The sequence below is a fragment of the Niveibacterium sp. genome (genome assembly GCF_041909475.1).
Classification (GTDB): Bacteria; Pseudomonadota; Gammaproteobacteria; order Burkholderiales; family Rhodocyclaceae; genus Niveibacterium.
The window spans coordinates 57,672-107,125 of record NZ_JAYRDJ010000014.1 but is presented as its reverse complement, the minus strand read 5'-3'; the positions used below and the strand labels follow the sequence as shown (position 1 = coordinate 107,125).

Annotated in this window: 46 protein-coding genes and 1 tRNA gene (1 of these 47 only partly in view); 36 read left to right on the top strand and 11 right to left on the bottom strand. The window is 63.1% G+C overall.

Annotation, left to right across the window (positions count from 1 at the left end):
* Window positions 1-530 precede the first annotated feature (530 nt).
* The 6 genes from ACE3P0_RS11250 to ACE3P0_RS11225 all read left to right on the top strand — a co-directional run bounded on the left by ACE3P0_RS11250 (window position 531) and on the right by ACE3P0_RS11225 (window position 8,015).
* Entirely contained in the window at window positions 531-1,187 is a 657-nt protein-coding gene (locus ACE3P0_RS11250; protein ID WP_374402708.1) for a TetR/AcrR family transcriptional regulator, read from the top strand.
* Window positions 1,184-2,281, top strand: coding sequence for an efflux RND transporter periplasmic adaptor subunit (locus ACE3P0_RS11245; RefSeq protein WP_374402707.1), 1,098 nt, complete (start codon window positions 1,184-1,186; stop codon window positions 2,279-2,281). The genes ACE3P0_RS11250 and ACE3P0_RS11245 overlap by 4 nt, the downstream gene beginning before the upstream one ends.
* Window positions 2,278-5,430 (top strand): efflux RND transporter permease subunit, encoded by a 3,153-nt coding sequence (locus tag ACE3P0_RS11240; RefSeq protein ID WP_374402706.1) that lies wholly within the window; start codon window positions 2,278-2,280, stop codon window positions 5,428-5,430. Before ACE3P0_RS11245 ends, ACE3P0_RS11240 begins: the two co-directional genes overlap by 4 nt.
* 138 nt (window positions 5,431-5,568) lie before the next feature.
* A complete protein-coding gene (locus ACE3P0_RS11235; protein WP_374402705.1) occupies window positions 5,569-6,219 on the top strand; it encodes a protein-L-isoaspartate O-methyltransferase in 651 nt (216 codons plus the stop codon).
* The gene (locus ACE3P0_RS11230) at window positions 6,219-6,542 is read left to right on the top strand and encodes a rhodanese-like domain-containing protein (protein ID WP_374402704.1); all 324 of its coding nucleotides are present in this window, start codon (window positions 6,219-6,221) and stop codon (window positions 6,540-6,542) included. Before ACE3P0_RS11235 ends, ACE3P0_RS11230 begins: the two co-directional genes overlap by 1 nt.
* Window positions 6,543-6,557: 15 nt before the next feature.
* Window positions 6,558-8,015, top strand: a complete 1,458-nt coding sequence (locus ACE3P0_RS11225) for a TolC family outer membrane protein (protein ID WP_374402703.1) — start codon at window positions 6,558-6,560, stop codon at window positions 8,013-8,015.
* 46 nt (window positions 8,016-8,061) lie between these two features.
* On the opposite strand, the gene waaA is transcribed toward ACE3P0_RS11225, so the two are convergent.
* Both waaA and waaC read right to left on the bottom strand, forming a co-directional pair.
* Window positions 8,062-9,327, bottom strand: coding sequence for a lipid IV(A) 3-deoxy-D-manno-octulosonic acid transferase (gene waaA, locus ACE3P0_RS11220; RefSeq protein WP_374402702.1), 1,266 nt, complete (start codon window positions 9,325-9,327; stop codon window positions 8,062-8,064).
* A complete protein-coding gene (gene waaC / locus ACE3P0_RS11215; protein ID WP_374402701.1) occupies window positions 9,324-10,283 on the bottom strand; it encodes a lipopolysaccharide heptosyltransferase I in 960 nt (319 codons plus the stop codon). The genes waaA and waaC overlap by 4 nt, the downstream gene beginning before the upstream one ends.
* 71 nt (window positions 10,284-10,354) lie before the next feature.
* On the opposite strand from waaC, the gene ACE3P0_RS11210 reads away from it, so the two are divergent.
* Complete coding sequence (locus ACE3P0_RS11210) at window positions 10,355-11,128, top strand: glycosyltransferase family 2 protein (protein WP_374402700.1); 774 nt, start codon at window positions 10,355-10,357, stop codon at window positions 11,126-11,128.
* 28 nt (window positions 11,129-11,156) lie between these two features.
* Window positions 11,157-11,981, top strand: a complete 825-nt coding sequence (locus ACE3P0_RS11205; protein ID WP_374402699.1) for a symmetrical bis(5'-nucleosyl)-tetraphosphatase — start codon at window positions 11,157-11,159, stop codon at window positions 11,979-11,981.
* A 63-nt stretch (window positions 11,982-12,044) separates the two neighbouring features.
* On the opposite strand, the gene efp is transcribed toward ACE3P0_RS11205, so the two are convergent.
* From efp to ACE3P0_RS11180, 5 genes are all read right to left on the bottom strand, one after another.
* Entirely contained in the window at window positions 12,045-12,602 is a 558-nt protein-coding gene (gene efp, locus ACE3P0_RS11200) for an elongation factor P (RefSeq protein WP_172204782.1), read from the bottom strand.
* 58 nt (window positions 12,603-12,660) lie between these two features.
* Entirely contained in the window at window positions 12,661-13,827 is a 1,167-nt protein-coding gene (gene earP / locus ACE3P0_RS11195; protein WP_374402698.1) for an elongation factor P maturation arginine rhamnosyltransferase EarP, read from the bottom strand.
* Complete coding sequence (locus ACE3P0_RS11190; RefSeq protein ID WP_374402697.1) at window positions 13,788-14,333, bottom strand: GNAT family N-acetyltransferase; 546 nt, start codon at window positions 14,331-14,333, stop codon at window positions 13,788-13,790. The genes earP and ACE3P0_RS11190 overlap by 40 nt, the downstream gene beginning before the upstream one ends.
* The gene (locus ACE3P0_RS11185; RefSeq protein WP_374402696.1) at window positions 14,330-15,619 is read right to left on the bottom strand and encodes an MFS transporter; all 1,290 of its coding nucleotides are present in this window, start codon (window positions 15,617-15,619) and stop codon (window positions 14,330-14,332) included. The genes ACE3P0_RS11190 and ACE3P0_RS11185 overlap by 4 nt, the downstream gene beginning before the upstream one ends.
* A 156-nt stretch (window positions 15,620-15,775) precedes the next feature.
* Window positions 15,776-15,925, bottom strand: a complete 150-nt coding sequence (locus tag ACE3P0_RS11180; RefSeq protein ID WP_374402695.1) for a hypothetical protein — start codon at window positions 15,923-15,925, stop codon at window positions 15,776-15,778.
* Between the two features lie 206 nt (window positions 15,926-16,131).
* On the opposite strand from ACE3P0_RS11180, the gene ACE3P0_RS11175 reads away from it, so the two are divergent.
* The 5 genes from ACE3P0_RS11175 (at window position 16,132) to ACE3P0_RS11155 (ending at window position 20,226) form a co-directional block, all read left to right on the top strand.
* The gene (locus ACE3P0_RS11175) at window positions 16,132-17,403 is read left to right on the top strand and encodes a glutamate-5-semialdehyde dehydrogenase (protein WP_374402694.1); all 1,272 of its coding nucleotides are present in this window, start codon (window positions 16,132-16,134) and stop codon (window positions 17,401-17,403) included.
* Between the two features lie 136 nt (window positions 17,404-17,539).
* Window positions 17,540-18,115, top strand: a complete 576-nt coding sequence (locus ACE3P0_RS11170; protein WP_374402693.1) for a chalcone isomerase family protein — start codon at window positions 17,540-17,542, stop codon at window positions 18,113-18,115.
* Between the two features lie 117 nt (window positions 18,116-18,232).
* Window positions 18,233-18,802, top strand: a complete 570-nt coding sequence (locus tag ACE3P0_RS11165; protein ID WP_374402692.1) for a methylated-DNA--[protein]-cysteine S-methyltransferase — start codon at window positions 18,233-18,235, stop codon at window positions 18,800-18,802.
* Complete coding sequence (xerD, locus tag ACE3P0_RS11160; protein WP_374402691.1) at window positions 18,799-19,710, top strand: site-specific tyrosine recombinase XerD; 912 nt, start codon at window positions 18,799-18,801, stop codon at window positions 19,708-19,710. Before ACE3P0_RS11165 ends, xerD begins: the two co-directional genes overlap by 4 nt.
* A 144-nt stretch (window positions 19,711-19,854) precedes the next feature.
* Window positions 19,855-20,226: an H-NS family nucleoid-associated regulatory protein gene (locus tag ACE3P0_RS11155; RefSeq protein ID WP_374402690.1), complete on the top strand. Its 372-nt coding sequence runs from the start codon at window positions 19,855-19,857 to the stop codon at window positions 20,224-20,226.
* Window positions 20,227-20,295: 69 nt separating this feature from the next.
* Here the strand turns inward: ACE3P0_RS11155 and ACE3P0_RS11150 are convergent, their stop codons facing one another.
* Window positions 20,296-20,679 (bottom strand): dihydroneopterin aldolase, encoded by a 384-nt coding sequence (locus tag ACE3P0_RS11150; RefSeq protein ID WP_172204802.1) that lies wholly within the window; start codon window positions 20,677-20,679, stop codon window positions 20,296-20,298.
* 34 nt (window positions 20,680-20,713) lie between these two features.
* On the opposite strand from ACE3P0_RS11150, the gene plsY reads away from it, so the two are divergent.
* Entirely contained in the window at window positions 20,714-21,328 is a 615-nt protein-coding gene (plsY, locus tag ACE3P0_RS11145; RefSeq protein ID WP_374402689.1) for a glycerol-3-phosphate 1-O-acyltransferase PlsY, read from the top strand.
* Here plsY and tsaD read toward each other — a convergent pair.
* Window positions 21,325-22,347, bottom strand: a complete 1,023-nt coding sequence (tsaD, locus tag ACE3P0_RS11140) for a tRNA (adenosine(37)-N6)-threonylcarbamoyltransferase complex transferase subunit TsaD (protein ID WP_374402688.1) — start codon at window positions 22,345-22,347, stop codon at window positions 21,325-21,327. The genes plsY and tsaD overlap by 4 nt on opposite strands.
* Before the next feature lie 158 nt (window positions 22,348-22,505).
* Between tsaD and rpsU the strand changes: the two genes are divergently transcribed.
* The 22 genes from rpsU (at window position 22,506) to ACE3P0_RS11030 (ending at window position 47,887) form a co-directional block, all read left to right on the top strand.
* Window positions 22,506-22,718 (top strand): 30S ribosomal protein S21, encoded by a 213-nt coding sequence (gene rpsU / locus ACE3P0_RS11135; RefSeq protein ID WP_172204808.1) that lies wholly within the window; start codon window positions 22,506-22,508, stop codon window positions 22,716-22,718.
* A 183-nt stretch (window positions 22,719-22,901) separates the two neighbouring features.
* A complete protein-coding gene (locus tag ACE3P0_RS11130) occupies window positions 22,902-23,348 on the top strand; it encodes a GatB/YqeY domain-containing protein (protein ID WP_374402687.1) in 447 nt (148 codons plus the stop codon).
* Window positions 23,349-23,429: 81 nt separating this feature from the next.
* On the top strand, window positions 23,430-25,250 hold the full coding sequence (gene dnaG, locus ACE3P0_RS11125; protein ID WP_374402686.1) for a DNA primase: 1,821 nt from the start codon (window positions 23,430-23,432) through the stop codon (window positions 25,248-25,250).
* Window positions 25,251-25,297: 47 nt separating this feature from the next.
* Window positions 25,298-27,262, top strand: a complete 1,965-nt coding sequence (rpoD, locus tag ACE3P0_RS11120) for an RNA polymerase sigma factor RpoD (RefSeq protein ID WP_374402685.1) — start codon at window positions 25,298-25,300, stop codon at window positions 27,260-27,262.
* 163 nt (window positions 27,263-27,425) lie between these two features.
* Window positions 27,426-27,504: transfer RNA gene (locus tag ACE3P0_RS11115), tRNA-Ile, on the top strand.
* Between the two features lie 438 nt (window positions 27,505-27,942).
* Window positions 27,943-30,639, top strand: coding sequence for a type VI secretion system Vgr family protein (locus ACE3P0_RS11110; RefSeq protein ID WP_374402684.1), 2,697 nt, complete (start codon window positions 27,943-27,945; stop codon window positions 30,637-30,639).
* A 5-nt stretch (window positions 30,640-30,644) separates the two neighbouring features.
* Window positions 30,645-32,303: an esterase/lipase family protein gene (locus tag ACE3P0_RS11105; RefSeq protein ID WP_374402683.1), complete on the top strand. Its 1,659-nt coding sequence runs from the start codon at window positions 30,645-30,647 to the stop codon at window positions 32,301-32,303.
* The gene (locus ACE3P0_RS11100) at window positions 32,300-33,670 is read left to right on the top strand and encodes a T6SS immunity protein Tli4 family protein (RefSeq protein ID WP_374402682.1); all 1,371 of its coding nucleotides are present in this window, start codon (window positions 32,300-32,302) and stop codon (window positions 33,668-33,670) included. Before ACE3P0_RS11105 ends, ACE3P0_RS11100 begins: the two co-directional genes overlap by 4 nt.
* On the top strand, window positions 33,667-34,692 hold the full coding sequence (locus ACE3P0_RS11095; protein WP_374402681.1) for a hypothetical protein: 1,026 nt from the start codon (window positions 33,667-33,669) through the stop codon (window positions 34,690-34,692). The genes ACE3P0_RS11100 and ACE3P0_RS11095 overlap by 4 nt, the downstream gene beginning before the upstream one ends.
* Before the next feature lie 176 nt (window positions 34,693-34,868).
* A complete protein-coding gene (locus tag ACE3P0_RS11090) occupies window positions 34,869-35,174 on the top strand; it encodes a hypothetical protein (protein WP_374402680.1) in 306 nt (101 codons plus the stop codon).
* A gap of 9 nt (window positions 35,175-35,183) precedes the next feature.
* A complete protein-coding gene (locus ACE3P0_RS11085) occupies window positions 35,184-35,447 on the top strand; it encodes a PAAR domain-containing protein (protein WP_374402679.1) in 264 nt (87 codons plus the stop codon).
* A gap of 32 nt (window positions 35,448-35,479) precedes the next feature.
* The gene (locus ACE3P0_RS11080) at window positions 35,480-36,193 is read left to right on the top strand and encodes a hypothetical protein (RefSeq protein WP_374402677.1); all 714 of its coding nucleotides are present in this window, start codon (window positions 35,480-35,482) and stop codon (window positions 36,191-36,193) included.
* Between the two features lie 89 nt (window positions 36,194-36,282).
* The gene (locus ACE3P0_RS11075; protein WP_374402676.1) at window positions 36,283-37,080 is read left to right on the top strand and encodes a hypothetical protein; all 798 of its coding nucleotides are present in this window, start codon (window positions 36,283-36,285) and stop codon (window positions 37,078-37,080) included.
* A 98-nt stretch (window positions 37,081-37,178) separates the two neighbouring features.
* Window positions 37,179-38,087 (top strand): hypothetical protein, encoded by a 909-nt coding sequence (locus ACE3P0_RS11070; RefSeq protein ID WP_374402675.1) that lies wholly within the window; start codon window positions 37,179-37,181, stop codon window positions 38,085-38,087.
* A 30-nt stretch (window positions 38,088-38,117) separates the two neighbouring features.
* On the top strand, window positions 38,118-38,465 hold the full coding sequence (locus tag ACE3P0_RS11065; protein WP_374402674.1) for a hypothetical protein: 348 nt from the start codon (window positions 38,118-38,120) through the stop codon (window positions 38,463-38,465).
* Complete coding sequence (locus ACE3P0_RS11060; protein WP_374402673.1) at window positions 38,462-39,355, top strand: toprim domain-containing protein; 894 nt, start codon at window positions 38,462-38,464, stop codon at window positions 39,353-39,355. Before ACE3P0_RS11065 ends, ACE3P0_RS11060 begins: the two co-directional genes overlap by 4 nt.
* On the top strand, window positions 39,348-41,252 hold the full coding sequence (locus ACE3P0_RS11055; protein WP_374402672.1) for a hypothetical protein: 1,905 nt from the start codon (window positions 39,348-39,350) through the stop codon (window positions 41,250-41,252). Before ACE3P0_RS11060 ends, ACE3P0_RS11055 begins: the two co-directional genes overlap by 8 nt.
* On the top strand, window positions 41,249-41,815 hold the full coding sequence (locus ACE3P0_RS11050) for a hypothetical protein (RefSeq protein WP_374402670.1): 567 nt from the start codon (window positions 41,249-41,251) through the stop codon (window positions 41,813-41,815). Before ACE3P0_RS11055 ends, ACE3P0_RS11050 begins: the two co-directional genes overlap by 4 nt.
* A gap of 343 nt (window positions 41,816-42,158) precedes the next feature.
* Window positions 42,159-43,727, top strand: coding sequence for a site-specific DNA-methyltransferase (locus tag ACE3P0_RS11045; RefSeq protein ID WP_374402668.1), 1,569 nt, complete (start codon window positions 42,159-42,161; stop codon window positions 43,725-43,727).
* Between the two features lie 11 nt (window positions 43,728-43,738).
* Window positions 43,739-46,432 carry a DEAD/DEAH box helicase gene (locus tag ACE3P0_RS11040; protein WP_374402667.1) on the top strand — a complete coding sequence of 898 codons (2,694 nt, stop codon included), beginning with the start codon at window positions 43,739-43,741 and terminating at the stop codon, window positions 46,430-46,432.
* Between the two features lie 103 nt (window positions 46,433-46,535).
* Window positions 46,536-47,330 (top strand): hypothetical protein, encoded by a 795-nt coding sequence (locus ACE3P0_RS11035; RefSeq protein ID WP_374402666.1) that lies wholly within the window; start codon window positions 46,536-46,538, stop codon window positions 47,328-47,330.
* Window positions 47,324-47,887 carry an HD domain-containing protein gene (locus ACE3P0_RS11030; RefSeq protein ID WP_374402665.1) on the top strand — a complete coding sequence of 188 codons (564 nt, stop codon included), beginning with the start codon at window positions 47,324-47,326 and terminating at the stop codon, window positions 47,885-47,887. Before ACE3P0_RS11035 ends, ACE3P0_RS11030 begins: the two co-directional genes overlap by 7 nt.
* 146 nt (window positions 47,888-48,033) lie before the next feature.
* Here ACE3P0_RS11030 and ACE3P0_RS11025 read toward each other — a convergent pair whose 3' ends face one another.
* Complete coding sequence (locus ACE3P0_RS11025; protein ID WP_374402664.1) at window positions 48,034-48,516, bottom strand: DUF5681 domain-containing protein; 483 nt, start codon at window positions 48,514-48,516, stop codon at window positions 48,034-48,036.
* A gap of 355 nt (window positions 48,517-48,871) precedes the next feature.
* Window positions 48,872-49,454: the final stretch of a tyrosine-type recombinase/integrase gene (locus ACE3P0_RS11020; RefSeq protein ID WP_374402663.1), read on the bottom strand. The gene runs 785 nt beyond the window's last position; only the last 583 of its 1,368 coding nucleotides appear in the window; the start codon falls outside the window, past its right edge; the stop codon is at window positions 48,872-48,874.

Genomic DNA, 49,454 nt, shown 5'->3' with positions numbered 1-49,454 from the left:
AACATGCCCACGCTGATCACTCCTGTTTCCCCCGCTCAGCTCAGAGCGGGACAGTGTCTCTACGTGGGTCAGTTTTCGGCGATCGCGGACCCTATAAGTGGGTCAGTTTTTGGTGATCCTCAACAGACAAAGCCCCAAGAATCGCCGCAAACCGCACCAGTAGTGGGGTGCTGTTTCAACCATTTTGCCCGCAGGGTTTTCTCCGTTTGCGCCCATTTTGAAACGTTTGCATCTCAAGTAGGACGCACCACCAGGGCGACTAGACCGATGCCCCGTTTCGCGCGCAGGCTCCTACCGCTCAAGATCATTGGCGGCTGTCACGACTCCGGGTGATCAAGTCCACCGGAATGCGCAGCCTTTGCTAGTCGCACTTTAGCGGACGGCTCTCAAAGTGAATGCCAATTGCTCTCAAATTGAATGCCCAACGACAAAATACAAATTGAGTTTGACTCTACCGTAAAGGCATGCTTAATTACTGACTGGTTAGTCATTACATGCCGCGCGATCCGCGCGGCTTTTTGTCAGCGCCCATGAACGCCTCATCCAAGACATCCGAGCCGCTACGACAGCGGCGCAAGCAGGCCCGCCCGAGCGAGTTGTCCGCCGCGGCGCTGGAACTGTTCGTCGAAAAGGGCTTCGCCGCGACGCGGCTGGACGAGATCGCCGCACGCGCGGGGGTTTCGAAAGGCACGCTGTACCTCTACTTCGACAGCAAGGAAGCACTGTTCACTGCGGTGATCCGCGACGGCATCGTGCCGCTGATCGAATCCGCCGAAGCGCAGCTCTCCGGCATGCTGGACGATCCGGAAGGCATGCTGCGCGCGATCCTGTTTGCGTGGTGGGACAACGTCGGTGCCACATCGCTCGGCGGTATCCCGAAACTGATGATCGCCGAGGCGATGAACTTCCCCGATGTGGCGCGCTTTTATCACCAGAACGTGATTGAGCGTGGGCGCCGCATGGTCGAAGCGGCCATCACGCGCGGCATCGAACGCGGCCTATTCCGTCCCATTAACCTCGACCAGACCGTATCCCTGTTTTTCGTGCCGGCCATGCATATCGCGGTATGGCGGCACTCGCTCGCGTTCTGTGAGGCCTGCCAGCAGGACCCGCGAGAATTCCTAGAAAACTTCCTGCAGATTTTCTTGCGCGGCCTTCGCGCCACCGAGAAAGGAACCCCCGAATGAGAGAGAGTTTTGTTTGGGCGCTCACGGGCGTCCTCGGACTGACGCTGGCCGCCTGCTCCCACGAGGCGCCTCCGCAGCCGGCCCCGCGCGCCGCGGTTGTGCGCACGGTGGGCCTCGGTGATACGGCGCAGCTGGCCGTCTATGCCGGCGAAGTGCGCGCACGCCATGAGATCGACCTCGCATTCCGCGTTGGCGGCAAGGTGCTCGAACGCAATGTCACCCTCGGTAGCCGCGTGAAGAAGGGCGACTTGCTCGCCCGCATCGACCCGCAGGATGTGGAATTGAACGCCGAGGCCGCCAAGGCGCAGGTCGTCGCCGCCTCCGCAGACCTGGCGCTGGCGAAGGCGGAGTTCGATCGCAGCAAGGCACTCAGCGATCAACACTTCATCAGTGGCTCGGTGCTCGACCAGAAGCGCGCCGCCCTGCTCGCAGCGCAAGCACGCCTGCAACAGGCCCGCGCCCAAGCGGACGTGGCCAGCAACCAATCGGGCTATTCGCGCCTCGTGGCGGATCGTGACGGTGCGATCACGGCAACGCCAGTCGAAGCCGGCCAGGTCGTCGCCGCCGGGCAAACCGTGCTGCGCATCGCCGCATCGAACGAGCGTGAAGTGTTGATCTACGTACCGGAACAGCGCATCGCCGGCATCAAGACCGGCACGCCGGTTGGCGTACGCCCTTGGGCGGCCCAGGATCAGGTGTTCGAGGGCGCCGTGCGGGAAGTGGCCGCCGCCGCCGACACGGCAACCCGCACGTACGCGGTGCGCATCTCGGTGCCGCGTGCCGACGACAAGCTCGCGCTGGGCGCCACCGCCGCGGTCGCCTTCCCCACGCAACAGAAGTCGAGCATCGTGCTGCCGCATGGCGCGCTGGTGCAGAAGGCTGGCGCGCCAAGCGTCTGGGTAGTCGGTACCGATGGTGCGCTGCAGGCACGCAGCGTGAAGATCGGCGCCTGGAGGGAAGACGGCGCCCTGATCGAAAGCGGGCTGGCAAACGGCGACCGCGTGGTCATTGTCGGCGCGCATCGCCTCGCTGCCGGTGACAAGGTCAAGCCGATCCCCGACAACACGCCGGTCGCTCTGGATAGCCAGCGATGAAGCGCTTCAACCTCTCTGACTGGGGCTTGCGCCATCAGGCGCTGGTGCTCTACCTGATGGTGGTGCTGACGCTCGTCGGTGTCATTGCCTACACCAAGCTCGGGCAATCGGAAGATCCGCCCTTCACCTTCAAGGTGATGGTGGTGCGCACCAACTGGCCAGGCGCCAGCGCCACCGAAGTGGAAGAGCAGGTCACCGACAAGCTTGAGAAGAAGATCCAGGAACTCGGCGCGACCGACTTCATCCGCAGCTACTCCAAGCCGGGCGAGTCACTGATCTTCCTGATCTTCAAGGACTCGATGGCGTCGACCAAGATGTCGGAGATGTTCTACCAGGTGCGCAAGCGCGTCGGCGACATCCGCTACACCTTGCCGGCCGGCGTGCAAGGCCCTTACTTCAACGACGAGTTCGGCGACACCTTCGGCAACATCTTCGCGCTGGTCGGCGAAGGCATGAGCTATGCCGACCTGAAGCGCTACGGCGACACGATCCGCGGTGAGTTGCTGAAGGTGCAGGACGTCGCGAAGGTCGAGTTCTTCGGCGAGCAGGAGCAGCGCGTCTACATCGAGTTTTCGAACCTGAAGCTCGCGACGCTCGGGCTCGATGTGCGCACGGTTGTCGACGCCATCGTCGGCCAGAACGCGAAGGCCGCGGCCGGCTATTACGAACTGGTGGACGAGCGCATCTTCCTGCGCCCCACCGGCCAGTTCGAGAACCTCGATACGATCCGCGAGCTGCCGATACGTGCGGGCGGACGCAGTTTCCGCCTGGGCGACGTGGCCGAGGTCAAACGCGGCTACATTGATCCGCCCAGCAACAAGATGCGCTTCATGGGCCACGAAGCCTTCGGCATCGGCGTCGCGATGCGCAGCGGCGGCGACATCATCGCGCTGGGCCATCACCTCGACGAAGCGATCAAGCGTATCGACAAACAGCTGCCGGTCGGGGTACGCCTCGAACGGGTGGCCGATCAGCCCCACGCAGTGCAGCACGGGGTGCAGGAATTCGTGCGTTCACTGACTGAGGCGGTCGTGATCGTGCTGGCGGTGAGCCTGATTTCGCTTGGCCTGCGCACCGGCATCGTGGTCGCGATTTCTATTCCGGTCGTGCTGGCAATCACCTTCGTCTTCATGCACCAGCTTGAAATCGGCTTGCACAAGATCTCGCTCGGCGCGCTGATCCTCGCGCTCGGCCTGCTAGTCGACGACGCGATCATCGCGGTCGAGATGATGGCGACGAAGATGGAACAAGGCTGGGACCGCGCCAAGGCGGCGAGCTTCGCCTACACCTCCACCGCGATGCCGATGCTCTCCGGCACGCTGGTCACTGCGGCGGGCTTCCTGCCGATCGCCACCGCGCAGTCCAGCACCGGTGAATACACGCGCTCGATCTTCCAGGTCACCGTCATTGCATTGATGGTGTCGTGGGTGGCTGCGGTGCTGTTCGTGCCCTACATCGGCTACCATCTGCTGCCCGACTTCGCCGCCGCGAACGGCAAGCCGAGCCGCTTCAACCGCTGGCTGGCACGCTATGCGCCGGGTCTGGCTGCACGCCTGCAGGCGCGCGCAGCGGCGCATCAAGGCATCCACGGCGAAGACGCGATCTACCACTCCGGCTTTTACCGCACTTTCCGCCGCGCAGTGGAATGGTGCGTGCGCTTCCGCTGGATCACCATCGGCGCGACGCTGGGCACCTTCATCATCGCGATCTGGGGCTTCAAGTTCGTACCGCAGCAATTCTTCCCGGATTCGACGCGGCCGGAACTGCTGATCGATCTGCGCCTTGCGCAGGGCGCCTCATACCACGCGGCGGAGAGCGCCGTGAAGCGCCTCGAAGCCGTGCTGGCGAAAGAGCCGGGTATCGAGAACTACGTCGCCTACGTCGGCACCGGCAGCCCGCGCTTCTACCTGCCACTCGATCAGCAACTGCCGCAGGCCAACTTCGCGCAGTTCGTCGTGCTGACGAAGGGCGCGGCCGAACGCGAGGCGCTGCGCAGCAAGATGATCACGCTGTTCGAACACGATTACGGCGAACTGCGCGCATCCATCAACCGGCTCGAGAACGGCCCGCCGGTCGGCTTCCCGGTGCAGTTCCGCGTCAGCGGCCCGGACCATGCGGTGGCCCACAAACTGGCCGACGAAGTCGCCGACGTGATGCGCAAGAACCAGAACCTTGCCAACGTGCAGAAGGACTGGGACGAAGCCTCCAAGGTCGTGAAGGTGCATGTCGACGCCGAGAAAGCGCGCTTGCTGGGGCTCTCGGCGCAGGACGTGGCGAACTTCCTCAACACTTCGGTGAACGGCCAGAACATCAGCGAACTGCGCGAAGGCACCGAGACAATCCAGATCACGGTACGCGGCGCACCGGTCGAGCGCGAACATCTCTCGCTACTGTCGGAACTGATGCTGCCAACCGGCAGCGGGCGCGGCGTGCCGCTGACGCAGGTGGCGACGCTGGAATACAGCTTCGAGCCCGGCATTGTGTGGCGACGCGATCGGGTGCCGACCGTGTCGGTGCGCGGAAACCTTTATGGCACCGTGCAGCCGGCCACCGTGACTGCCCAGCTCGAACCCGAGATCGCCAAGCTGCGCGCGAAACTGCCGCTCGGCTATCACATCGACGTTGGCGGCTCGGTGGAGGAAAGCGCCAAGGGCGGCAAGTCGGTCGCGGCCGGGATGCCGCTGTTCATCCTCGTCGTGCTGACGGTGCTGATGATCCAGCTGCAGAGCTTCTCTCGCGTCGCGATGGTGGTGCTGACCGCACCGCTCGGCATGATCGGGGTCACGGTGTCCCTGCTCGCCTTCAACAAGCCTTTCGGCTTCGTCGCGATGCTGGGCACCATTGCCCTGTCGGGCATGATCATGCGCAACTCGGTGATCCTTGTGGACCAGATCCGGCAAGACCTGCAAGCCGGTCGCACGCCGTGGGAAGCAATCATCGAATCCACCGTACGGCGCTTCCGCCCGATCATGCTGACGGCGGCAGCGGCGATCCTGGCGATGATCCCGCTCACGCGCAGCGCCTTCTTCGGGCCGATGGCGGTGGCGATCATGGGCGGCCTGGCGGTCGCAACGGTTCTGACGCTGCTCTTCCTGCCGGCGCTGTACGCCGCGTGGTACCGCATCGCTGCGCCGGGCGCAAAGGGTTGAGGGCGCTGTGTATCAAAGCTCACCGAGCGCTACCAAACGTTACACAGGGCGGCCTCAGGGCCGCAGCCTGGGCTAGAATTGCAGGCTTAGAGCATTGGCTTAACGCATTGATTTCAAGGCATTGTCGAGGAGCAAGAAATGGATTTCGAACAAGCGCGCTTCAACATGGTCGAGCAACAGATCCGGCCATGGGAGGTTCTGGACCCCGAGGTGCTCGACACCCTGATGACTGTCCAGCGCGAGCGCTTCGTCCCCGAAGCCTTTCGTAACCTGGCCTTCGCTGATATCGCCGTGCCGCTGCCCGGTGGCGCCGCGATGCTCGAACCCAAGCTTGAAGCCAAGGTGCTGCAGGCCGTCGCACCGAAGAAGACGGACAAGGTGCTCGAAATCGGCGCAGGCTCCGGCTACATGGCCGCGCTGCTCGCGGCGCGCGCCGACTGGGTCCGCTCGATCGAAATCGACCCGGCACTCGCCAGCCTTGCCGCAGCAAACCTCGCAGCGGCGGGCATCGAGAACGTGATCGTTGAAGAAGGCGACGGCGCCGCCGGCTGGCCTGAGCGCGGCCCCTACGATGTCATCGTCGTATCCGCAGGCGTGACCGAAGTGCCGAAAGCAATGCTTGAACAGCTCAAGCCCGGTGGCCGCCTGTTCGCCTTCGTCGGCAGCGCGCCGGTGATGGTCGGGCAACTGATCACCTGCACCGGCGAAGGCCAGTACAGCACCGAGAACGTGTTCGACACCCTGGTGCCGGCGCTGCGCGTGCCCGCCAAGAGCGCCTTCAGCTTCTGATGCAGCAGCTGTCGCCCCGCGCGCTGGCCGAATGGCTGGCGGATGAATCCCGCGCCAAGCCGCACCTGCTCGATGTGCGCGAGGCGTGGGAGTACGACATCTGCCGCATCGCCGACTCGCAATTGATGCCGATGGCCAGCGTGCCGATGCGCGCCGAAGAGCTGGAGCCGGACGCGCCGGTCGTGGTGATCTGTCACCACGGCGGCCGCAGCATGCAGGTTGCCTATTTCCTTGAACGGCATGGTTTGACCCAGGTGTTCAACCTGGCCGGCGGAGTTGCCGGTTGGGCCGAACAGGTCGACCCGACCATGCCGAGATACTGACGGAGTGATGGATTCATGAAGCGAGTGCTCAGCATCGCGATCGCAGGCCTGTTCGCAGGCAGCGCCCACTCGGCAGACCTGATGCAGGCCTACCGCGACGCACTGGAAAACGACGCGCAGTTTGCCTCCGCGCGCGCCGCCTCTGAGGCTGGCCGCGAGCGCAAGGCGCAAGGCTTGTCCGGGCTGCTGCCGCAGATCGGCGCCTCGGCCGGCACGCAGTACAACGATACCTCGCGTGACCTGCCGCTTCCGGAAATCTCCGGGCGATACAACAGCAACAACTGGGGCGTGCAGCTCACGCAACCGATCTTCCGGCTGCAGAACTGGTACCAGTACCGCGAAGGCGAGCTCGCCGCAACGGTCGCCGAACTGCAGGCGCAAAGCGCACGCCAGGATCTGATCGTGCGTGTTGCAACCGCCTACTTCGATCAGCTCAACGCCGCCGAAACGCTGGCCAGCATCGAGGCGCAGAAAGCCGCCAACCTGCAGCAGCTGGAGCTCGCCAAGAAGAGCTTCGAGGTCGGCACCACCACCGTCACCGACGTGCATGAAGCGCAGTCGCGTTACGACCTCACGGTCGCACGCGAGGCGGCAGCGCAGGCGGACCTGATCGTCAAGCGCCAGGCATTGCAACAGGTGACCGGCAAGGATCAGGGCGCCCTTGCCCCGCTGCGCGACGGGGTTCGTTTCGATCAACCGCAACCGAACGACATGTCGCAGTGGGCAACGACCGCAGCACAAGGCAACCTGACCGCACAACAAGCACAACTGGCCGCCGAGATCGCTGATCGCGAAGTTTCCAGCGCTCGTTCCGGCCACCTGCCGACCGCTGACGTGGTGGCCAAGTACGGCTACAACCACAGCGGCGCACTGGCCGACATCATCGCAACCGAGGCCAAGACCTCCGGTGGCTCGATAGGCGTGCAGATCAACGTGCCGATCTTCGCCGGTGGCTACACCCAGTCGAAGGTGCGCGAGGCGGTTGCGCTGCGAGAGAAGGCCCGTTCCGATCTGGAATACGCGCGGCGCAGTGCCACGCTCGGCGCGCAGCAGGCCTTCCTTGGCGTAAGCAGCGGTATCGCGCAGGTCGCCGGCTACGAAGCCGCGCTGATCTCGTCGAAGAGTGCAGTCGAGTCGAACAAGCTCGGCTACCAGGTCGGCGTGCGCATCAACATCGACGTGCTGAACGCCGAGACGCAGTACTACGAGACCTTCCGCCAGCTGGCGCGCGCGCGCTACGACACCGCGATCGCGCAGTTGCGGCTGAAAAGCGCCGCAGGCAGCTTGAGCGAAGACGACCTCAAAACCATTAACGCGCTGCTTGACCCCGCCGCGGCAGGCCGCCCGATCGTGGTGCCGGCAACCAACCCGCAACCGCTGGTTGAGCCGGGCAAGGCTGAGCCAAAGAAAACCGAGGCAGCCCCGGCAACCAAGAAGGCAGAAGCCCCGGCCAAGCCTGCGAAGAAAAAGTAAGCGCTATTCGCGCAGCCAAAACAGGCCCCTCTTGCAGGGGCCTGTTTCATTTGGGCGCCAGGGTGTCGACGAGGCTTAGTGTCGCCGCCAGCGCGCCGCGGTGATGGGCACTGAAAGCCCGCCCCGCCTCGCCGATTGCCGTACGACGCGGCGCATCGGCAAGCAGTGCCAGCGCCGTGCGCACGGCCTCGTCAGCATCGGCGCAGCGCAGCGCTGCGCCCGCCGCAATCGCATCCACCGTCGCCTGTGCGAAGTTGAAGGTATGCGGCCCCACGATCGCGGGCACCCCCACCGCGCAGGCTTCGATCAGATTGTGGCCGCCAAGCGGCGCCCAACTGCCACCGACAATCGCCACATCGCCGCTGGCGTAGTACGCGAACATCTCGCCCATGCTGTCGCCCAGCCACACGCGGGTCGCCGGCGCGATAGACGCATCTGCAGCACTGCGGCGTTCAAACGCCAGCCCGCGCTGCGCAATCAGGCGCGCCACCTCGTCGAAACGCTGTGGATGGCGCGGCACCAGCACCAGCAAGGTATCTGCGGGCGCGTGCCGCAAGAACGCGTCGAGCAAAGGTCCCTCTTCGCCCGGCCGCGTATTGCTGGCCACGAGCACGGGCCGGGCGCCGAAGCGCTGGCGAAAGGCTGCGCCCAGCGCCAGTTGTTCGGCCGGCGCCGTGATCTCGAACTTGAGGTTGCCGGTCACGCTGACCGGCTGCGCCCCCATCGCCCCCAGCCGCGCGGCATCCACTTCAGTTTGCGCGCCGCAGGCAGCCAGGTCGGCAAACACGCTGCGGGCGAAAGCGCCAAGCCGCGCGTAGCCGCGCGCAGAACGCTCGGATAGCCGCGCATTCGCAAGCAAGACTGGCACCTTGGCCTGCCGCGCACCGCGCAGCAGGTTGGGCCAAACCTCAGTCTCCATCACGACACCGAAATCCGGCCGGAAGTGACGCACGAAACGCCGCACACAGCCCGGTGTGTCGTACGGCAGATAGGCCACGGTCACGCGTGGCTCGGTACCGAAGAGTTCAAGCGCCGTGGCGCGGCCAGTTGGCGTCATCTGGGTGAGCAGCAGCGTGTGCTGCGGGTATTGCGCCAGCAGGCCGCGCACCAACGGTTGTGCGGCGCGGGTTTCGCCAACCGACACGGCATGCACCCACATCAGCGGCGCCGCTGCGACTTGCGGATAGCAGCCGATGCGCTCGCGCAGGTTATGCAGATATTCCGGCTGGCGGCGCGCACGCCAGACCAGACGAAGGAAGATCAGCGGTGCGGCGAGATACCACGCTACCGAGTACAGCAGACGGCCGATCATGCGACCCACGGCGCGAGTGTCTGCAGCACCTGTGCCACGCTGGGTTTCTGCCCCTTGCCACCCAAGTTCACCGCGTTGCGCCCGCCAGCGACGCCGTTCGCGCCCGGCTCGGTCGCGAGATACAGCGCCACCACCGGCACCTTGAGCGCCGCCGCGAGATGCGACAAGCCGGTATCCACGCCGACCACGCATTGCGCGCGCTCGAGCAGGGTCGCCAGCGCATCGAGCGGCATCGGCGGCGCCACCAACGCATGCGGCAGTTCTGCGGCGATGCGCTGGGCGCGTGCGCGCTCCACCTCGCTGCCGGCAGGCAGCACGCAGTTGAGGCCGCGCCGGTTCAAGGCGCGCCCGAGTTCAATCCAGTTCGGTTCGGGCCACAGTTTTTCGTCGCGACTCGTCGCGGTCAGCAGCACCGCGTAAGGCTCAGCGGGCCGCCAGGCATCCTCACCCGGCGCGGGCGCGACGATGCCGTAGTCGAGCGGCAGGTCAAGGCGATAGTCGAAGATCGCGGCGGTCAGCCTGCGGTTGCGCTCCACCGCGTGCATCTGCCATGACACGCGGTACTTGTCCGCATACAGGCGCGTGGCGATCGGCTCACGTGCGCTGTCGGGCATGTAGCCCGCCACCGGCGCGCCGCTCATGCGAGCGAGTACTGCACTCTTGAGCAAGCCCTGCGCGTCAATCACACGCTCGTAACGCACTTCGCGCAGCGAGCGGCGGAACTCGCCGAATGCCGACCAGGTCGCGGGCGCCAGCAAGCGCTTGCGCCAGCTACGCAGGGCGACCGGGATCACGCGCCGCACGCCCGGGTGCAAACGTACCAGCGGCGCGAACGGCGCCTCGACCACCCAGTCGATCGCCAGGTCCGGCACCCGTGCGTGCATGTCGGTCACCGCCGGCAGGTACTGGATGACGTCCCCCATCGAGGAGGTTTTGACGATCAGGATCTCTCGCATGGCCCGGATTATTCCGGCGGCGGCCGTTATCGGCAAATCGCGTCGACGCCACGACGCCTATAATTGCGCGCATGAGTGAACGCCAAGCCCTTTCCGCCGTCCTGATCACGCGCGATTGCGCGCCAACCCTCGCCGAGACCCTGACCTCCCTCGCCTTCTGTGACGAGATCGTGGTGGTGGATTCCGGCAGCAGCGACGACACCTGTGCCATCGCAGAACGCGCCGGCGCCCGCGTGATCCACCAGGACTGGCTCGGCTTCGGCCCGCAGAAGCAGTTCGCCGTGGATCAGGCGAAAAACGAGTGGGTGCTCTGCATCGATGGCGACGAGGTGGTCACGCCCGCGCTTCAGGCCGAGATCCAGCGTGAGCTGGCTTCGCCAACGCATCGCGCTTTTGAATTCCCGCGCTGCAACCGCTTCCTCGGGCGTTACCTGCGCCACGGCGAGGGCTATCCGGATCTGTCGCTGCGGCTCTTCGACCGCCGCCACGCCCGCTGGTCCGACGATCTGGTGCACGAGAAGGTCACCGCGCTGGGCGACGTTGGCCGCCTCAAGGGCGACCTGCTGCATCACTCCGAAGAAGGGCTGGAGTCCTACCTAGCAAAGCAGAACCGTTACACCACGCTCGCCGCCGAGGCGCTCGTCACCGAAGGGTTCGAGCCGAGCGCAACGAAGCTCTGGCTGAGCCCGATCTTCCGCTTCATCAAGTTCTACGTCGTGCGGCGCGGCTTTCTCGATGGCGGCGCCGGGCTGGTACATATCGGCATCGGCTGTTTCAACAGCTTCATCAAGTACGCCAAGGTGATCGAGATTCGCGCCACCGCGCGCGATTCGCGCAAGCCTTGATCCGGCCCGACAAACAGGAGCGCCACGCATGAGATTCGCCGTCGGCGACCTGCAAGGACAACTCGAACCGCTCGACCGGCTTCTTGACGCCGCCGGCTTCCAGCCCGGTCGCGATGAACTGTGGCTGACCGGGGACCTTGTAAACCGCGGCAAGGACAACGCCGCGGTGCTGCGTCGCATTCGTGCGCTCGGCAAGAGTGCCGTCACGGTGCTCGGCAACCACGACTTCTATCTGCTGGCCGTCGCCAGCGGGGCGATGCGGCGCGGCGCCGACGACACGCTCGACGACATCCTCGATGCCCCCGACCGCACGGCGCTGATCGATTGGCTGCGTTTCCAGCCGCTGATGCATGTCGACGAGCGCTTCGCGATGGTGCACGCGGGGCTGCTGCCCGGTTGGAGCGTGGCGCAAGCCCGTCTGCTAGCGCATGAAGTCGAAGGTGCGTTGCAGGGCCCCCACTGGCAGGTGTTCCTGCAGAACCTTTGGGGCAGCCAACCGCTTGCATGGAATGACGCCCTCGAAGGCTGGGATCGCCTGCGCGTCATCGTCAACGCGATGTGCCGCATGCGCCTTTGCAGCGCCACCGGTGAGATGGCGCTCAAGTACAAAGGCCCGATCGACGCAGCGCCCGCCGGAATCCTGCCGTGGTTCGCGGTGCCAGGGCGCCGAAGCACCAGCCACACCGTGGTGTGCGGCCACTGGTCGGCGCTCGGTTACTACAACGCGGATGGCGTGCTGGCGCTGGATACCGGTTGCGTGTGGGGCGGTTGCCTCACCGGCGTCTGGCTCGAAAGCGGCGAACGCGTGCAGGTGGCCTGCGAACAGGCGGCGGCGCCGAGCGGCTGGGACTGAACCCGCGCGCCCAAAACAAAAGGGCCCCGCGGGGCCCTTTTTGCTGTGACAACAACCGGCCAATTACTTGACGCGGTTCTTGTACTCGTCGGTGCGGGTGTCGATTTCGATCTTGTCACCGATTTCAACGAAGGCCGGCACCGGCAGTTCGAAACCGGTCGAGATCTTGGCCGGCTTCATGACCTTGCCCGAGGTGTCGCCCTTGACGGCCGGCTCGGTGTAGATCACTTCACGAACGACGCTGTTCGGCAGTTCGACCGAGATCGCCTTGCCTTCGTAGAACACCACTTCCAGCGCCATACCGTCGACCAGGTACTTCAGCGCCTCGGTCATATTCTCGGCTTCGACTTCGTACTGGTTGTACTCGGCGTCCATGAACACATACATCGGATCAGCGAAGTAGGAGTAAGTCACTTCCTTGCGATCCAGCGTCACGACTTCGAACTTGTCGTCAGCGCGGTAAACGGTTTCGGAACCCGAGCCGGTCAGCAGGTTCTTGAACTTCATCTTCACAACGGAGGCGTTGCGGCCGGACTTGCTGTACTCGGCTTTCTGGACGACGAGCGGCTCGGAGCCGACCATCACGACATTGCCGGCACGGAGTTCTTGGGCGGTTTTCATCGGGGCACCTGATATAACGGAAAAGGCGCCAACCGGCGCCACAAACATGGATAACTTATTATTGTAACTTGATTTTTGCGAACTGCGCCAGCCCTGCCGCCAGATCTCGCTGCGCCGACAAATCTCTGCACCAGGCTTCCGCGTGTTCGCGCAATCGCGGCAGCGCCGCCATGAAATCAGCCCAGACAGGCACGATCGCACCACCCGTGTTCCAGACGTGCTGCATCTGCCGCAGCACTGCCGCATCGCGCTCGGCCAAGCTGGCGACCTGACGCGCAAGGAAGGCCTCCAGTTTGACCAGGTGCGCCGCCTCGTCCTGCGGATAGATGTGCCAGACCAGCGGACGCCCTGCCCATTGGGCCCGCACGAAGGAATCCTCGCCGCGGACGAAATTCACGTCACAGGACCACAGCAACTGGTCGTAGCGCGGCTGATCGACGAAGCGAAGCGGCGCCAGCGTCAAGCTGCCGCGACGCACCTCCCGCCCCAGCACCAGGGGCGCACCGAGCCACGCCTCAACCGACTTCCACACACGCCCTTCCGGCACACCGCACCAGATTTCGCGCTCGCCATCCGCCCACGCCTGCAGCAACTCGGGTAGCGCCGCGTTCTCGTATGCAAACAGCGAAATGCGCAAGGCTTCCGGCGGTGGCGGCGCGGTGCCGAGACTTTCCCAGAGCGCCGCTTGCGCCGCACCGTCGGAACGATAGGCGTCGCGTGCAGCGAGCAGCCCAGTCTCGCGCAGCAGGCCACCCGTTTTCGGCGTGAAGCCGGGGTAGTAGAAGTGTTCGGTCAGAGGCAGACGGGGGTGCGGCGAGGGCAACAGATGGCAACCCTCGACCCAGGCCTCCGCCGACAGATACTCAAGATTGATCCACACCGGCGGCCGCGACCTAGCCGCCATCGCGGCGACGTAGGCTTCCGGCAGGCGGCAACCGAAGCCGGCCACGACCACATCGGCAGACGCATCGGGCGACGCATCCGGGCGCCAGTGATGCACCGTCACGCCTGCTGCGGGCGCATCGCCATTGTCACCGAGCAGGCGCCGGTGGCTGGCGAGTTCATCCACCCACAGCCGCACATCGGCGCCGTGCTCACTCGCGAGTTGTCGAGCGAGCCGCCAGCAGACGCCGATGTCGCCGTAGTTGTCGATGACCGTGCAGAAGATGTCCCAGCGCCAGACGCTCATGCGGCCATTGTCGCACTGGCTGCGGGCGACACCCATGGCGCGATGCCGCGTAGCCGCGCCATGCGGTAGGCGTCGACCAGCACGCCGTTACGGAGCGCGAAACCGCGCGAGCAGCCTTCGGTATCGAACCCGCAGCGCCGGTACAGCGCAATCGCCGCGATGTTGTCGATGAAGACTTCCAGCTCGGTCCGCCCTATCCCCAGCCAGTTGTCGGCCAGATCAAGCGCCGATTTCATCAGCTGGGCACCGACGCCGCGCCGCTGCCAGTCGTCGCGCACCACGATCGCCAAGCGCGCGCAGTGCGCACGACGGGCCGGCCCCTGCGGCATCAGGATCACCGCGCCGACCGCCTCACTGCCCGCGCAGGCCAGCAACCAGTGGTCCTGCCCGGGCTCCGCGAGTTGTCGCCGATAGCGTTCCGGCCCCTGATAAGGCGTACCAAAGGCGCACGCGGCAGCGACCGGGGCCGTCATGATCGCGTGCACCGCTCGCCAATCATCGGGCTCTGCGGCCCGGACATGAATGACTTTCTGTTTGTTCATTTCATCACTCCCTGTTCGGACAATTCATAAACCATCGGGGCATTGCGGCGCGTCGCCGGCATCCAGCGCGCGGCACCGAGCGCCAGCAGGCAGCCCAGCACGGCAACACCAAACAGCGTGGCGTGCAGACCGGCCACATCCCCCATTCGCCCAGCCGCCGCAGAACCGATCGGCGCAGCCGATACGCTGAGAAAGCGCATCGTCGCCGTCATGCGGCCCAGCATTGCGTCGGGCGTGACCTGCTGACGCAGACTGATGTAGGTGATTGAGTACATCGTCGCGCCAAAGTCGATCACCAGCATCGCGAGGCCCGCGCCCAATGCCGTGAGTTGCCAGCCCGGCTGCATCGCGGCATAGGCGCCGTAGCCGACACCACACAGCAGATAACCGAGGATCAGCGTCGGCCGGGCGCCACGCGCACGCTCAAGCCGGTGCGCCGCGGCAGCACCGAGCAGCGCGCCGAGCGCACCCAGCGTGTTGATCAGCGCCAGGTCCTTGGCCCCAAGCAACAGCTCTCGTGTGGCGAAAAGCACGTACAGCGCGCGGAAGCTGTCGAACAACATGATCCAGATCGCCGCCGCCACGGCGAGCGAACGCAGCAAGGGATTGCGCCAGACCATGCGCAGGCCGTCGGCAATCTCTGGCCACATCGGGCGCCGCTCGGCGGCCACCGGCGGATCGTCTCGACGGATCGACAGCACCAACAGCCCCGACAGCGCGAAACCGCACGCGTCCAGCGTGATCGCCAGCGGCGCGCCGACCGCATCGACGACGATCGCCGCCAGCGCCGGCCCGACGATCCCTGCGATCGACCCTGCAGCCGAAAGCTTGCTGTTCGCCTCAACCAGGCGATCCCGCCCGACCAGCTGCGTGATGAAAACCTGCATCGCGGTGCCGCCAATCGCAAAGCTGCAGCCGACCATGAAGCCGGCCACGTACAGCACCGGCAGTGACAACACGCCAGCCAGATGTGCGATCGGCACCAACGCCAGTGCCGCGGCGCCAAGGAAGTCAAACGTGGCCGACAGGCGCTTCTTGCGCGAACGATCCACCCACACACCGGCCGGCAGGCTCAAGAGCGCAAACGGCAGCAGTTCGCACGCGGCGAGGATGCCCATCTGCGTGGCGCTGGCGTCGAGCAGTTGAACAGCAGTCAGCGGCAGCGCCATCTGTGAAACGGTCGCCCCAAGCGTCGCAAGCGTGCTGGCCAGAAACAGCCGCATGTAGTCGCGATGCCGCCAGAGGCTGCCCTCGGGTGCGAGGGCGCGCATCCAGTACGCAAACATATTCGTCTCCTGGCGGCCGGATCACGACACGCCGTCGAGATTCGCGCGACGCGGATAGCGTCACGCGCACTTCAATCAGTGCGGGAAAGAAAGGAGTTTTTGGCTACAGCCTGCCTTCGTTCCCGCCCACATGGGTGGCGGGAACGGAGCCCGCCGCTAGCTAAACAGAGCCGGATGAATGCACGGCGTGCCGCGTCGAGCGGCCGCAATCAGTGCATTACCCACAAAGCCGGAATGGGAGGCGAGCATGCGCACGCCGCCGGCGTTGGGGCCGGATTTTTTGGCGATGTCGTTGAACTTGCGCATGAGTCGCTCCTTGGGGAACGGGATTGAACAAAAAGTGCTTTGCATTCTCTGGGCGACGATATGCACGCGTCAAGCCGACGTGTATCGGAGTGTTGCATTCTTCACTCTCGCGCCGTCGCGCACGATTGTTGCGAACATTCCGCTGACGACGGCGACTGTCGCCCACGGGCTAGAATGACGCTTTGCCCTTGCAGCAGAGTTTCCAAGTGGATATCAAGACCTACATGCAGACGGTCGGCCGGCAAGCACGCGCAGCGTCACGCGCGATGGCCGCCGCCTCCACCGCCAGCAAGAATGCAGCGCTGAATGAAATCGCGCGGCTGATCCGCGAGCGCGGCGACGCGCTGCTCGCCGCCAACGCCCGCGATCTGGAACAAGCCCGCATCGATGGCCTTGAGCCGGCGATGATCGACCGCCTGACCCTGAGCCCCAAGACAATCGAATCGATGGCCGCCGGCCTTGAGCAGATCGCCGGACTGGCTGACCCGGTCGGCGAAATCACCGACGTGAAGCGCCGCCCGACCGGCATCCAGGTCGGCAAGATGCGCGTGCCGCTGGGCGTCATCGGCATCATCTACGAGGCGCGCCCGAACGTAACTGCGGATGCAGCCGGCCTTTGCCTGAAGAGCGGCAACGCCGCAATCCTGCGCGGTGGCAAGGAAGCCCTGCAGTGCAACCAGGCAATCGCTGCCTGTGTGCGCGACGGGCTGGCCCACGCGGGCTTGCCGCAGACCGCGGTGCAAGTCATCGAAACGACCGATCGCGCAGCGGTCGGCGAATTGATCACGATGCCGGAGTTCGTCGACGTAATCGTGCCGCGAGGCGGCAAGGGGCTGATCGAACGCATTTCACGCGACGCACGCGTGCCGGTGATCAAGCACCTCGACGGAAACTGCCATGTGTACGTCGACCTGGATGCGGATCTCGACAAGGCCGTGCGCATCGCGGATAACGCCAAGACCCACCGCTACGGCACCTGCAACACCGCGGAATCGCTGCTGGTCGCGAAAGCCGTGGCAGCGGAATTCCTGCCGCGCATCGGGCGTATCTATGCCGACAAGGGCGTTGAAATGCGCTGCTGCCCTGAGTCGAAGGCGATCCTCGAAGCGGCGGGGCTGACTGGCATCAAGCCGGCCAGCGACGACGACTACCGCACGGAATTCCTCGCGCCGATCATCGCAATTCGCGTGCTGCCCGGCGTGGATGAGGCGATCGCGCATATCAACGAATATTCGTCGCAGCACACCGAGGCGATCGTGACCGAAAACCACACCCGCGCCATGCGCTTCCTGCGCGAGGTGGATTCCAGCTCGGTGATGATCAATGCCTCGACACGCTTTGCCGATGGTTTCGAATACGGCCTGGGCGCGGAGATCGGCATTTCGACCGACAAGATCCATGCACGAGGGCCGGTCGGCCTCGACGGGCTGACAAGCCAGAAATGGGTGGTATTCGGCGACGGTGAAATCCGCAGTTGAAACGCGCGACTAAATGAAACAAACCCTCCCGCGCGGAGGGTTTGTTTTTTGGGGCGCATGCCGTACGCTACAGTACGGATGAAACCCCGCGGTCGATCGACCGACGGCAAAAGAAACCAATACGAGGAGACAAAACATGCGTCATCGCACCCTGGCTGCCCTGCTGCTGTCGGCCGCCCTGATCACGCCGGCCTTCGCCGCCATCGACGTCGCTGGCGTCAAATTCGAAGACAAGGCCAGCGCCGGAACCGCCGAGCTGGTGCTCAACGGCGCCGGGCTGCGCAAGAAAGCCTTTTTCAAGGTCTACGCGATTGGCCTCTACCTGCCCGCGAAGGCCGACTCGGCCGGAGGCGTCATCGGCACGAAGGGGCCGAAGCGAATCCAGATCGTCACGCTGCGTGACCTGTCAGCTGAACAGCTCTCCGAAGCGCTCGAGAACGGCGTACAGGAAAACAGCAGCGAGGCCGACATGGCCAAGATCAAAGCGCGCCTGGAAGAGTTCCGCGCCAACCTGCTCGCGATGGGCAAAGTGCCGGAGAAGAGCGACATCCGCATCGAGTGGACTGGCAGCGCGACCCGTGTGCTGATGAACGGCGCCGCGAAGGGCAAGGAGATTCAGGGCGAAGACTTTTACGGCGCTCTGCTGAAGATCTGGTTCGGCGACAAGCCGGTGCAGTCCGACCTGAAAGACGCCTTGCTCGGCAAGAAGTAAGGCCATCCAAGCATCGATCTGGGCGTTTTTCACATTTCACTACCAAACGCCAAGAGCTGCTGATATATTCCTCGCAAATATCAGTTTCATCGCTCTTGGGGTAGAGAGCATGGGCCGGTGGTGCGCAAGCATCGCCGGCTTTTTCTTGCCCAGCGGTCTGCCCGCACAGCGCACAATGCGGCGCTGTCTTCATCCGAGTTAGGCGCCATGACTAGGGCTCATGACTTCACCGCCATCCTGGCAATGCCGACCTGCCGTCTCGGTGTTGTCGTCGCAGGCGATCAAATCCACACCCTGGAGTTCCTCGCCCCCGACACGGCGACAATTCCCGCTCGCGGGGCGCTCAGCGAGACGATCGCCGCCGCACTGGAAGCGCATCTGCTTGAAGGCACACCCTTCCCTTCCCTGCCACTTGAACCGCGCGGCACGCCATTTCAGCGACGCGTTTGGGACGCAATTTCGGCAATCCCGGCAGGGCAAACGCGCCAATACGGTGAAATGGCCAGCGCGCTGAGCAGCGCCGCTCGTGCGGTGGGCCAGGCCTGCGGCGCCAACCCGTTTCCGCTCGTAATACCCTGCCATCGCGTACTTGGCAGCAAGGGCATTGGCGGATTCGCAAACCACACCGAGGGTTGGCTGATCGAAACAAAACGTTGGCTGCTTTGGCATGAGGGCGTGCTGGCATGAGCGACGACATCACGGCGGAGGAAATGGAGTCCGACGTCGACGCGTTCTGCGAGACCTTGTGGCTGCAGGACGGGCTGGCGCAAAACACGTTGACTGCCTACCGAAGTGATCTTCTCGCATGCGCGAAGTGGCTGTCGGCACGCGGCACGCGGCTCAGCCTCGCGACCGGTAGCGACTTGCAGGCTTATTTGCACGCATTTGCGCCCAATTCGCGGGTGGCCACGCAGCGACGTGTGCTCGCAACCCTGCGCCGCTATTTCCGGCTTCAGCTCGCGGAAGGGCGTATTCAGGTCGACCCGACGCTAGACCTATCCACGCCCGCCCGCGCACCGCGCGTACCGAAGACCCTATCGGAACGGCAGGTCGAGGATCTGCTCAATGCCCCCGATATAGAAGCGCCACTCGGTCTACGCGACCGCGCAATGCTCGAAACGCTATACGCCACAGGCCTGCGCGTGACGGAGCTGATCGAACTGAAAATGACTGAAATCGATCTCAACGCCGGACTCGTACGCCTATTCGGGAAAGGTTCGAAAGAGCGCATCGTCCCCGTGGGCGAAATCGCTCTGGAATGGATCCAGCGTTACACGCGTGAGGCGCGCCCGCAGCTACTCGGCGGGCGAACCTCCGCCGCGCTATTCGTCACCCAACGCGCCGCACCCATGACGCGCCAGCGCTTCTGGGACATCATAAAAGCGTACGCAACCGCGAGCGGAATTGCCGCCGAACGAATTTCGCCGCATGTGCTGCGACACGCGTTCGCAACCCACCTGCTCAACCACGGCGCCGACCTGCGCGTCGTGCAAATGCTGCTCGGGCACGCCGACATCTCCACGACGCAGGTCTATACCCACGTCGCACGAGAGCGCCTGAAGCGACTTCACGCCGAGCATCACCCCAGAGGCTGATTTGCCGAGTTGGCGATTAGCGCGCTATTTCCGTAAACAATTACAGTTCGAGATTGCATTCATTCCTGAATTGCAGTATTTATGAATTAACCCGGCTGCTGCGATAACCCCGGGCCACCAACGCGAAAAGCTCAGAGGGGAACAATGGACATTGCCAAGCTCAATCTCACCGAACTCAAACGCCTGCTCAAGCGCGTAGAGGGCGAAATCGAACGCCGTGCCAATACCGCGAAACGCGACGTTCTGAAAAAAGTGCACAAAATCGTCACCGAAGCCGGCATGTCGCTGGAAGAGTTGATGGGCGACGAAAAGAAACCCGCCGCAGCAAAGACCCGCAAGCCGCGCGCGGCAGCCAAGCCGGGCCGCAAGCCCGCCGCACGCAAGACCGTTGGCGCGGCAAAATTCCGCAACCCGGCCAAACCCGAACAAACCTGGACCGGCCACGGTCGCAAACCGGGCTGGGTCGCCGAATGGCTGGCGGCAGGCAAGGCACTCAGCGAACTGGAAATCCGCTGAATGTGAAAACGGGCCCGCAAGGGCCCGTTTCATTTCCGCCAAGGATTCTTGCGGCAAACGCAAGGCATTTCAAAATTGGAAGTGCGGCCTTGGCGGCGCCGGCTCATCGCGACCACGCTCGATAAACACGCCGACTCGCCGCACCCCTCGCATCACGCCCATCTTAGCAATCGACACCCGCACCCAGGGCACGCCGAACTCGCTGAACAGCAGATCAACGATGAATTCGCCCAGCGTTTCGAGCAGATTGAAGTGGCGGTCGGCCAACACAGCGCGTATCCGGTCCACAACCACGTCATAATCAATGGTATCGGCGATATCATCACGCGCCGCCGCGGCGTCGGGGACGCCGAAGGTCAGGTTGATTTCAAGCGGCTGCGTGGCGCGCTTTTCGCGCTCGTAGATTCCGACCGAAGCTTCAACTTGAAGCCCCTCGACAAAGATAAAGTCCATTCCGATTTCCTGAAGCGAATTTCGCCATTATCCAATGCAGACCGTCATTGTTGCGCTCGCCGCCTATCTCATCGGCTCAACGCCGTTCGCCGTCATCGTCAGCCGCGCGATGGGCCTGGAAGACCCGCGCAAGTACGGATCGGGCAATCCGGGCGCAACCAATGTGTTGCGTAGCGGCAGCAAGAAAGCCGCCATCCTGACGCTGATCGGCGATGCCCTCAAGGGAACGGTAGCGGTGATGCTTGCTCGCGCATTGGCCGCGCCGCTCGGCCTCGGCGAGAACGACGCAGCGGTCGCCGGAATTTTCGCCTTTTTGGGCCACGTCTTCTCGGTGTTTCTGCGTTTCCAGGGCGGCAAAGGGGTCGCGACCGCCGCGGGCGTGCTGCTCGCGATGAGCCTGCCGGCAGGCGGACTGACGCTGGCAACCTGGTTGCTCGTTGCCTTCACGACGCGTTACTCGTCTGCCGCCGCACTCGCTGCGGCACTGGCTGCACCGGTGTTCACGTACTGGTGGCTCGGCAACCTGAGCTGGACGGCAGCCACGATCATGATGTCCGCCGTACTGATCTGGCGCCACAAGGAGAATATTTCGCGCCTCGTCGCCGGCAAGGAAGACCGTATCGGCGGGAAGAAAAAAGACGCCGCCTAAGCCGGCCGCTGCAGTTCGCTCAAAGGCCAGCGGGGACGCACCGCAAAACGCCCATCCCGGTTACCGGTGGCGCCCTGCGCAAAGCGCAATCCTGCTGCCAGCGCGATCATCGCGCCGTTATCGGAGCAGAACGCGAGTTCCGGGTAATGCACCCTCAGCCGGCGACGCGCAGCCATCTCGTCAAGACGCTCACGCAAGCGCCGGTTGGCGCCGACGCCACCGGCCACGACCAGCGTACGCAGCCCACAAGCCTTCAGAGCCGCGAGCGCCTTTGCGACGAGCACCTCGGTGACCGCCTCCTGGAACTCGGCAGCCAGGTCAGCACGCTGATCATGCGACCACGCCGCTGCCTTGGTCGCGGTGAGTACCGCAGTTTTCAAACCACTGAAACTGAAATTCAGGTCGCCGGAGAGCAACATCGGGCGAGGCAGTTTGAATCGGCCTGCGACACCTTCACTCGCCAGCCTTGCCAAAGCAGGGCCGCCTGGATAGTCCAGGCCAATCAGCTTGGCTGTCTTGTCAAAGGCCTCGCCGGCAGCGTCATCCACCGTTTCGCCAAGCAACTCATAGGCGCCAACGCCTGTGACCTTCATCAACTGCGTATGCCCGCCGGACACCAGTAGCGCGACAAACGGAAACACCGGCGGATCGCTCGACAGCAGCGGCGACAGCAAATGCCCTTCGAGGTGATGAACCGGCAAGGCCGGAACCCCGAGGCCGAATGCGAAGGCTTCCGCAAAGGCCGCGCCGACCAGCAAGGCGCCCGCCAAACCGGGCCCTGCGGTGTAGCCCACGCCGTCGAGCGCTTCGGCGGTACAGCCAGCCGCGGCGAGGGTTTCACGCACGAGCGGAACGATTCGACGCACATGGTCGCGCGACGCCAGTTCCGGCACCACGCCGCCGTACTCGGCGTGCATCGCGATCTGCGAGTGCACCCGGTGCGCCAGCAAGCCCCGTTCGGTGTCGTAAACGCCGACACCAGTCTCGTCGCAAGATGATTCAATACCAAGGATCTGCATGGGGTCGCGAGTGTAGCGCGAACACTCCAGTTGGCGGGGCTTGACAGTGGACTTGGAAATCCTGCCGAGTTTGGTTAAACTAGCGAGCTTCGCTCAACGGGCGCGCTCGATTTATTGTCGAACCCGTCCAGACTACTGATCAATTCGAGGTTTTGAGAATGCCGGGTATCCGCCTCAAGGAAAACGAGCCGTTTGAAGTTGCGATCCGCCGCTTCAAGCGCACCATCGAGAAGGCCGGTGTCATCACCGAGCTGCGTTCGCGCGAGTTCTACGAAAAGCCGACCGCCGAACGCAAGCGCAAGAAGGCCGCTGCAGTGAAGCGCCTGCACAAGCGCCTGCGCAGCCAGCAACTGCCGCCGAAGCTGTACTAAGAACCCGCCGCGCTGCGGGCGCCTTCGGGGCGGACTGCGCGCAGGCAGGGTTCCGGCAGCAACGCTGCCAACAGCCGCAAGACATGCGCCGCGGAACGCACCATCACGGTAGCGTTCCGCGGCGCTTTTGCGCCTTCCGGTTCCCCACATCGAACCCGGCGCGCCTCGTTTGGGAGTTCCACGATGTCGCTGAAGCTTCAGATCAATGAAGACATGAAGTCCGCCATGCGCGCGAAGGAAACCGCGCGCCTCGGCGCCCTGCGCCTTCTGCTCGCGGCTATCAAGCAACGCGAAGTGGATGAGCGGATCGAACTGGACGACGCAGCCGTGCAGGCCGTCATCGAAAAGCAGGTCAAGCAGCGGCGCGACTCGGTCGCCCAGTACGAGCTCGCCAAGCGCGAGGATCTCGCCAGCGCTGAACGCTTCGAGATCGAAGTCCTGTCCGCCTATATGCCAGCGCAGATGAGCGCCGACGAGATCGATGCCGTCATCGACGCCGCCATCGCCGAAACCGGTGCTGCCGGCCCTGCCGGCATCGGCAAGCTGATGGGCGTACTGAAGCCCAAGCTCGCCGGCCGCGCCGACATGAGCCTCGTCTCGGCACGCGTCAAGGCCAAGCTCTCGGCCTGACACACCGGGCAAGCGGATTCGATTCGCTTGCCTATACTGACCTAGGGCTGGCGGCGTTCGCCGGCTCGCCGCGGCACGTTCATGATTCCTCAGGCCTTCATCCAGGACCTCATCGCTCGGATTGACATCGTCGACCTGATTCAGCGCTACGTGCCGTTGAAGAAGGCGGGCGCCAACTATTCCGCCTGCTGCCCGTTCCACAACGAGAAATCCCCGAGCTTTACGGTCAGCCCGAGCAAGCAGTTCTACCACTGCTTCGGCTGCGGCGCGCATGGCACCGCCATCGGCTTTCTGATGGAGCACTCCGGGCTTGGCTTCGTCGACGCCGTCAAGGAACTCGCCCAGCAACTCGGCCTGGAAGTCCCCGACGACGGCCCTGCCTCTTCCGGCCCCGGACGCGAACAACAACGCTCGCTGATCGATGTAATGTCGACCGCGGCGCGCTTCTACCGCGAGCAACTGAAGACCAGTTCACGCGCGGTCGATTACCTGAAACGCCGCGGCCTGACCGGCGAAATCGCGGCGCGCTTCGGCATCGGTTATGCTCCCGATGGCTGGCAGAGCCTGGACAAGGCCTTCCCGAAGTACGACGACGGCGGACTGGCCGAAGCGGGCCTCGTAATCGACAACGAAGCCGGCCGCCGTTACGACCGCTTCCGCGACCGCATCATATTCCCGATCCAGGACGCACGCGGCAACGTCATCGCCTTCGGCGGGCGCATTCTGGACGCCGGCGAACCGAAGTACCTGAATTCGCCCGAGACGCCGCTGTTCGAGAAGGGCCGCGAACTCTACGGCCTGCCGCAAGCGCGCGTCGGCATCCGCGAGACCGGCACGGTGATCGTGGTCGAGGGCTACATGGACGTCGTCGCGCTCGCGCAGTACGGCGTCAACAACGCCGTCGCAACGCTTGGCACCGCGACCACCCCGACGCACGTCCAGAAACTGCTGCGCCAAGCGGACCGCCTCGTATTCTGCTTCGATGGCGACAAGGCCGGCCGCAAGGCGGCTCGCCGCGGCCTTGAGGCCAGCCTGCCGCATCTCGCCGACGACAAGACGGTCTGCTTCCTGTTTCTGCCGTCGGAGCACGATCCGGATTCCTTCGTTCGTGAACGCGGCGCAGAAGCCTTCCAGCTCGCCGCACGCGACGCAACGCCGCTCGGCCGCTTCCTGCTCGACACCCTCGCCGAAGGCTGTGACCTGCAAACTGCCGAGGGGCGCGCGCACCTGGTTCACAACGCCAAGGAATTCGTTCCGAAGATCGCTGCCCAAGTTCTGCAACTGCAGATCGTGCGCGACCTCGCCGCGACGGCACAACTGAGCCCGGAAGAAACTTCCGCGGCACTGGGGCTTGCACCACCGCCGCGGCCGCCCCGCCCTGCCTTCGAGCCCTTCCAGAAGGGCGAGTGGCAGAAGGGTCGCTTCGGCAAGAAAGGCCTGCCGCCACCGGAGCCGCGCGTTGGCGTGGTGCCGCTGGAGCAACAACTGCTGCGCGTTTTGTTGGCGCGCCCCCGACTTGGCGACAAAGTCCCGCTTGCGCTCGTCGGCCACCTGCCCGAGACCGCCGAGCGCGCCGCCGTGATGGCGATCATCGATGCAGGAGAGGATGGCACCCTGCTTGATGCGCCGCTTGGCGCCTGGATCGAGCACTTCCGCGACAGCACACACGAGACCGCGATCACCCGTGCGATGCAGTCGATCGAAGAAGGCTACATCGACGAGACGAAACTCGAAGAAACGCTGCGCGGCCTGCTTGATCGACTTGAGCTCCAGGCCGTCGAAGCAGAATTGAAGAATTTGCAGATGCAGGTCACGAGCGGCCGCGCGGATAGCAGCTCCGCAGCCCGTCTTGGCTCGCTTCTTGCGAAAAAACAGAAACTTAAGTCTGGCCAGACGGTCTGAGACTAAGTTATAATTATCGGTTTTCGCGACCTTTTCCCGAGGATTTCATGGCCGCCACGGATAAATCCAAAGACCCCCGCAAGGACTCGTCCAAGCCAAAGTCAGCCAAGGCAAAGGCCAAGGAGAAGGATCTCGCGCTCGCCCAGGCTGCCGCGCTGCAGCCTGCTGATGCCGAAGCGCGCCGCACCCGCCTTAAGTCGCTGATCGCGCTGGGCAAGGAACGCGGATACCTGACCTATGCCGAGATCAACGACCACCTGCCGGACGACATGGTGGACGCCGAGCAGATCGAGTCGATCATCTCGACCTTTGGCGACATGGGCATTCAGGTCTATGACGAGGCGCCCGCCGCCGAAGAGCTGCTGATTTCCGACAATGTGCCGCAGGTCGTCGACGACGAAGCGGCGCAGGAAGAAGCCGAACAGGCACTGTCGGCCGCCGATTCCGAATTCGGCCGCACGACCGACCCGGTGCGCATGTACATGCGTGAGATGGGCACCGTCGAACTGCTCACGCGCGAGGGCGAAATTGAAATCGCCAAGCGCATCGAAGATGGCCTCAAGCACATGGTGCTGGCGATCTCCGCCTGCCCGACCACCGTCGCCGATATCCTCGATATGGCGGAAAAGGTCGGCAAGGACGAGATGCGCATCGACGAACTCGTCGACGGCCTGATCGACCCCAATGCGCCGGAAGAAGCGGCGCCGGCCGACGACGTCGAGCTCGACGAAGAGGAAGACGAAGACGCGGACGACGAAGATGGCGACGGCGCCGGCAAGATCAGCGCATCGCTGCTTCAGCTCAAGACCGACGCACTGCAGCGTTTCGACGTGATCCGTGGCCTCTACGCCAAGATGATCGCGGCGCTGGGCAAGAAGGGCTCGGACGACAAGACCTACCTGAAGATCCACGGCCAGATCTCTGCCGAGCTGATGAACATCCGCTTTACCGCGAAGTCCATCGAAAAGCTCTGCGACACCGTGCGTCACATGGTCGAGAACGTCCGCAAGCACGAACGCAAGATCCTTGACCTGTGCGTCGAACGCGCCGGCATGTCGCGCCAGCACTTCATCAAGGTCTTCCCGGGCAACGAGACCAACCGTGACTGGTTAAAGGGCGAAATCAGCGCGAACGCGGGCTACTCCGCCGCGCTGATGCGCATGCAACCGGCCATTCTGGAAGAGCAGCAAAAACTGATCGACCTGCAGGAACGCATCGGCATTCCGCTGAAGGAACTCAAGGACATCAACAAGCAGATGTCCACCGGCGAAGCGAAGATGCGCCGCGCCAAGCGCGAGATGACCGAGGCCAACCTGCGTCTGGTGATCTCGATCGCGAAGAAGTACACCAACCGCGGCCTGCAGTTCCTCGATCTGATCCAGGAAGGCAACATCGGCCTGATGAAGGCGGTGGACAAGTTCGAATATCGCCGCGGCTACAAGTTCTCGACCTACGCGACGTGGTGGATCCGTCAGGCCATCACGCGTTCGATCGCGGACCAGGCGCGCACGATCCGTATTCCGGTTCATATGATCGAAACGATCAACAAGATGAACCGCATCTCGCGCCAGATCCTGCAGGAGACCGGCCTCGAGCCTGATCCCGCGACGCTGGCCGTGAAGATGGAAATGCCCGAGGAGAAGATCCGCAAGATCCAGAAGATCTCCAAGGAGCCGATTTCCATGGAGACGCCGATCGGCGACGACGACGACTCGCATCTGGGCGACTTCATCGAAGACAACGCCACCGTGGCGCCGGCCGATGCGGCCGAATACTCCGGCCTGCGCGACGCCACCAAGGAAGTGCTCGACAGCTTGACGCCGCGCGAGGCAAAGGTGCTGCGCATGCGTTTCGGCATCGAAATGAATACGGACCACACGCTGGAAGAAGTCGGCAAGCAGTTCGACGTCACCCGCGAGCGTATCCGCCAGATCGAAGCCAAGGCGCTGCGCAAGCTGCGTCACCCCTCGCGCTCGGACAAGCTACGCAGCTTCCTCGACGGCGAAGGCTGATCGCACCACCACACGCCCGCGTAACCAACGCGGGCTGATTCGCAAACGCCTGTTCGCACCGTGCGAGTGGGCAGCTGGCGAGGCGGTGAGCGAGACGGTACTTGAGTACGGCGAGCGAACCAACGAAGCCAGATGCCCGCGCAGCCGGAGCGAACAGGCATTCGGGCCTCTAGCTCATGCCTGGTTAGAGCAGCGGACTCATAATCCGTTGGTGCTCGGTTCGACTCCGAGGAGGCCCACCAATTTATCAAGCACTTAGCCCGATCCTACGATTGGGTTAAGTGCTTTTTGCTTTGCATGTAAGCCTTTTGTAATTGGTTTCGATCAACACAACACCACGCGAAACCACGGCCTCCTGCACAACGCCGCAAAGACGGAGCGCTCGTTTGCATCCATGCAGCCCGTCATAATCGGCACCCCCATTTAACCCGTTCCACAGCCGACGAACACGAAGCACGCAGTCAGCACACCAGCCGCCCGCATCTGCCAGTCTCTGCTGACCCGACCAGTGTGCAGAGCAATGTCCTATGCGCTTCAGTCAATAGCCCTGTCTACCTGACGCTGATCAGTTCGCGCAATCTGAACCCGGTGCAAACACAGCGAATCCGTGACCAAGTGCCAGCAATGCCATTGGGTTCTTGCAATAATGCCCTTTGCATACATCAAGGCATTATCAGGACATGGATCTCAATCCACGCGGCCTTCTGTCGGCGCTCCTGCCCTTCACCGACGACACCCGTCTGCTCTCCCTGCATCTGGACCCAGGAATCCCTGCCTCGGGTTCGCTGCTCGTTCGACGCTTACAAGGGCGTGAAGCCGTCTCGGAATGCGGCGGCTTCGAGGTCGAGTGCTACGGCTTGGATGCGGGGATTGAAGCCAAGCAACTGTTGGGACGGCGCCTGAGCGTTGCGCTCAACGGTGCTGCCGGAGGCGAACGCTGGTTCAACGGCATCGTAACCAAGGCAGCGCCCCGCGAAGCGGACGGCGGACGTCGTCGCTATGTGCTCACAATCTCCCCTGCCCTGGCGCTGCTGGGTATTCCCCGCAGCAACTGGATCTACCAAGAGCTCTCCGTTCCGGACATTCTGGATGCCGAACTCTCGCGCTGGCAGGCGAAGATTGCCGACTTGCAGTGGCGCTTCGATCTGGTCGGTGAGTATCCGATTCGAAGCTACACGGCGTCATATGCCGAGAGCCCGCTCGCCTTCATTGAACGGCTTTGCGCGGAGGAAGGCATTGGCTACCGGATCGAACATCTTCCTGTGAGTGGCACGCTGGTGGGTCAGACCCGAGTGATCTTCTTCGATCGCAGCGACACCCTGCCCGCCAACGCTCAGGCCACGACGCGCTTTCATCGCGCCGCCGTGACCGAGGCTGCCGACACGATCGACCGCTGGGAAAGTGAATCCCGTTTCGTACCCGGTGAAGTGACGCTGGCGAGTTGGGAATACAAGGGTGCCGGCACACAGTCGGCCTCGGAAGGCACGGCCTTCGAACACGGTGCCGCACGCCAACTGGTCGCCGCACTCGAAGACTACGCGCCGCAGACCCAGTACTACGGCTCGGGCACGGAAGATCTGCGCCGCTACACCCGATTGCGTATGGAAGCGTTCGAAGCGCAGGCCAAGACACGCTTTGGCGAGAGCTCGGTGCGCAGCTTCATCCCTGGCACCGCTACGACGATCACCGGTCACTACGACGGCCTCTTGGGTGCGCTCACCAACGCGCTCAACGGTGGCAGCCAGGACGACAGCTACCTGTTGCTCTCAGTCGAGCACGATGCGCGCAACAACCTGCCGGAGGAGTTCCTCAACGCCAGTCCGCTCGCGAAACTCTCGGAGCTTGCCGGCGCGGCGACGGAAGACACCTTCGAACCTGGCTATCGCAACCGCTTCACCGCCATCCGTCAGTCGGTCACCTGGCGTCCTGCTTTCGATCACACGAACAACGCCAAACCGACCGCACCGAGTCTGCAGACCGCGTTGGTGGTCGGAGCATCGGGTAACGAAATCGATGTCGACGAACTCGGCCGCGTGCTGGTGTGTTTTCACTGGGATCGTAACGGCACCAACACCTGTCGCTTGCGCGTGAGCAACGCGATTGCCGGCAGCGGCTGGGGCATGCAAACCCTCCCGCGCGTAGGCCAAGAAGTGTTGATCGGGTTCATCGAGGGAGACATTGACCGGCCGATGGTCATTGGCAGCGTCCACAATGGCGCTCATCAACCGCCGCGTTTCTCGCACGTCGGCGCCTTGCCTGAAAACCGCGCACTCTCCGGCTACAAGAGTTCCGAACTCGGTGGCGGTCGCTATAACCAGTGGCTCGCGGACGACACCCCCGGAGAGATCAGTTTCAAGCTGCAGAGCGAACATGCCTACAGCGAAGTGAATCTGGGCTACCTCACCGGTGCGCGCATCAACGGCAAAGCTACGCCGCGGGGTGAAGGGGCCGAACTGCGCTCGGACAAGATGACCGCCGTGCGCGGTGCGCAAGGGGTACTGATATCCGCCGAGTCGCAAACAAAGGCCGGAGGCGCCCATCTCTCGCGCGATACGCTGTCTGGACAACTGGACGCCGCCCAGGCACTCGCCGGCAAAGCCAGCGAACTGGCCGGCACCCATCAAGCCGGTGAGACCGACACCAAAGCGCAGGCGGAACTCATCCAACGCGTCAAAGACTGGGAGGTCGGCAGCAACACCTCCAAGGGCAGTCCGACCGGAACGGCAGCACAACCCATGGTCGCAATCAGCGGGCCGGCAGGCGTCGTCGTGGGATCACCGGAGAGCACGACGCTCGCGACCGGTCATGTGCTCAACCTCAGTAGTGGCCTGCATACGCAGCTCAATGCTGGCCGGGCGATTCGCTTACGCGCGCTGGATGGGCTCAGCCTTTTCACGCAGCAAAGCGGGATCCAGCAGATCGCCGGCAAAGGCAAGATCCAGATCCAGGCCCAAGACGGTGAAACCGAGCTCTCCGCCGCCAAGGACGTGCACATCTACTCCGCGGGCGGGCATGTCCTCGTCGAAGCACCGAACACCCTCACGCTCCGTGTCGGTGGCGCACAACTCACGCTTAACGCCAGCGGCGTCACGATCGAGACCTCAGGCAGCTTCAACGTCAAAGCTGCGAGCTTCAACTTCGGCGGCGGTGGCAACGCTTCGGTCAGCCTGCCCGACATGCCGCACAGCACGCTCAAGACCGACGAAAAGTTCCATCTGAAATTCCCCAACGGCGAACCGATGGGCAACCTCAAGGCTGAGGTCAAGACCGCATCGGGTGAGGTGCTGTGGTCCGGACGAACCGATGCCAGCGGCGCAACGGGCCTAGCCACCAAGAATCTGCCCGAAGCCATTCACGTTGCCTTCCTGCCTGACTGAGTCCCATGAACGAACCGCTACGCCGCGTCGCGCTCACCTTCGACGACAACTTCAATCCGCTCTCGCGTTCTGCACTCAGCGCGACCGATTTCACCTGTCGTGCCATGGCCGTCTGGCCAGCTCGCACGCCGATTCCCGTGATCTTCATTCCAGGCATCATGGGGTCGAACTTGGTCAGTAAGAAGGACAAACCGGCGTGGTCACCGCCCAATGGCATTCCGGAAGCGGTCGGCGAACTCGCGTCGCGGATCGGGCAGAAACCCAAAACGCGCCAGACAATCCTCAACCCAAAGGACGCAACGGTCTGGAACCGAACCGAATCGCTCGACCTGGGCTCCAACTACCCCGCGCTCGATGACGCGGAGGCCGGTCGGCGTTATTGGGGGGAAGTCTGGGAGAGTGGCTATGTGCCCTTCCTGCGCATTCTCGAAGACCGCCTGAACTACCCGTTCGAAGACCTCTCGGGCAAGAATCCCGATGCACCCAAGCGCGAAAAGGCGTGGGATGAAGCCATCGCGGGCGATCAACCGCACCCCTGGACGCCAATCACGGGTTTCGAAGCCCTCACCGAAGGCGAGTTCGCCAGCCGTTTCGGCAAGGTCTACTTTCCCGTCTTCGCCTGCGGCTACAACTGGCTCAAGAGCAATGAGGAGTCATCCGATCTCGTGGTGAAGCGGGTCGATGAAATCATTGCCCGCATTGCCAAGAGCTGCTACTTCAAGAAACCCGAGAAGGTCATCCTGGTGACCCATTCCATGGGTGGGCTGGTGGCGCGTCGGGCTGCGCAGAAGCTCGGCGACAAAGTACTCGGCGTCGTGCATGGCGTCATGCCGACCGAAGGTGCTCCCGTAACCTACCGGCGCTTCAAGGCCGGCACCGAGGCCTCGTGGGACGGCATCGGAGGCTGGCTCAAGAATCTTGGTGCGGCGAAGGTGCTCGGTTGGGACGCGGCTGACATCACTTGCGTGATGGCCAACGCGCCTGGACCGCTGGAACTGCTGCCGACCAAACGCTACCCGCCGGGCTGGCTCAAGGTGACCGACGGCAAGAAGACCATCGAGTTACCCGAGGCCGGCGGTAATCCTTATAGCGACATCTACGGCAAGAGCACCAAGGAGTGCTGGTGGGGCATGGTGGACCCGGAACTGATTGATCCGGCGAAGCTGCTCAAAACTACGACGAAGGTGACTGCACACAAACTCTTTCTCCAGAATTTGAAGCAGGCCGAAGACTTCCACGACGCCATTTCTGGTTATTGCCACGGTCAAACCTACGCGCACTACGGTGACGACCCGAAGCAGCCGAGTTTCGTGAGCGTGACCTGGCGCACGAACGGTGACTTGTCGGGCTTTACCAGCGAAGCGGTGCTGGCCGCGCAGCGGGGCGACGTCGACCTTCTCGGGCCGACCGAAGCCAGGATCGGCGAAACTTCGGTGCGCTTCAAGCTCGACGGTAAGGACGGACCGGGCGACGGCACCGTACCGGCACCCTCGGCGCACGCCGTTGCCGATCTGTCCGGCATCCGCACGGTGTTTCGCTTGCAAGGGCTCAAGCTCGAACATTCGGACAGCTACAAGAACAGCACCGTGCACAACACCGTGCTCTATGCTATCGGCAAGATCGCCCAACAACTACCGCTCAACAGCGACGGAACCACGGGATGACCCGCATCATCAATCGCAGCCGCTCCACGCTCCTGCGCGCAGCCCTGGTGGCCTTGGCGCTGGGTGGCGTCGTGCCAGTACTCGCTCAAGGCGCCAGCAAGGATAAAACCCCCATGACTGACACCACCGCCCCCAAGGGATTTCGCACGCATTGCGTCGGCCGCTACCTGGTCGACTTACCGGAGACGGCGGATATTCGGTTCTTCACTGCCGACTATGACTGGATGCGCATGTCGGTACGTTCTGCGACTCGGGAGTCATACCTGAGCGAGGTAAAGACGTTCGAAGAGCGATTGAAAACGACAAGGCACGAAAAGGACCCTAGCCTGCTTCGACAGGCACACAAAGACCGTGACGACAACGCCGTTGCTTTTGTCTACTGGGAGAAGCCAAACTCAGGATACATAAACCAAGTCCAAGGATTCCGATGGAGTGGTGGAAGTGAACTGTTGGCGCACGGCGAAGTTGATGATGACAAGGCGGACGTTGGGCTAAAAGATACCCTCAAGGCACTGGCAGCGTTCCGCCCCCGCACCCCCAACGAAATCCCCGCCGAGCCAGGTTTCTGTATCGAAGGCGGTTACTTCGCTGGCACGCCGGAAGCCAATCAGGAAACCGCCTCGATTCGCCTCACCCTGAAGGATCATCCGGATCTGTGGATTGACATCGAAACGGACACTATCGGCAAAGAGCAGGTCATCGACGGAGGTCTGCTTGCCCGCATCGACAAAGGCATGTCGGTCCCGATGTCCGCGGAGATCACTGCGCTCTTCGCGCGTGTGCGGACACTGCGTCGGGGTCCGCATCCGGTCGGTCCCGTCAAAGCGGAAGAACTCCTGCAAACCATGCCGAACAAGACCGGACGCATGGCGCACCAGTTCACGTGGGAAGCCTTCGGCGAGCGCGCCCAGACGCTGGCGCCGTCGATACGGGTTGAATTCGAGACCGGCAAGAACAAGACCGGCGACGAATACAGCGGCCAACCATCCCTGACCGATGCCGAGGCGATTGCGCTGTTCGACACCATCGTGAACTCGATCCGTCTGCGCCCGACCGCACCCGCAAAGACCTCCTCTGCCGAACCGCCCCCCACGCCACTCGGCGAACTCGCAGCCACCGGCCGAGCCTGCCCGCAAACAGGCCTGTGGCGCTCCGAAGAAGGCGAAGAACGCGTGGTTCAAGCCGGTGAAGCCATGCCCCGCACGGTCGTCACTGCAACGCCGTCGCTGTGGCAGAAGCTGCGCGGCGATGCCGAGCAGGCCAAGATCGCGACGGTTTGGACTTTGGTTGCCTACTCCGATCAGACAACAGGAAACGCTGTTGCGAACGATGCTCACGGCGCTACCACAACCGGGGACAAGGCATGACGCATCTGCTCCCTCGACATCGCGTGCGTCGCTTCCGTGACAGCACATTGAACCCAAACAGCATGAACCCACTTCAGATTGGCCTTCGGTACGTCCTCTTCGCGCTCCTGCTGCTTGCCCTTTCAGGCTGTTACGAGGTCATGCCGCAGCGCGTCGAGGAGAGCATCACCATCGAACGGGACGGTCGCTTTCAGCTCAGCTATGCCGGCACCTTCAAGGACTTCTCCACCTTGATCGAGAACACCGGCAAGGCAGAAGACATGCAAGACATCGCGCTGAAGAAGCTCAAAGCCGCGCCGTCCGCGAAGGTCGTGAAACAAACGGCACCGCACACTTTCTTCGTGCGATTTGAAGAGAGCGGATCATTTGAACACGACGACCTCACTCCGTTTTTGGGCGGTGCGAGTTCGGTCAGCAAGGTAGCGCCCTCATTCTTGGAGCTCAAACCAATCCGCGAACTTGAACTTGGTTTCGAAGCCAAGGACGGTCTGACACGAGAAGATCGAGCCGGTCTTGATTCAATGGTCAGCGGCACCAACCCCGAAGCGCATGCGGCCAAGGCCCTACTCAATGGCCTGCACGCGACGCTCACGATTCGGATCGACGCAGCCCTGGTCGGTGAGCACAACGCGCAGTCGGTGAAGAAGGACCGCGACGGCAAGACCGCTTACACCTGGCACATCGACCGACGCTCACTCAACCCGGTGAAGTTCGCGTTCTTCTTCGGCAAACAGGATCTCTCGATGTTCAAGCTTCTGCGCAGCCCACCGGGTTCGGAGTGCCAGAAGGTGATCGGACAAGAATGCAAGTGCGGGCCCTTCGTGCTGTACAAATCGCGCGGCGCGCCGATGGCAAATTCGGGGTATCAAATGAACACCGACGCGGGGCCGGTTCGAGGCTGCACCGACGCCGGTGGCGTTACGCAGACGATCTCGGTCAAGCTCACCGGAGGACCGTGCAGCGTGTCCCTGCTGTCGCCGGAGGAGAGTACGAAGCTGTGCCCGGTACCTGAGACGCGTTGAGTGCGATGGTCACCCGTCGTGCCACATTCGGTACCGGCATTTCAATCGAAGTTGCATGTCGGTAGCGCAAGGACTGCGCCGTGCGACGCCGCATGAAACCACCGTGCCTCGACACTACCAACTCGGCCTGCATGCCCCAAGGCATCGTCTTCCGTCGCCACTTAGGACGCTGCGCCTTGTGGCTGATGTTCGGCTACCTCGCGCTCGGACTCCTGTTCGGATTTGTGGCGAGCGGGTTCGCCGAAGATCCATCCGCAATGCTGGTGCTTTGGTATGAATTTCCGGTTTTGCCATTCGAATGGATGGGGTTTCGATTCGAGGGTACAGGCGGTTTCGTACAGATCGCCACACCGTCGGCAGTCCTCTGCGCGCTGGCAATCACAGCGGTGCTCATTGCCGTTGTCGCCGGCATGCTGGCCGGCTGGCAGTCCGTCCGACATGCACGACAGCAAACCAATCATCAAGGAACGCGCCATGAATGACGAAATGCCATGCCACGTGTGATCCGGTTGAACGACCCCACCGATCATGGCGGAAAAGTGGTCGGTGCGAACGGAACTTACCTCGTGATGGGATTACCAGTCGCTCGCGTCGGCGACGTCTGCACCTGCCCGCACAAGGGCCACGATGGTTGCACGATCGTTGAAGGCGATCCGAACTTCGTCGTCGATGGTCGCGCCGTCGCGTTCGAAGGCCACAAGACCAGCTGCGGTGCTGCGCTGATCGCCACGGTACCGAACTTCAACAACCAATAGCCCGAACTTTCTGGAATCCCCCTGGACTACTCATGACGATCGCACCAAGACTTGCATCCTTTTTAGCCGCGCTGGCGGCCTGTGTTGTCACCGGCTGCGCCACGTTCTTTGCAACAACCATGGATACACGCGATCCGTACTTCCATATGAAGCCCATCGCCGAAGACAAGATTCTGGCGCTGGGCAAAGTGCTCAAAACCGCTGACGCGGCCGACGGGACAAGCGGATCGATCGCGTTCCTCGGGCAGCAGCACACCTACCTGCTGGTGAGTGGCGAAGACGAGTTGCTGCAAATTGCCCAATCGCCGATTGGACCTTTGGTGGAGCCGTCTGCGGAGTCCAGCAACACGCAGGGACATCTGTTCCTCAAAGACGCTAAGTTCTGGGGCGCGCTTACGCTCACGATCGACAAGAACGCGCCCCTTTCGGACGTACAACGTGCCGAGCTGGAACGCTTGGGGTTCGCTCTGCATAGCGAGTTCGACTCTCACTTCACCAAGGCCGTCAGCATCTCGGGCCTGGTTCTGCCAGCCACGCAGATTCCGCCGGAGTCAGCAGAGAAACTGACACACTCGCGGACGGTCGCCTTCTTTCCTGGACTCGAAGAGACCGCCCCGCTGAATCTGAAGAAGGTCGTCGCGATTCCTGCTGCCGTTGTGGTCGATGTTGCAACAGCCCCCGTTCAACTGCTCGGCCTCGGTGCCCTGGCCATCTACTTTTCGACCCATCCCCTGAAGATCATGTAGCGACCACATCGCGGCGGGTGGCTCTCGAAGATCGCGAAGCCCGCAATGCACTCAGCGCAACACTCGGAACGATCACAAACGGCTGTGCTATGAAAACGATCGGCGGCTTTCCAGATTGGTTCGCCCGTAGCTTCGCGCATCTTGCTCACGAGGACTTCGAGGTCGCTTCAGCGCTGTGGACCGCCGAGCCCACCCTGCGGACGGTGACGCTGTTGCTCGATACGCTGCATCCGTCACGCCATCGGCACACACGCTGCCCGCGCTGCGGTCATGCGGGCGCACGATGGCGCGCGAGTTACAGCCCTGCAACGCGCGATCGCTGCGAGGCCTGCGGCAGATCCTCCACGAACACCGTCGGCACACCATTCTTTCGCGTGCATGAGCGCAACTGGCCTACCCTCTACGGCACGCTGGTCGTGCTGTGGGGCCCATGGACGCCCGTGCAGGCTTGGCGGATCGCTGGCTGCACCGACGCCAAACAACTGGCTGACTTTCGTCGCAGACTGGCGCCACTCTTCGAACAACTGCCGGACGACATGCCGCTCACGAGCCGTGCAGCCTATCGACTCGGCTTCACACCGGCAGAACAAGGGGTCACGTGCTTGCGCTGCGGTGGGAGAGACGTTGCTTATCGCAAGCGCAGTGACCACGCCAACCCAACCTTCGAATGCCTGGACTGCCGGTATCACTTCCAGCTCCACGCTTCGCGTCGGCACTTGCTTCCGCTCGATGAATCGGTGAAGTGTCCCGACTGCGCTGGCCGTCAGCTCAACCGCTCATTCATCGATGCTCGCGGACGACAGCACTATCGGTGCCGCGACTGCAGACGCAATTTCTACGAACAGAGCATTGCGGTGCGTCAGCGCAGCATTCAGGAGTTGGCGTGAGGCATTTCGCATATTCATTTTCACCCCTGCCTCGAATCATGGCGCAACGGGAGACCTGTGCCCGGCTGGCGTGGCCATCCTTTCTTGATGGAGTGTGAATGCGATACCTTGAACGCTCGAACGTGGAGACTGCCGCCCGTTTTTTGGCGAAGAAGACAGGCGATGAGTGGACGCCTGAACTGATCCTGGATCGCCTGTGGCAACTTTTGACGACTCATTCGGATGGTCTCGGGCTTGATACCGTCCGCGTTCTGTTGCCATCCGGATGGCAGCTTCAGGACACGCTGACCAATGAGGAAATCAGCCTGGATCGCCCCACTGAAGTAGAGGTCACGCAGGCTGAAGACCTGATTAAGCAGTTCCGCTTATTCGATGACGCAAAGACAGCTAAAGGCCAAGCGGCAGCACTTGTCTTGGGAAATCGACGGTTTCGCAGCGCTGGCCTGATCCCGGTATCGCTGCTGCGCCTTGTGCCAAGTGACTTGGCCGCGCTAGCAAACCTCCCGGAGCGGGAATCAATCACGCCCTTCCATGACCTGGTTGCAGACATTCACGCCGGGCGCCTTCCAGAGATTGCTGCCGAACTCGATACCGTTGCCTGCAAAGAGAACCTCAAGAAGCCGCAGGCGGCAGAGGCTGTTGATGACGACACGCAGGTATCGCCAAGCGCAGCCGCAGCTACTCCCCGCGCGGAAGCTCCCCTTCCAGCCGAAGCGTGCGCGGATCGAGATCTCGCTGATTTATTCGATCCAGTCAGAAAGGAAACGCTTGAGGCGATGTTCCCGGACAAACAGTGGAGCAAGTATGCGGAACGTGCCGACCGAAATGGGTTGAAGGAAGCCCGAGTCGGGCGCGGTATGTTCAATCCGTACTTGGCAGCGCACTGGTGGTTGAAAAAAAAAGCACCCTCTGACTGGGCATGGGAGAGATGCTTAAGAAAGCTGGCGAAGAATCTACCGCCTCGATCAGCCGACCAAGGGCACCTGCTGGTCGACGACAAGCGCTAGTTCGCCACTTTGCCGCCAGCAATCATGGCAATGATGGCGGCAACCCACCAAGAAGCCGCCAGTTTTTCGCCACTTTTCCGCCGTTTTTTCGCCACAAGAATTCCCAGCATACCGTGGTCCCGTCCTCTTTTTTTGATGGGATTCACAATGCCAGCGAGAACAACTCCGACCTCATCGCGTCATGACGCGCCGACCGTCACGCAAACCCTGACCACCGAGCAGGCCGCCGCCGCCTTCCATGTCCGCCCGCAGACGCTGCGCGCCGCCCTGTGCCGCGACGGGCATTACCTGGGCATCAGGCCGAGCAAGGGCCCTAACCGTTTCCTGCTCTGGCCGGCAGACAAGATCGGCGCCCTGATCGCCGGGGATCAGGCATGAACGCCATGCAGAACGCAATCGACCGCTTCAGCAGCGCCATGCATGCAGCCGGCATCGTTCCGCCCGATGGTATCAAGTGCGATGGTCGAATCCATCGCTTCCACGTGGAAGGTGACAAGGCCGGCAGTCTGAACGGCTGGTATCTGCTGCACCTGGACGGCCGGCCGGCCGGCGCGTTTGGCTCCTGGAAGCTCGGCATTCAATCAACCTGGACGGCTGGCGGCCTCCCCCTAAGCGCCAGCGAGCGCGCCAGTATCAGCAACCGGCTCGCGATCGCCCGCGTCCAGGCTGAATTCGAACGTCGCGTCCAACACGAAGCCGCTGCAGCTCTGGCGCAGGCCGAATGGAGTAAGGCTGAGCAAGCCAATCCGACTCATGCCTACCTGCTCAAGAAGGAGGTGCAGCCCTACAACCTGCGCCAGCATCAAAACACGCTGCTGGTTCCGCTGCTCGATCCGCTTGGGCTGCTGTGGAACGTCCAGCGGATTCTGCCGGATGGCGCCAAGCTCTTCTCCAAGGGAGCGCGGGCAGGTGGTCTTTTCTCGCCGATTGGCGACCTGACCACCCCGAGAACCATCCTGATCTGCGAAGGCTGGGCCACAGGCGCGACGCTGCACGAAGAATCCGGGTATCCGGTGCTATGCGCGATGAATGCAGGCAATCTGCTGCCGGTGGCAAAGGCCGCGCGCAAGGCGTGGCCGGCAGCCGAACTGCTGGTCTGTGCCGACAACGACCGCAACACCCCCGGCAATCCTGGTCTGACCAAGGCCACCGAGGCTGCAAAGGCAGTCGGCGCGAAACTGACTGTTCCACAGTTCCCCGATTGCGCACCAGGCAGCGACTTCAATGATCTGGCGCTGCTGCGCCGGAAGGGCGGTCGCCATGCATGAGACTATCAAGATGCCCCCCGCCCTCCTGTCCGGCGCAGACATGTCGGACAGCGCGATTGCCGTGCCACCCGAGCCGGAGACTGCCCACATCGACCAGCCGAAATCGTCGATCCTCCCGGACCTGCTCGCCGATGCAACCACTCCCGCGCAGGATGAACTCACGGCGGCGCGGGCCATCATCGAACGGACGATTGAATCGGTTAAAGACGATCCGACCGCCCATTTGTGCAACGAGGTAACCGAAGCCTTCCGCACAATCCGCACACAGGCTCCGCTGGAATACGAAGCCGCCAGAACTAAGATGAAGCAAGCGCACACGCTGGTCCGCATGGCGGCACTCGACACCTTCAGCCGTGGTGACGTCGAGGCCAGCAGCGAGCGAGTGTCCGCTGCCACCAAACTTGCGGAACTGGCCGCCAATCACTGTGAGTTGTGGCATGACCCCGAAGGCAACGCCTTTGCATCCTTCGAACGCCCGCATGACGGCATCTCACACCGCGAGCACTGGCGCATCGACTCGACGGGTTTTCGTGAGTGGATGGGCTGGCTCGCGTATTCGGAAATGGGTGATGCGCCCAGCTCTGAAACGATCAAGGCCGCCAGCAACACGCTGTCGGGCAAGGCCAAGTTCGACGGCGAAGAACATGAGCCGGCGCTCAGAGTGGCCAAGAACGGTGCGGGTTACTGGCTCGATCTGTGTGACGAACACTGGCGGGCCATCCTCATTACCGCTACCGGCTGGCAGATCGTGGATCGTCCGCTAGTTCGCTTCACACGCAACAAGGCCATGCGTTCGCTCCCCCTGCCGGTCGCACCGGGCCACATCGAAGCCTTGTGGGAACTGGTCAACATCCCCCAGGAAGATCGCCCGCTGGTTCTGGCCTGGCAGCTCGAATCGCTGCGCCCGGACACCCCGTACCCCGTGCTGGAGCTGATCGGCGAGCAGGGATCCGCCAAGAGCACAACGCAGGAAACCCTGCGCCGCTTTCTCGACCCGAACCAGGTCATGCTGCGCGGCCGCCCCAAGGGTGTGGAAGATGTGTTCGTAGCCGCCGGATCGAACCACGTCATCAGCCTGGAAAACCTGTCCGGCCTCTCGCCCGAACTGTCTGACGCGCTGTGCACGATCAGCACCGGAGGAGGTCAGGCCGGCCGCCTGCTGTTCACCAACGGCGAAGAGCACATCATTGAGGCCCACAACCCGATCATGCTGAACGGTATCGGCGCGGTGGTGACCCGCCCCGACCTGCTCGACAGAACGATTGCTGTGTGCGTACCGGTTATTACCCAGCGACTCACCGAGGCCGAGCACGCCGAAGCACTTGAGCGCAAAGCCCCGGCGATCATGGCCGGTTTGCTCGACCTGTTCGCCCAGACCCTGGCAACGCTGCCCGAGGTCATGATTGCCCCTGCCGAGCGTCCGCGTATGGCCGACTTCGCGGAGCTTGGCGAGGCGATGCACCGCGCCAAAGGGAGCGTGGCAGGTGAATGGTTGAAGCAGTACGTGAGCCACCGAAAAGACGCTATTCGCCGTACGATCGACGCGTCACCCGTAGCTCAAGCATGCATTGAGTTGGTCGAACAGGGTCGCCATTACTCGGGTACGGTCAACGGTTTGCTGGAAACGTTGAACCGACTGAACGCTGCCAACAACACCGAGCGCGGCGACTACTGGCCCAGGACGCCCAAAGGACTGGGCGATGCATTGCGCCGGGTTGCCCCCGCGCTCCGGCAGATCGGCATTTACCTGTCAGTCGACGCGAAACCCAAACGTGACGGTGTGCATTGCGTACTTCGCGCCGCGAGTCCCTCACTTCCGTCCACGAGGCAGGACATGGAAGGACAAAGTTCACCAAGTTCACAACCTCCATACGAGCGGGAGGTAGTGAAAGTATGAACCTCTCCCATCTGGCCCAACTTGGCATCGTCGTCACCCTCGATACCGATGGAGGCCTGCAACTAGATGCCCCGCAAGGGGTATTGACTCCTGATCTGGTCACGAGAATCCGCCACAGCAAGCCCGCCCTGCTCGCAGAACTTAAAGGGCCGTGCGAAGTTGGTGAACATGGTGAACTTCGCTCTTCCATGCCCCCCCCTGTCGGGAAAGCCAGACTGCCGGCTAGCAACCTTCACCCGCCCCTGGCCGAACGACCGCAGCATGACGGGCAGCAGCGCCACACCGACGACTGCGCACTGCGGGAAGTGTCGTGCCACCCGACGGAAACGCATGCCGAACTCTTGAACGGCCATCCGGGCGCCATGGCGGCGCTTCCGTTCGAGCGGCAGGCCAACGCGCCTACATCAGACCTGAATGCTGTGCAGGAAAGCGCGATCAACGCCTGGCTGCTCAGTATTGGCGAGGATGACGCGGCGACCATCAAGGATCTGATCGAGGCCTGTCGACGCAATGAAGGGCTCCGGGCCTACTGCCTTAATCGGGCCACCGAACGGGCGGACTAGCCCCGCCCCCAGGTGACGCGCCTGCGTCGAGGCAGGGCTCGTCATAACGGGCACTTCCGATGGAATGAAGCGAGCGTCCGCAACGCCGCTCCCGTGGCCACCGGGTGAGCATGTAGGGCCGCGAGGCTCAGTGCCTTACCCCCGCTTTTTGGCTCCTTCGGACCACATCTTTCCACATCCACTCCCCGCACCGAGCGGTGGAAAGGCAGAGTCGGGTCAGCCGGGCCGGCACAGTGCGGTCACGAAGATGCGGGGCCGGGCAATGCTTGGGCAGTGGTGAGCGCTGTCCGGGACGGCAGCCCGATACAATGCCGCCTTCCTATTCTGCCCCTCCCCAAGCCACATGCCGTTTCTCGACTGGGTCAACAAGAACCAAGCCAAGGACACCGCCCGCGAGGTGCCCTACCACCTGCTGAAGCACGACACCACCCATGGGGACCCTGCCGCCGCTGCCGGCAACCTCATCATCCAGGGCGACAACCTGCTGGCCCTGAAGGCGCTGCTTCCTTTCTATGCGGGGCGGGTGAAGTGCATCTTCATCGACCCGCCCTACAACACGCAAAGCGCCTTCGAGCACTACGACGACCGGCTGGAGCACAGCCAGTGGCTGTCGATGATGTATCCGCGTCTGGTGCTGCTGCGGGAGTTGCTGGCGGAGGATGGCAGCATCTGGGTGAGCATCGACGACAACGAGGCGCACTACCTTAAAGTATTGATGGATGAGGTTTTTGGGCGTGGTTGTTTCATAGCGGACGTCGCATGGAAACGGCGAGATGGTGCCCCAAATGATCGAAAAATTGGCTCTACGTATGACCACATACTCGTTTATGCATGTAGACGTGTGGGTGCAGCCAAAAAAACGCGAGCGGAAGAGGCATTTAATCTGATGCAGCGGACCGAAAAGGCTGATTCCCAGTATCAGCTTTACGAAGAGCCCTTTGGTTTTGATGAACGTGGCCCTTTTCGGAAAGTTGATTCGACCGGCAACGCCAAGGGAGGGCGATATGTCGAAAGCCTGGTCTATCCAGTCGTGAATCCATTCACTGGCAAAGAGGTGTGGCCACGTAAAGGTCGTTGCTGGGTTTACGCCCGGGAAGAGATGCTAGCAATGGTTGCAGATCGTCGATTCTTCTGGGGAAAGGACGGAACTGCGGGGACGCCAATGCGAAAACTGTTTAAAACGGAAGCGAAACCAGGCATGACTGCACCCACCATTTGGGATGATGTCGGCCTTAACCAACATGCAGCAAGGGAGCTGGAGATTCTTTTTGGGGAGAAGGCTTCTTTTGAAACTCCAAAACCAGAGGGGCTAATGAAGCGGATTGTTGAAATTGCCAGTAATCCCGGCGATCTCCTTCTCGACTCCTTCCTCGGCTCCGGCACCACCGCCGCCGTCGCCCACAAAATGGGCCGGCGCTACATCGGCATCGAGATGGGCCAGCATGCCCGCACCCATTGCGTGCCCCGGCTGGAGAAGGTCATCGCGGGCGAACAAGGCGGCATCAGCGAGGTGGTGGGCTGGCAGGGCGGCGGTGGCTTCTCCTTCCACACCCTGGGCGAGCCCGCTTTCGATGAGCATGGGCGGCTCAATGCGGCGGTGAAGTTCCCCACGCTGGCGGCCTACGTCTGGCATGTGGAAACCGGCGCGCCGGGCCAGCAGGCTTTCGACAGCCCCTTCCTGGGCCTGCATGACGGCAAGGCCTACTTCCTGCTCTACAACGGCATCCTGGGCGACCGGCGACCGGCAGGTGGCAACGTGCTGACCAGCGCGCTGCTGGCCCACCTGCGGGCACTGTGTCCGCAGCCGCTGCCCTTCGTGGTGTACGGCGAAACCTCGCGCCTGGGGCCGGCACGCATGGCGGCGGAAGGCGTGCACTTCAAGCAGATCCCCTACGACGTGTCCATGCGCTGAGAGCCTGCTCCATGCTGAAACTGAAGAAATACCAGGACGACGCCCTCAACGCGCTGGCAGGCTTCCTGACGCGCAGCCGCAACGTGTCCGTGGCCGAGGCCTTCCAGGAGGTGCTGCAACAGCAGCAGCGCCACGGGGAGCGCTACCACGAGATCTTCCCGGAGATTCCCTGCGTCTGCCTGCGGGTGCCCACCGGCGGCGGCAAGACGCTGCTGGCGGCCCATGCGGTGGCCCTGGTGGGCAAGACGCTGATGGACAGCGACGCGCCCATTGCCCTGTGGCTGACGCCGTCGGACACCATCCGCAGCCAGACCATCGAGGCCCTCTCCGACATCCGCCACCCTTACCGGCAGGCGCTGGCCCATGACTTTGGCGACCGGGTCCGGGTGTGCGATCTGGAGAGCCTGCAGACGGTGGGAACGAGCGACGTGGGCAAGGCCTGCATCATCGTGGTGACCACAATCCAGTCTCTGAACGTGTCGGACACCAGCAAGCGCAACGTCTATTCCTTCTTCGAGGAGCTGGCCGAGCACTTCCGCGACCTGCCGCCCGCCGTGACGGCGGGGCTGGAGAAGGTGACCGAGGCCGATCTGGCCAGCCAGCCCTTCCTGACCGCCAAGGACCTGGGCCGGGTGAAGTGGTCGGTGGCGAACTGGATACACCGGCACCGCCCGCTGGTGGTGGTGGATGAGGCGCACAACAACCGCACCGACCGCTTCTTCAAGACGCTGGGCCGGCTCAACCCGCGCTGTGTGGTGGAGCTGACGGCCACGCCGGTGGCGGGCAACAATGTGCTGTACCACGTCTCCGCGCAGGAGCTGCGGGCCGAGCAGATGATCAAGCTGCCCATCGTCCTGGCCGAACACCCGGAGGGCTGGCGCGAGTGCCTGCGCGATGCGGTGCTGACCCGGGACGGGCTGGAAACCGTCGCCCAGAAGGAGGCGGATTACGTGCGCCCCATCGCTCTGGTGCAGGCCATGCCGAAGGGGGGCCAGGCCACGGTGGACGTGGTCCGGCAGCATCTGATGGAGCAGGAGAAGATCCCGGCGGAGCAGATCGCCGTGGCGACCGGCACGCAGAAGGAGCTGGACGGCATCAACCTGTTCGACCCCGCCTGCCCGGTGCGCTACGTCATCACGGTAGAGGCACTGAAGGAAGGCTGGGACTGCTCTTTTGCCTACGTGCTCGCCAGCCTGCAGTCGGTGAATTCCGCCAAGGATGTGGAGCAGCTGCTGGGCCGGGTGCTGCGCATGCCCTATGCCCGGGACCGGAGCCAGCCGGCCCTGAACAAAGCCTATGCGCATATCGTGGCGACCAACTTTGCCGAAGCCGCCAACAACCTGCGCGACCGGCTGGTGGCGAACATGGGTTTCGAGCGGCTGGACACGGCGGGCCTGATCGTACCGCAGTTGCCCTTGCCCTTGAGCGGCGGCGCGGGCGGCGCGCCGGAGGCTGTGCTGAAAGCCGTGGTGCTGCCGGATTGCCATATCCAGCTGCCGGCGGTTCCGGAAACCCAGCACTGGCCGGAAGAGCTAAAGGCGAAGGTGGAGATTCATCCGACCTCGCAGGGGGCTACGCTGGTCCTGAAGGGCAACGTGGATGGCGACACCCTGAAGCAGGCCGAGGCCTTTGTCAGCGCCGTCCTGCCGCCCAAGGCCAAGGAGGCGGTGGCGCAGCAGTTCGCCGATCATCGGGCCATCCGCCAGGCCATGAAGGCGCCGGCACAACTGGGGCTGCAGTTCGCCCCCATCCCGCAGCTGTGTCTGGCGCTTGATGGCTACCTGGAAGTGGTGGAGAAGGACACCCTGGCGCAGCTGGGCGAGTGGAGCCTGCTGGACAGCCCGGTGCAACTGGCCGGGTTTGCGATCCACGAGACGGTCAATTCCTTCGAGATTGACGTGAACGGGGCGAAGGTGAAGTTCCGCCACGTGGACGCGCAGCAGCTCAAGCTCAACGAGGTGGCAAGCCACGTCAGCGAGCAGGACCTGGTGCGCTGGCTGGATGTGCAGGTGCGGCAGGCCGATGTGTCGCAACTCCAGTTGCAGGCCTACCTGGTGAAGCTGCTTTCCCTCCTCATCCAAGGGCAAGGCCTGAGCCTGACGGCACTGGTCCGCGCGCGCTTCCAGCTGGCCGACGCGATCAAGGCGGAGGTGGAGCGTCTGCGCCGGGAGGCCATGCGCAAGGGCTTTCAGGGGCGTTTGTTCGACATGGCGGTGCCCAAGCTGGAAGACATGGCTCAATACAGCTTCCAGTTCGATCCGGGCAAGTATCCGGCGCGGAACGTCTACCAAGGCGGCTACGAGTTCAAGAGGCACTTCTACCCGGTGGTGCACGACCTGCGCGAGAAGACCGGAGCGGGCAAGCTCGGGGAGGAGTTCCGCTGCGCGATGGCCATCGACGCCCACCCGAAGGTAAAGCAGTGGGTGCGGAACATCGAGCGCCAGCCCCAGTGCTCATTCTGGCTGCCAACCGCCTCGGACTACTTTTACCCGGATTTCGTCGCGGAACTGACCGATGGCCGCGTGCTGGTGGTGGAGTACAAGGGCGAGCCGTACAAGACCAATGACGACTCCAAGGAAAAGATCCAGGTGGGCCAGCAGTGGGAGAAGTCCAGCAACGGCCGCTGCCTGTTCCTGTTCGCGGTAGCTGACGACGACATGGGGCGGGACGTGTTCAAGCAGTTGAACGACAAGCTCGCGGGGTGACGGCGAGGGAGCGCCGTCACGGCCTCCTCCCTCTCGCCACATATAGCCGGGCTCACGCTGCGAGCCTCCGCACGTCATATCATCAGACGCCAAGGAGGCGAACATGCTGAATCTGCTCGATGACTGGCAGCCAGGCTGCTTTTGTGCCGCGACCATCAAACTGTGCGATGCCCTTGAAGAGGAATGGCCGGACGAGATCGTGCGCACGCCAGCACAATGGGCCTGGTTTGCCTGGGAGCCGCGAGACAACGCACTACCCTTCGTTTATCCCCAGGGCTGGGGTATTTCCCTCGAAGACCCATTGCATGTCCTTGCCGAGGAACTGGGGGAGGTTGCGCTTTACCTGCTCAAGGAGGGCGAGGCGGACTGGGTTGGCCTGCTGGATATTCTGCTGATCTGCGACGATAGTCCGCCGTGGCTGTACGAGCAGATCAAGGCCCGCCAGCAGGAGAAGCGCCGGGCGTCCCACGGCTTCCTCCGGGAATACTACGGATGCGATAGCGGGGGTGCGTTCCAGCATTTCATGCAAGCGGTACTCCGGCCGCCGGAGGAGCGGAATGCTCGGGAAGAACGGGAACTGCTATGCCTGCCTTTGTCCGCCGAACCGCGGGCCAGCGCATGTCTGCGTGCCTGGGCGAACGGCAGCGTCGAGTTCGAACGCAGGGAGCAGGCAGACGTGGGGCTAGTGTGCACGTACCAGGTACGGGCGGAGTACGTGCCTCTGTTGAGCGCCTCGCTCGGCCTGCTGACAGGTACCGTTCCCGCGGACGGCCCCGAGCTGATTCAGGCGCTGCGGGCAGCATTCGGCCACTGGCACCTGTTGATAGATTGGTTGCACAAATCGGGAGTGCCCATGGACGATCGGAAAGGAAACCTGAAAGAGAGGGATGAATGCTGACTAAACGTTTCGTAAGCGCCGTGGAACTGGCCGTCAAGGCCCATGCCGGACAGGTGCGCAAGAGCACCGACATCCCGTACGCATCCCACGTGCTGGCGGTAGCCAGCCTGGTGCTGGAGCAAGGGGGCGACGAGGATCAGGCCATCGCCGGTCTGCTGCACGATGTACTGGAAGACTGCGGACCAGAGTACGCGGAGCCAATCCGAGAGCAGTTCGGCGAGCGGGTGTTATCCATCGTAGAAGCCTGCACCGACGGTGAACCGGGGGGCGAACGGGGCGCCGGCAACTGGCGGGCGCGCAAGGAAGCCTATCTGGCGGCGCTGTCAGCCAAACCAGAGGAGGCGCTGCTGGTATCCGCCTGCGACAAGCTGCACAACGCACGCGCCATCGCCGCTGACCACGACAGCGTCGGCGCGCAGGTCTTCCTGCGCTTCAATGCCGGGCAGGCGGGCACGGTGTGGTACTACCGGCAACTGCTAGCGGTGTTCCAGGCGCGGCTGCCGGACCTGGGGGTGACGCGGGAGCTGGCGGCGGCAGTGGCGCGGTTTGCAGCATAGCTGCCGCAGCTAGGCGGGGAGGATGCGCCGCCTGGTGCATGAAAAACCTGACGCCGAAATCGACGGGCAGCTACCGCCGGTTGAAAAAGTTGTCCGGCCTTTGAAGGCAGCCCCTTACGACTCACGGCAGTAGCCTACCCTGCAGATTACAGGCCGGATGCAGGCCCCACATCCCATAGCGCCGCCAGTCGGGCCGTGATGCGTCGGGTCGTTTCCGGGGATTCGGCCGTTACCTCCGCCAGGATCGCGTCAAACAGCTCGGTGGCCTGCCGTTCGGCGTCCAGGCGGGCGCCAGCTGCTTCGGCCACGGCGGCCAGGGTGCGTGCTTCATCCGCCTCAAGCTCCCCCGCCGCCGCACTGCGCACCAGCACCTCCAGGGACTGAGCCACCCCTGCCAGGGTATTCAGCGCAGGAAGGGCGATGGGCTCACGGATTCGCCGGGGCAGGGTCAGCCCCAGGATCAGGCGCTGGGCCTGCACGTCGCCTGCCTTGGCGGCGCTGATGGTGGCCTCCAGCACTGCAGGCGTGGCCTCCTTCAGCATCTGCCGCGCTTGTTCGGTAAGACGGTTGGACTGCCCGCGTTTGCGGCCGGCAGGGTTGCCGGACTGGCCGGGCTGAAACTTGGGCATGTTTGTCTCCTGTGCACAGTGGAAGGATCGCTGACAACAGGATGATGGCGTCACGATCCGCCGCTAGATGTTCTTTTAAGAATACAGGCGGGCGCCTTAACGACATGCTGGCACTCCGATCGAGTTGGCCCCGAGGTCGAGCGCGAGGCGTTAGCCCAATGGTTGCGTGGCGGTCGCATGTTCTGTAACGAAACGGCGTTGATTTACGACGGCAGCCTGAAACGTCAATCGTGCGCCCGCATAACGATTGGGAATTGCGCTTCCCCGCTAACACGTGCCAAAGCGCGCCAAATGAGAAGGTCACCCAAAGGTGAACTTTGCCTTTGTGGTACGACGGGTCCGATGCCCAGCCCGATCACTGCCCGACAATGCGCAAGGGCGCAACGACTTTCTCGGCGTCGAACGCAATTCCGGCCTGCTCAAGAATCCACGCCTCAAATTTGCCGTGCCACACGGCAAGCAGGTCAACGGGACGCACCCGGTAGTGCTTCTCGGCTGTCGCGCTCGGCTTGTGGCCCTGTATCTGCGCGACAACCCCGGTAGGAATTTCAACCCATTCCGCCAGCGAGCCAAAGGAGCGGCGCAGACCATGTAGCGTCAGCGCGTCGATGCCCGCAGCAAGGCACGCTCTGCCGTGTCCTTCGCGCGGATCCTGAATGCGCCCAGATGCGGAATAGGGCGACGAGAATACCCAGGGGTTTGTTTCGGGCTTGCCATTGACCACCGCAACACGACGCGGCAAAGCATTCAGCAGCGCCGCCACATAGGGTGTCAGCGGGATAACCCGGAACCCCTCACCCTCGCCATGCTTCGCTGTTTCCGCCTTGTCGCGGATGGTCATGCGCCCCCATCGGAAGTCGACGTCATCCCACTTGATCCGCGCGAGTTCTTCGCGTCTCGCGCCAGTGAGCAGCAACGCTTGAAGGTAGGCGGCGACT

Bases quoted from the DNA above. Each gene is read 5' to 3' on its own strand.
- ACE3P0_RS11100 (WP_374402682.1), top strand. From the start codon at position 32,300: ATGACCCGCATCATCAATCGCAGCCGCTCCACGCTCCTGCGCGCAGCC.
- ACE3P0_RS11185 (WP_374402696.1), bottom strand. From the start codon at position 15,619: ATGTTTGCGTACTGGATGCGCGCCCTCGCACCCGAGGGCAGCCTCTGG.
- ACE3P0_RS11055 (WP_374402672.1), top strand. From the start codon at position 39,348: ATGCATGAGACTATCAAGATGCCCCCCGCCCTCCTGTCCGGCGCAGAC.
- ACE3P0_RS11065 (WP_374402674.1), top strand. From the start codon at position 38,118: ATGATGGCGGCAACCCACCAAGAAGCCGCCAGTTTTTCGCCACTTTTC.
- ACE3P0_RS11225 (WP_374402703.1), top strand. From the start codon at position 6,558: ATGAAGCGAGTGCTCAGCATCGCGATCGCAGGCCTGTTCGCAGGCAGC.
- ACE3P0_RS11075 (WP_374402676.1), top strand. From the start codon at position 36,283: ATGAAAACGATCGGCGGCTTTCCAGATTGGTTCGCCCGTAGCTTCGCG.
- ACE3P0_RS11080 (WP_374402677.1), top strand. From the start codon at position 35,480: ATGACGATCGCACCAAGACTTGCATCCTTTTTAGCCGCGCTGGCGGCC.
- ACE3P0_RS11025 (WP_374402664.1), bottom strand. From the start codon at position 48,516: ATGCCCAAGTTTCAGCCCGGCCAGTCCGGCAACCCTGCCGGCCGCAAA.
- ACE3P0_RS11230 (WP_374402704.1), top strand. From the start codon at position 6,219: ATGCAGCAGCTGTCGCCCCGCGCGCTGGCCGAATGGCTGGCGGATGAA.
- ACE3P0_RS11070 (WP_374402675.1), top strand. From the start codon at position 37,179: ATGCGATACCTTGAACGCTCGAACGTGGAGACTGCCGCCCGTTTTTTG.
- waaC (WP_374402701.1), bottom strand. From the start codon at position 10,283: ATGCGAGAGATCCTGATCGTCAAAACCTCCTCGATGGGGGACGTCATC.
- ACE3P0_RS11130 (WP_374402687.1), top strand. From the start codon at position 22,902: ATGTCGCTGAAGCTTCAGATCAATGAAGACATGAAGTCCGCCATGCGC.
- ACE3P0_RS11040 (WP_374402667.1), top strand. From the start codon at position 43,739: ATGCTGAAACTGAAGAAATACCAGGACGACGCCCTCAACGCGCTGGCA.
- tsaD (WP_374402688.1), bottom strand. From the start codon at position 22,347: ATGCAGATCCTTGGTATTGAATCATCTTGCGACGAGACTGGTGTCGGC.
- ACE3P0_RS11245 (WP_374402707.1), top strand. From the start codon at position 1,184: ATGAGAGAGAGTTTTGTTTGGGCGCTCACGGGCGTCCTCGGACTGACG.
- ACE3P0_RS11190 (WP_374402697.1), bottom strand. From the start codon at position 14,333: ATGAACAAACAGAAAGTCATTCATGTCCGGGCCGCAGAGCCCGATGAT.
- ACE3P0_RS11205 (WP_374402699.1), top strand. From the start codon at position 11,157: ATGAGATTCGCCGTCGGCGACCTGCAAGGACAACTCGAACCGCTCGAC.
- ACE3P0_RS11110 (WP_374402684.1), top strand. From the start codon at position 27,943: ATGGATCTCAATCCACGCGGCCTTCTGTCGGCGCTCCTGCCCTTCACC.
- ACE3P0_RS11250 (WP_374402708.1), top strand. From the start codon at position 531: ATGAACGCCTCATCCAAGACATCCGAGCCGCTACGACAGCGGCGCAAG.
- ACE3P0_RS11105 (WP_374402683.1), top strand. From the start codon at position 30,645: ATGAACGAACCGCTACGCCGCGTCGCGCTCACCTTCGACGACAACTTC.
- ACE3P0_RS11060 (WP_374402673.1), top strand. From the start codon at position 38,462: ATGAACGCCATGCAGAACGCAATCGACCGCTTCAGCAGCGCCATGCAT.
- rpsU (WP_172204808.1), top strand. From the start codon at position 22,506: ATGCCGGGTATCCGCCTCAAGGAAAACGAGCCGTTTGAAGTTGCGATC.
- earP (WP_374402698.1), bottom strand. From the start codon at position 13,827: ATGGGTGTCGCCCGCAGCCAGTGCGACAATGGCCGCATGAGCGTCTGG.
- ACE3P0_RS11035 (WP_374402666.1), top strand. From the start codon at position 46,536: ATGCTGAATCTGCTCGATGACTGGCAGCCAGGCTGCTTTTGTGCCGCG.
- ACE3P0_RS11095 (WP_374402681.1), top strand. From the start codon at position 33,667: ATGACGCATCTGCTCCCTCGACATCGCGTGCGTCGCTTCCGTGACAGC.
- ACE3P0_RS11170 (WP_374402693.1), top strand. From the start codon at position 17,540: ATGCGTCATCGCACCCTGGCTGCCCTGCTGCTGTCGGCCGCCCTGATC.
- ACE3P0_RS11150 (WP_172204802.1), bottom strand. From the start codon at position 20,679: ATGGACTTTATCTTTGTCGAGGGGCTTCAAGTTGAAGCTTCGGTCGGA.
- ACE3P0_RS11030 (WP_374402665.1), top strand. From the start codon at position 47,324: ATGCTGACTAAACGTTTCGTAAGCGCCGTGGAACTGGCCGTCAAGGCC.
- waaA (WP_374402702.1), bottom strand. From the start codon at position 9,327: ATGATCGGCCGTCTGCTGTACTCGGTAGCGTGGTATCTCGCCGCACCG.
- ACE3P0_RS11240 (WP_374402706.1), top strand. From the start codon at position 2,278: ATGAAGCGCTTCAACCTCTCTGACTGGGGCTTGCGCCATCAGGCGCTG.
- ACE3P0_RS11045 (WP_374402668.1), top strand. From the start codon at position 42,159: ATGCCGTTTCTCGACTGGGTCAACAAGAACCAAGCCAAGGACACCGCC.
- dnaG (WP_374402686.1), top strand. From the start codon at position 23,430: ATGATTCCTCAGGCCTTCATCCAGGACCTCATCGCTCGGATTGACATC.
- ACE3P0_RS11155 (WP_374402690.1), top strand. From the start codon at position 19,855: ATGGACATTGCCAAGCTCAATCTCACCGAACTCAAACGCCTGCTCAAG.
- ACE3P0_RS11050 (WP_374402670.1), top strand. From the start codon at position 41,249: ATGAACCTCTCCCATCTGGCCCAACTTGGCATCGTCGTCACCCTCGAT.
- ACE3P0_RS11180 (WP_374402695.1), bottom strand. From the start codon at position 15,925: ATGCGCAAGTTCAACGACATCGCCAAAAAATCCGGCCCCAACGCCGGC.
- rpoD (WP_374402685.1), top strand. From the start codon at position 25,298: ATGGCCGCCACGGATAAATCCAAAGACCCCCGCAAGGACTCGTCCAAG.
- ACE3P0_RS11085 (WP_374402679.1), top strand. From the start codon at position 35,184: ATGCCACGTGTGATCCGGTTGAACGACCCCACCGATCATGGCGGAAAA.
- efp (WP_172204782.1), bottom strand. From the start codon at position 12,602: ATGAAAACCGCCCAAGAACTCCGTGCCGGCAATGTCGTGATGGTCGGC.
- xerD (WP_374402691.1), top strand. From the start codon at position 18,799: ATGAGCGACGACATCACGGCGGAGGAAATGGAGTCCGACGTCGACGCG.
- plsY (WP_374402689.1), top strand. From the start codon at position 20,714: ATGCAGACCGTCATTGTTGCGCTCGCCGCCTATCTCATCGGCTCAACG.
- ACE3P0_RS11235 (WP_374402705.1), top strand. From the start codon at position 5,569: ATGGATTTCGAACAAGCGCGCTTCAACATGGTCGAGCAACAGATCCGG.
- ACE3P0_RS11210 (WP_374402700.1), top strand. From the start codon at position 10,355: ATGAGTGAACGCCAAGCCCTTTCCGCCGTCCTGATCACGCGCGATTGC.